59 protein-coding genes, 5 tRNA genes and 1 other annotated feature (1 of these 65 running past the window's edge) are annotated in these 57671 nt (G+C 46.4%); of the genes, 15 read left to right on the top strand and 49 right to left on the bottom strand.

Annotated elements, in window-relative coordinates; translation table 11 throughout:
* On the bottom strand, window positions 1-497 hold the 5' portion of the coding sequence (locus tag FC61_RS10090; RefSeq protein ID WP_035464370.1) for a 3-hydroxyacyl-CoA dehydrogenase. 418 nt of this gene lie to the left of the window's left edge; only the first 497 of its 915 coding nucleotides appear in the window; its start codon is at window positions 495-497; its stop codon lies beyond the left edge, outside the window.
* A gap of 202 nt (window positions 498-699) precedes the next feature.
* On the opposite strand from FC61_RS10090, the gene FC61_RS10085 reads away from it, so the two are divergent.
* Window positions 700-1278: an LOG family protein gene (locus tag FC61_RS10085; RefSeq protein WP_021741467.1), complete on the top strand. Its 579-nt coding sequence runs from the start codon at window positions 700-702 to the stop codon at window positions 1276-1278.
* 122 nt (window positions 1279-1400) lie between these two features.
* Here the strand turns inward: FC61_RS10085 and mprF are convergent, their stop codons facing one another.
* The 17 genes from mprF to FC61_RS10005 all read right to left on the bottom strand — a co-directional run bounded on the left by mprF (window position 1401) and on the right by FC61_RS10005 (window position 17017).
* Window positions 1401-4013: a bifunctional lysylphosphatidylglycerol flippase/synthetase MprF gene (gene mprF / locus FC61_RS10080; RefSeq protein WP_021741468.1), complete on the bottom strand. Its 2613-nt coding sequence runs from the start codon at window positions 4011-4013 to the stop codon at window positions 1401-1403.
* A 382-nt stretch (window positions 4014-4395) separates the two neighbouring features.
* Window positions 4396-4764 carry a 50S ribosomal protein L7/L12 gene (gene rplL, locus FC61_RS10075; RefSeq protein WP_057717084.1) on the bottom strand — a complete coding sequence of 123 codons (369 nt, stop codon included), beginning with the start codon at window positions 4762-4764 and terminating at the stop codon, window positions 4396-4398.
* Window positions 4765-4812: 48 nt separating this feature from the next.
* Window positions 4813-5319, bottom strand: a complete 507-nt coding sequence (gene rplJ / locus FC61_RS10070; RefSeq protein WP_024525642.1) for a 50S ribosomal protein L10 — start codon at window positions 5317-5319, stop codon at window positions 4813-4815.
* Between the two features lie 24 nt (window positions 5320-5343).
* Window positions 5344-5472, bottom strand: a sequence feature (ribosomal protein L10 leader region).
* Between the two features lie 69 nt (window positions 5473-5541).
* The gene (gene rplA / locus FC61_RS10065; protein ID WP_011667359.1) at window positions 5542-6240 is read right to left on the bottom strand and encodes a 50S ribosomal protein L1; all 699 of its coding nucleotides are present in this window, start codon (window positions 6238-6240) and stop codon (window positions 5542-5544) included.
* Window positions 6241-6337: 97 nt separating this feature from the next.
* The gene (gene rplK / locus FC61_RS10060; RefSeq protein ID WP_011667358.1) at window positions 6338-6763 is read right to left on the bottom strand and encodes a 50S ribosomal protein L11; all 426 of its coding nucleotides are present in this window, start codon (window positions 6761-6763) and stop codon (window positions 6338-6340) included.
* Between the two features lie 198 nt (window positions 6764-6961).
* Window positions 6962-7510 carry a transcription termination/antitermination protein NusG gene (gene nusG, locus FC61_RS10055; RefSeq protein WP_015473396.1) on the bottom strand — a complete coding sequence of 183 codons (549 nt, stop codon included), beginning with the start codon at window positions 7508-7510 and terminating at the stop codon, window positions 6962-6964.
* Window positions 7511-7634: 124 nt separating this feature from the next.
* Window positions 7635-7811 carry a preprotein translocase subunit SecE gene (gene secE / locus FC61_RS10050; RefSeq protein ID WP_021741471.1) on the bottom strand — a complete coding sequence of 59 codons (177 nt, stop codon included), beginning with the start codon at window positions 7809-7811 and terminating at the stop codon, window positions 7635-7637.
* A gap of 43 nt (window positions 7812-7854) precedes the next feature.
* Complete coding sequence (rpmG, locus tag FC61_RS12320) at window positions 7855-8004, bottom strand: 50S ribosomal protein L33 (protein WP_011667355.1); 150 nt, start codon at window positions 8002-8004, stop codon at window positions 7855-7857.
* 74 nt (window positions 8005-8078) lie between these two features.
* Window positions 8079-8648, bottom strand: coding sequence for a sigma-70 family RNA polymerase sigma factor (locus tag FC61_RS10045; RefSeq protein WP_035464373.1), 570 nt, complete (start codon window positions 8646-8648; stop codon window positions 8079-8081).
* Window positions 8649-8720: 72 nt separating this feature from the next.
* A complete protein-coding gene (locus tag FC61_RS10040) occupies window positions 8721-9266 on the bottom strand; it encodes an NYN domain-containing protein (RefSeq protein WP_021741473.1) in 546 nt (181 codons plus the stop codon).
* Between the two features lie 28 nt (window positions 9267-9294).
* A complete protein-coding gene (rlmB, locus tag FC61_RS10035; protein ID WP_011667353.1) occupies window positions 9295-10062 on the bottom strand; it encodes a 23S rRNA (guanosine(2251)-2'-O)-methyltransferase RlmB in 768 nt (255 codons plus the stop codon).
* Window positions 10059-10466, bottom strand: coding sequence for a Mini-ribonuclease 3 (locus FC61_RS10030; RefSeq protein ID WP_011667352.1), 408 nt, complete (start codon window positions 10464-10466; stop codon window positions 10059-10061). Before FC61_RS10030 ends, rlmB begins: the two co-directional genes overlap by 4 nt.
* Window positions 10466-11878 (bottom strand): cysteine--tRNA ligase, encoded by a 1413-nt coding sequence (gene cysS / locus FC61_RS10025; RefSeq protein ID WP_021741474.1) that lies wholly within the window; start codon window positions 11876-11878, stop codon window positions 10466-10468. The genes FC61_RS10030 and cysS overlap by 1 nt, the downstream gene beginning before the upstream one ends.
* Window positions 11879-12032: 154 nt before the next feature.
* Window positions 12033-13523: a glutamate--tRNA ligase gene (gene gltX / locus FC61_RS10020; RefSeq protein ID WP_011667350.1), complete on the bottom strand. Its 1491-nt coding sequence runs from the start codon at window positions 13521-13523 to the stop codon at window positions 12033-12035.
* 263 nt (window positions 13524-13786) lie between these two features.
* Window positions 13787-14971: a PIN/TRAM domain-containing protein gene (locus tag FC61_RS10015; RefSeq protein ID WP_021741476.1), complete on the bottom strand. Its 1185-nt coding sequence runs from the start codon at window positions 14969-14971 to the stop codon at window positions 13787-13789.
* Between the two features lie 35 nt (window positions 14972-15006).
* The gene (radA, locus tag FC61_RS10010; RefSeq protein WP_042516665.1) at window positions 15007-16383 is read right to left on the bottom strand and encodes a DNA repair protein RadA; all 1377 of its coding nucleotides are present in this window, start codon (window positions 16381-16383) and stop codon (window positions 15007-15009) included.
* A 94-nt stretch (window positions 16384-16477) separates the two neighbouring features.
* A complete protein-coding gene (locus FC61_RS10005; RefSeq protein ID WP_021741478.1) occupies window positions 16478-17017 on the bottom strand; it encodes a dCTP deaminase/dUTPase family protein in 540 nt (179 codons plus the stop codon).
* A 178-nt stretch (window positions 17018-17195) separates the two neighbouring features.
* Between FC61_RS10005 and FC61_RS10000 the strand changes: the two genes are divergently transcribed.
* Window positions 17196-17537, top strand: a complete 342-nt coding sequence (locus FC61_RS10000; RefSeq protein WP_021741479.1) for a hypothetical protein — start codon at window positions 17196-17198, stop codon at window positions 17535-17537.
* Between the two features lie 7 nt (window positions 17538-17544).
* On the top strand, window positions 17545-18231 hold the full coding sequence (rpiA, locus tag FC61_RS09995; protein WP_011667345.1) for a ribose-5-phosphate isomerase RpiA: 687 nt from the start codon (window positions 17545-17547) through the stop codon (window positions 18229-18231).
* A gap of 110 nt (window positions 18232-18341) precedes the next feature.
* Here the strand turns inward: rpiA and FC61_RS12490 are convergent, their stop codons facing one another.
* Entirely contained in the window at window positions 18342-18512 is a 171-nt protein-coding gene (locus tag FC61_RS12490) for a hypothetical protein (RefSeq protein WP_021741480.1), read from the bottom strand.
* Window positions 18513-18657: 145 nt separating this feature from the next.
* On the opposite strand from FC61_RS12490, the gene FC61_RS09990 reads away from it, so the two are divergent.
* Window positions 18658-19992: a C1 family peptidase gene (locus FC61_RS09990; protein WP_035464379.1), complete on the top strand. Its 1335-nt coding sequence runs from the start codon at window positions 18658-18660 to the stop codon at window positions 19990-19992.
* 133 nt (window positions 19993-20125) lie between these two features.
* Here FC61_RS09990 and FC61_RS09985 read toward each other — a convergent pair whose 3' ends face one another.
* The 4 genes from FC61_RS09985 to FC61_RS09970 all read right to left on the bottom strand — a co-directional run bounded on the left by FC61_RS09985 (window position 20126) and on the right by FC61_RS09970 (window position 24315).
* Window positions 20126-21358, bottom strand: a complete 1233-nt coding sequence (locus tag FC61_RS09985; protein WP_024525649.1) for a serine hydrolase domain-containing protein — start codon at window positions 21356-21358, stop codon at window positions 20126-20128.
* Window positions 21359-21485: 127 nt separating this feature from the next.
* Window positions 21486-22157, bottom strand: coding sequence for a 2,3-bisphosphoglycerate-dependent phosphoglycerate mutase (locus FC61_RS09980; RefSeq protein WP_021741483.1), 672 nt, complete (start codon window positions 22155-22157; stop codon window positions 21486-21488).
* A gap of 140 nt (window positions 22158-22297) precedes the next feature.
* Entirely contained in the window at window positions 22298-23329 is a 1032-nt protein-coding gene (locus FC61_RS09975; RefSeq protein ID WP_024525650.1) for a DMT family transporter, read from the bottom strand.
* 38 nt (window positions 23330-23367) lie between these two features.
* On the bottom strand, window positions 23368-24315 hold the full coding sequence (locus FC61_RS09970; protein ID WP_011667339.1) for an AEC family transporter: 948 nt from the start codon (window positions 24313-24315) through the stop codon (window positions 23368-23370).
* Window positions 24316-24682: 367 nt separating this feature from the next.
* Here FC61_RS09970 and FC61_RS09965 point away from each other — a divergent pair, with 367 nt between their 5' ends.
* Window positions 24683-25798 carry an LCP family protein gene (locus tag FC61_RS09965; protein ID WP_024525651.1) on the top strand — a complete coding sequence of 372 codons (1116 nt, stop codon included), beginning with the start codon at window positions 24683-24685 and terminating at the stop codon, window positions 25796-25798.
* 140 nt (window positions 25799-25938) lie between these two features.
* Complete coding sequence (locus FC61_RS09960; protein ID WP_021741485.1) at window positions 25939-26853, top strand: metal ABC transporter solute-binding protein; 915 nt, start codon at window positions 25939-25941, stop codon at window positions 26851-26853.
* A 139-nt stretch (window positions 26854-26992) separates the two neighbouring features.
* On the opposite strand, the gene FC61_RS09955 is transcribed toward FC61_RS09960, so the two are convergent.
* Complete coding sequence (locus FC61_RS09955) at window positions 26993-29788, bottom strand: YhgE/Pip domain-containing protein (protein ID WP_021741486.1); 2796 nt, start codon at window positions 29786-29788, stop codon at window positions 26993-26995.
* A 156-nt stretch (window positions 29789-29944) separates the two neighbouring features.
* Here FC61_RS09955 and FC61_RS09950 point away from each other — a divergent pair, with 156 nt between their 5' ends.
* From FC61_RS09950 to FC61_RS09935, 4 genes are all read left to right on the top strand, one after another.
* On the top strand, window positions 29945-30514 hold the full coding sequence (locus FC61_RS09950) for a TetR/AcrR family transcriptional regulator (RefSeq protein ID WP_021741487.1): 570 nt from the start codon (window positions 29945-29947) through the stop codon (window positions 30512-30514).
* 118 nt (window positions 30515-30632) lie between these two features.
* Window positions 30633-31280, top strand: coding sequence for an EAL domain-containing protein (locus FC61_RS09945; RefSeq protein WP_021741488.1), 648 nt, complete (start codon window positions 30633-30635; stop codon window positions 31278-31280).
* A gap of 177 nt (window positions 31281-31457) precedes the next feature.
* Complete coding sequence (locus FC61_RS09940; RefSeq protein WP_021741489.1) at window positions 31458-32588, top strand: GGDEF domain-containing protein; 1131 nt, start codon at window positions 31458-31460, stop codon at window positions 32586-32588.
* Window positions 32589-32726: 138 nt separating this feature from the next.
* Complete coding sequence (locus FC61_RS09935) at window positions 32727-33770, top strand: AI-2E family transporter (RefSeq protein ID WP_021741490.1); 1044 nt, start codon at window positions 32727-32729, stop codon at window positions 33768-33770.
* Between the two features lie 56 nt (window positions 33771-33826).
* Here the strand turns inward: FC61_RS09935 and FC61_RS09930 are convergent, their stop codons facing one another.
* The 6 genes from FC61_RS09930 to FC61_RS09905 form a co-directional block, all read right to left on the bottom strand.
* The gene (locus tag FC61_RS09930; RefSeq protein ID WP_024525658.1) at window positions 33827-34654 is read right to left on the bottom strand and encodes a PTS system mannose/fructose/sorbose family transporter subunit IID; all 828 of its coding nucleotides are present in this window, start codon (window positions 34652-34654) and stop codon (window positions 33827-33829) included.
* A gap of 13 nt (window positions 34655-34667) precedes the next feature.
* Window positions 34668-35453, bottom strand: coding sequence for a mannose/fructose/sorbose family PTS transporter subunit IIC (locus tag FC61_RS09925; protein WP_235803831.1), 786 nt, complete (start codon window positions 35451-35453; stop codon window positions 34668-34670).
* 87 nt (window positions 35454-35540) lie between these two features.
* On the bottom strand, window positions 35541-36044 hold the full coding sequence (locus FC61_RS09920) for a PTS sugar transporter subunit IIB (protein ID WP_042516666.1): 504 nt from the start codon (window positions 36042-36044) through the stop codon (window positions 35541-35543).
* Window positions 36041-36460, bottom strand: coding sequence for a PTS sugar transporter subunit IIA (locus FC61_RS09915; RefSeq protein ID WP_021741494.1), 420 nt, complete (start codon window positions 36458-36460; stop codon window positions 36041-36043). Before FC61_RS09915 ends, FC61_RS09920 begins: the two co-directional genes overlap by 4 nt.
* Before the next feature lie 104 nt (window positions 36461-36564).
* Window positions 36565-37176: an HAD family hydrolase gene (locus FC61_RS09910; protein WP_021741495.1), complete on the bottom strand. Its 612-nt coding sequence runs from the start codon at window positions 37174-37176 to the stop codon at window positions 36565-36567.
* Between the two features lie 95 nt (window positions 37177-37271).
* Entirely contained in the window at window positions 37272-38678 is a 1407-nt protein-coding gene (locus FC61_RS09905) for an MATE family efflux transporter (RefSeq protein ID WP_021741496.1), read from the bottom strand.
* A 272-nt stretch (window positions 38679-38950) separates the two neighbouring features.
* Between FC61_RS09905 and FC61_RS09900 the strand changes: the two genes are divergently transcribed.
* Both FC61_RS09900 and FC61_RS09895 read left to right on the top strand, forming a co-directional pair.
* The gene (locus FC61_RS09900; RefSeq protein ID WP_021741497.1) at window positions 38951-39388 is read left to right on the top strand and encodes a MarR family winged helix-turn-helix transcriptional regulator; all 438 of its coding nucleotides are present in this window, start codon (window positions 38951-38953) and stop codon (window positions 39386-39388) included.
* Between the two features lie 18 nt (window positions 39389-39406).
* Window positions 39407-40042, top strand: a complete 636-nt coding sequence (locus FC61_RS09895; RefSeq protein WP_258421238.1) for a YczE/YyaS/YitT family protein — start codon at window positions 39407-39409, stop codon at window positions 40040-40042.
* Window positions 40043-40115: 73 nt separating this feature from the next.
* Here FC61_RS09895 and FC61_RS09890 read toward each other — a convergent pair whose 3' ends face one another.
* Window positions 40116-40667, bottom strand: coding sequence for a TetR/AcrR family transcriptional regulator (locus tag FC61_RS09890; RefSeq protein ID WP_021741498.1), 552 nt, complete (start codon window positions 40665-40667; stop codon window positions 40116-40118).
* Between the two features lie 124 nt (window positions 40668-40791).
* Between FC61_RS09890 and FC61_RS09885 the strand changes: the two genes are divergently transcribed.
* Both FC61_RS09885 and FC61_RS09880 read left to right on the top strand, forming a co-directional pair.
* Window positions 40792-41631, top strand: coding sequence for an alpha/beta hydrolase (locus tag FC61_RS09885; protein WP_021741499.1), 840 nt, complete (start codon window positions 40792-40794; stop codon window positions 41629-41631).
* Window positions 41632-41657: 26 nt separating this feature from the next.
* Complete coding sequence (locus FC61_RS09880) at window positions 41658-42602, top strand: amidohydrolase family protein (protein ID WP_015473367.1); 945 nt, start codon at window positions 41658-41660, stop codon at window positions 42600-42602.
* A gap of 175 nt (window positions 42603-42777) precedes the next feature.
* Here FC61_RS09880 and FC61_RS09875 read toward each other — a convergent pair.
* The 7 genes from FC61_RS09875 to FC61_RS09845 all read right to left on the bottom strand — a co-directional run bounded on the left by FC61_RS09875 (window position 42778) and on the right by FC61_RS09845 (window position 49553).
* A tRNA-Leu gene (locus FC61_RS09875) sits at window positions 42778-42862 on the bottom strand.
* A gap of 108 nt (window positions 42863-42970) precedes the next feature.
* Window positions 42971-43852: a homoserine kinase gene (thrB, locus tag FC61_RS09870; RefSeq protein WP_035464382.1), complete on the bottom strand. Its 882-nt coding sequence runs from the start codon at window positions 43850-43852 to the stop codon at window positions 42971-42973.
* Between the two features lie 13 nt (window positions 43853-43865).
* Complete coding sequence (locus tag FC61_RS09865) at window positions 43866-44345, bottom strand: SprT family protein (RefSeq protein WP_011667322.1); 480 nt, start codon at window positions 44343-44345, stop codon at window positions 43866-43868.
* Complete coding sequence (locus FC61_RS09860; RefSeq protein ID WP_021741501.1) at window positions 44338-46533, bottom strand: Tex family protein; 2196 nt, start codon at window positions 46531-46533, stop codon at window positions 44338-44340. The genes FC61_RS09865 and FC61_RS09860 overlap by 8 nt, the downstream gene beginning before the upstream one ends.
* 238 nt (window positions 46534-46771) lie before the next feature.
* Window positions 46772-47206, bottom strand: coding sequence for a hypothetical protein (locus FC61_RS09855; RefSeq protein WP_011667320.1), 435 nt, complete (start codon window positions 47204-47206; stop codon window positions 46772-46774).
* 18 nt (window positions 47207-47224) lie between these two features.
* On the bottom strand, window positions 47225-48055 hold the full coding sequence (nadE, locus tag FC61_RS09850) for an ammonia-dependent NAD(+) synthetase (protein ID WP_015473364.1): 831 nt from the start codon (window positions 48053-48055) through the stop codon (window positions 47225-47227).
* A gap of 31 nt (window positions 48056-48086) precedes the next feature.
* Entirely contained in the window at window positions 48087-49553 is a 1467-nt protein-coding gene (locus FC61_RS09845; protein WP_011667318.1) for a nicotinate phosphoribosyltransferase, read from the bottom strand.
* Between the two features lie 161 nt (window positions 49554-49714).
* Between FC61_RS09845 and FC61_RS09840 the strand changes: the two genes are divergently transcribed.
* Window positions 49715-50455, top strand: coding sequence for a WecB/TagA/CpsF family glycosyltransferase (locus FC61_RS09840; RefSeq protein WP_021741502.1), 741 nt, complete (start codon window positions 49715-49717; stop codon window positions 50453-50455).
* Here the strand turns inward: FC61_RS09840 and FC61_RS09835 are convergent.
* The 11 genes from FC61_RS09835 to FC61_RS09785 form a co-directional block, all read right to left on the bottom strand.
* Window positions 50397-50903: a GNAT family N-acetyltransferase gene (locus FC61_RS09835; RefSeq protein WP_015473362.1), complete on the bottom strand. Its 507-nt coding sequence runs from the start codon at window positions 50901-50903 to the stop codon at window positions 50397-50399. The genes FC61_RS09840 and FC61_RS09835 overlap by 59 nt on opposite strands.
* Before the next feature lie 68 nt (window positions 50904-50971).
* On the bottom strand, window positions 50972-51673 hold the full coding sequence (locus FC61_RS09830) for a GntR family transcriptional regulator (protein ID WP_011667315.1): 702 nt from the start codon (window positions 51671-51673) through the stop codon (window positions 50972-50974).
* 35 nt (window positions 51674-51708) lie between these two features.
* Window positions 51709-52851: an N-acetylglucosamine-6-phosphate deacetylase gene (gene nagA, locus FC61_RS09825; protein ID WP_021741503.1), complete on the bottom strand. Its 1143-nt coding sequence runs from the start codon at window positions 52849-52851 to the stop codon at window positions 51709-51711.
* An 85-nt stretch (window positions 52852-52936) separates the two neighbouring features.
* Window positions 52937-53740 carry a pyrroline-5-carboxylate reductase gene (gene proC / locus FC61_RS09820; protein ID WP_035464384.1) on the bottom strand — a complete coding sequence of 268 codons (804 nt, stop codon included), beginning with the start codon at window positions 53738-53740 and terminating at the stop codon, window positions 52937-52939.
* A gap of 230 nt (window positions 53741-53970) precedes the next feature.
* Window positions 53971-54042 (bottom strand) — tRNA-Gln (locus FC61_RS09815).
* Window positions 54043-54051: 9 nt separating this feature from the next.
* Window positions 54052-54134 (bottom strand) — tRNA-Tyr (locus FC61_RS09810).
* A gap of 82 nt (window positions 54135-54216) precedes the next feature.
* Window positions 54217-55032 carry a metallophosphoesterase gene (locus FC61_RS09805; RefSeq protein WP_080664793.1) on the bottom strand — a complete coding sequence of 272 codons (816 nt, stop codon included), beginning with the start codon at window positions 55030-55032 and terminating at the stop codon, window positions 54217-54219.
* A 69-nt stretch (window positions 55033-55101) separates the two neighbouring features.
* A complete protein-coding gene (locus FC61_RS09800) occupies window positions 55102-56583 on the bottom strand; it encodes a peptide MFS transporter (RefSeq protein WP_024525671.1) in 1482 nt (493 codons plus the stop codon).
* Between the two features lie 335 nt (window positions 56584-56918).
* A complete protein-coding gene (locus FC61_RS09795; RefSeq protein ID WP_021741507.1) occupies window positions 56919-57239 on the bottom strand; it encodes a PTS sugar transporter subunit IIB in 321 nt (106 codons plus the stop codon).
* A 242-nt stretch (window positions 57240-57481) separates the two neighbouring features.
* Window positions 57482-57554 (bottom strand) — tRNA-Thr (locus FC61_RS09790).
* A gap of 31 nt (window positions 57555-57585) precedes the next feature.
* Window positions 57586-57658: transfer RNA gene (locus FC61_RS09785), tRNA-Asn, on the bottom strand.
* Window positions 57659-57671 lie beyond the last annotated feature (13 nt).

Genomic DNA, 57671 nt, shown 5'->3' with positions numbered 1-57671 from the left:
TCATAAACTGCTGGGTCGGTTGTTGGATGGCCCATAATTTCAGCCGTATTATTCGCCCAAATGTGGTTAGCAAAGTGCAAGGCTAAAAACTTCTCAGGACGCTGCGTAATGGCCGCAAACTGGCTCGGCAGCAGAGTTGATGTATTCGTTGCAAAAATAGTCTTGGCTGGTGCGACCTGCGCCAAATGACTATAGAACTCATTTTTAATATCAACGACTTCTGGAATGGCCTCAATTACCAAATCAGCATCCGTTACGGCCACACCCAAATCTGTTTCATAAGTTAGCCGCGCATTAGTCGCCTGAATCTGTTCAGGCGTGGCGTGTACCTCATGCGCATACGCTTGATCCCAAGTGGTCATTCGACGCTTAGCAGCGCTAATTGCCCCAGCATTAATATCATATAGTGTCACATCAAATCCACTGAAAGCTGTTTGATAAGCAATTTGACTCCCGAGCGTTCCCCCACCAGCGACAACAATCTTCTTCATAGTCATCATAGCGTCCTCCTTAAAAGTCATTTCTAACGATTACGAATTCAGCATAAGGCCCCCCGCATAAAAGAACCACTGAGGCGTATCACTAGTTAAGTTTAGCAAACTAATCCGGGCAAAATGAGTCAGCTTGATCGTCATTGACAAGTCTAGCAATGTCTTTTTGCGGTATACTAGACTTAATCAAACTTTGGGGGAATCAAGTATGCCAACCATTAAAAATGTCTGTGTTTTCTGTGGGTCTAACCACGGCTATGACCCACAATTTTTAGAACAAACCAATGCCTTAGGTACTTATCTAGCACATCATGACCATCCCGTTGTTTATGGTGGTGGTAAAGAGGGCCTGATGGGCGCGATTGCCACGTCAACAATGGCCGCTGGTGGTCAGGTCATCGGCATTATTCCCACCTTCTTACGCGAGATGGGCTTGGCTAAAGACGATGTCACGACGTTTATCGAGACTGCCACGATGGATGAGCGTAAGGATGAAATGCTCCGCCAATCTGATGCCTTCATCGTCTTACCGGGGGGCTTTGGAACATTTGAAGAATTCACCACCATGCTCTCATGGAGTCAAATCAATGTTCATCAAAAGCCAATTGCCCTATTCAATATTGACCACTACTTTGATGACCTGGTTGCCATGATGCAAAAATCTTGCGACGCGGGCTTTGCCCCACAGGAAAACATGGACCTTTTCATTGATGCCACAACCATTGATGACATCTTTAGCGGTTTTGCCACCTTTAAACACCAATTGCCTTACAAATACACGAATTAGATCACGCCAAAAGAGCCTGGGATAAAAATCTCAGGCTCTTTTGGTGTTTCCAAATATCCAATGCCAAAAAGTGGGCAAAAGGCAACTAATCGCCGCTTACCCCACTTTCGTTCTTGACATTCCTAATAATTATTTCGATTCTGCCAACGAATTGCACTGGCAAACCAGCCACCCAACCATTTAGGTTCGACCGCTGGTGTTGATCCTGGCCGATTGATCACCAGCATTAACTGCAACATACTAAAGACTAACGATTGCCGCCGTCGATACGCCAAATATTTCGGCTGCCAATCCGTCACGTATTTCGCCTTATATGCTCGTAATCCTTGAAAGCTATAGAAACTAGACCCGTACTCATAAATCAGATGCGCTGCACGCTCCTCAATAAAACTAAATGATGAAACCCCAACATTCGCCAATGGGGCCATCCCTAGATTGAAGTTCTCATAGCCTTGCTGCCGGCTGTAGTCAAATAGATAGATAAATAACCCATCCATGATGCCAGACGGTGCCTGCGGGCTAGCACGCATCAAATCAATCGAAGTCATCCGCTGATCGCCTGTGGGCATTAGATTAGCAAACGCCACAATGTCGCCTGCCTTGTTGCGCATCACCGCTACCGGTGCCTCATCCAAATAAGCCGCGTCAAAGAAGCCCATCGAGAAACCCTTTTCTGTTTCTCCGCGTAACCAATCATCTGAAATTCGTCGTAGCTCATTGACCTGATGGGCCCGTAATGGCGGCTGAAGTAATTCGAATCGATAGCCTTCCCGATCAAACTTGTTCATCAAAGCCCGTTCACCACGATGGGCTTTTCCTGCCAAGCTAAAGGTAGACAAAGCAACGTGCCCTTCTTCTCCGATCTTAATAAAATCAAATCCCATTTCATGTAACCGAAGGGTTAAGGATTCACTGATTTCATAAAATACCGGTCGTAATCCGGCCAAATTTGCATCCTTCATGAAGGCCTGTAATGCTGGCTCTAATTTTTCCTGATTACCAATCGGTTCGCCCATAACCAATAGTTTATCGGCCTTCTGCCGGAATAATATGAACAGTTGATCTTCACCGTTTTCTTGGTAGAAATAGGCTTGCTTATCATGTAAAAAGGCCAAGTGACTGACCTCATTACCACCAAAGCGCACAATAATTGCACGCATTCGTGGCGCATCGTAATCTAAGTGCAACCATTGGGGTTGCGTCCACGCTAAGTATCGATAAACGCTTACCATAATTAATAATGCGACTAACAAGCCGCCTAACCCGTTCAACCAAACTTGCGTTGATGGGAGTAGCCAAGCACGAGGAAACCATGGCCGATGGTGCGGACCTTGCAAGGTCGATAGACCCAGCAGCGTGTACATCAAAAAAGTGCCCACGTAAATGCTGCCATCAATGAGTAACCCGCCCCATGAATAATGAAAACTGGTTCGATACAGTTCCGGTCGCGCAACTAATAAGCAAATCAAAACTAAGCCAAGTAAAAGAGCTAGTCCTACTGGGAAGTTCTCCCGCCATAAGGTCATCACAATCGCCACAACGAGGACCACCAGTGTCGGCCAGAAAGCGCGTTTGACGTGAGCGCCGACCCCTCGTGCTAGTCCAATTAGTAAGAAGGCCATCACAATGTTAGTCACCTGACTCAAAAAATAAAACATGTACGGCACAAACCGCAGATAAACCCGATTGGCCAAGACAACATCCGGAATTGTGGCAAATAATAACATCATCACCCCGGAAAAATACATAAAGGTTGTCACCAACCAATGAGCCCCGCGGCGTAAAATCGCCACTGGGAGGCCATCTAAGAACCGATTTAATCGGCGGCCGGTATCATGAATGAAGAAACCGACCCCCACTAAAAATGGCAATAAGTAATAAAATAGCCGATACAAGAGTAGCCAACCAGTCGCATCGGCACGACTCACCCCTAAAAATCCTAGACCAATAATCATAAAAACATCAAATGACCCCAACCCACCGGGGATCATTGAAACAACCCCGGCTACTGAAGCCACGACAAACATCGGAAATACCGCCGCTAAAGATATTGGCAAGCCTAACGCCCAACCAATGACTAGGAAAAAGCCCGCACAACTGGCCCATTCGAGACTTGATCCCAAAATTAGTTTCAATTCCCGACGCAATGTCAGGTCAGCAAAAAACTCGTTATCGCTAATACGCGTAAAGAGAAAGATGCCCGGAAAATACAGCCCCCCACCTAATAGCCAGATCCAATATCCCCGGTAAGGCTGACCAATGTCAAAGCCAAACAGCAAGATTAACGCCACCCAACAGGCCAACGATAGCCCCGCCAACAGGAACAAAGCAATCTTAGAGATCGCATAAACCACTTGCTTTTTAGTCGCTGATCGCGCGTAAAAGTTAGCCCGTAGACTAGCGCCTAACAAGCCACCCATTCCAGCCAGATTAGTAAATGTATTGGTGGTCCACCCACTGCGAACAATATAGCTCCAAGAAAATTTTCCTGGCAAAAATTCGACAATCGTGAAATCATAGATCAACATCGGTGTCACCGCCAAAAAGCCACCAGCGATCAACAGCAAGATCGTGCCGGTATCTAATGTTGCCAACTCCGATCGCAGCTGCTGGCCGTTCACCTCGTGGGCAATCCGACCAACCGTCTGAATCACAAAGATTAAAATTGAAAAGATAAAAATTGCTTTAATTAATGGCAAATGTTTCTGAATCCGTCCCCATAATTTTCGCCCCATATTGGTTCCCCCTTACTCCTTTCTATTATCGCAAGTTCTGCGGTAAAAGACAATCATGGCTCACCATTATAGCAGTTAACTTTTTTTAAATCTGGACACGAAAATACGGACCCAGCTATTTAGCTTGAGTCCGCATACGACTTTTTAAAGGAATTTCCTGCCCAATTGCATGTGCTTAACGGCCCCATACCTTTAATAACGACTGATTATCATCACGAAGCGGCGTAGACTCTTCACCCAACACACCGTTACGTTTCTAATATTGCTCAACATCAATACGCTCTTGGTAGTCCCTTTTGACTTTTGCGAAACTTAAATAAAAAATTGTACAAAAAAACCGCTACCCGAAGATAGCGGTTCATTATTTCGTAAGTGAAGATGATTACTTCAAAGTAACCACGGCACCAACGGCTTCAAGGCTTTCCTTGATGTCGTTAGCTTCGTCTTCAGAAACGCCTTCCTTGATGACAGATGGTACGTTGTCAACAAGACCCTTAGCGTCCTTCAAACCAAGACCAGTGATTTCACGGACAGCCTTGATGGCCTTAACCTTAGCATCACCAGATTCAGTCATTTCAACGTCGAATGAGTCCTTGGCACCAGCAGCGTCGCCACCAGCAGCACCGGCTGCGGCTACAGGAGCAGCAGCTGAAACGCCAAATTCGTCTTCGATTGCCTTAACTAAGTCGCTAAGGTCAGTAATTGATGCTTCTTTAAGAGAAGCGATGATCGTGTCTTTATCAAAAGCCATGATAGATTTCCTCCAATAATTGTTTTTTTGATGTTACGTAACGAAACTTTAAGCTGCGTCGCCTTCGTCGCCCTTGTCCACGATAGCCTTGATTGCGTAGGCCACGTTCCGAACGGGTGCTTGAAGTTGACTTGCCAAAGTAGCGAGTAATTCTTCACGACTAGGCAAGGTAGCGTATACGTTGATTTCATCGATTGAAACGATGTTTCCTTCGATGTAACCACCCTTGATTTCAAGAGCATCTACGCTATCAGCAAACTTCTTCAAAACCTTAGCTGGGGCAATTGGATCCTCGTTAGAGAAAGCAACGGCCGTTGGGCCAGCGAATACATCATTCAAATCGCCGTAACCCGCCTTTTCAGCAGCCCGGGTCAAGATCTTGTTCTTGATGACGTTCATTTGAACGCCTGCATCACGCAATTGCTTACGTAGGTCGGTTACTTGTTCCACCGTTAACCCACGGTAATCAACAACGATTGCACTGGTTGCATTGTTAAATTTTTCAACGACGCTTTCGACGTGTTGTGCTTTAACTGCAATAGCTTTTTCACTCACATTGTTCACCTCCCAGAATAGTTTGGTGGGATAAAAAAATCCCTATGCCACCAAGACATAAGGAGTCAAAAGTTTAAGTAAACTTCTGCCTCGGCAGGCGGTGATTAAGACCAATTTGGTCACCTGAGTCTTAGGTAGATCAATTCATAACTTAATAAGAATACATCACCGAACACTAAGTGTCAACGGCATGTTAGGGATTTTTTTATTTCACGCTTTAACTTAGGCTAATAATGAAGCCAAGTCAACGTCGACGCTAGGGCCAAACGTTGAAGAAATTGAAACGTGTTGAACGTAAGTGCCACGTACAGCAGCAGGACGAATACGAACAATCGTTTCAGCAATGCTCTTTAAGTTGCCGGCAAGCTTGTCAGCATCAAAAGAAACCTTACCAAATGGTACAGCCACGTTACCATCCCGGTCAGTCCGGTAAGTAACTTGACCATTCTTAGCATCGGAAACGGCCTTTTCCACGTTCATGGTAACCGTACCCGTCTTAGGGTTAGGCATTAAGCCCTTAGGTCCTAAGACCCGACCCAAACGACCAACTTGGGCCATCATATCTGGCGTTGCAATTGCAACGTCAAAGTCCAACCAGCCGTCTTGGATGCGTTCTACTAAGTCTTGTTCGCCAACAACGTCAGCACCAGCTGCTTCAGCAGCCTTAGCTTGGTCACCCTTAGCGAATACGATTACCGTGGTTTCCTTACCGGTACCATTTGGTAATACTAATGCGCCACGGAGTTGTTGGTCCGCTTGCTTCGTGTCAACGTTAAGCTTGAAAGCAACTTCAACCGTTGCATCAAACTTAGCGAAATCAATCTTCTTTACTAAATCAATGGCGTCGCCCATGCCGTAGACCTTGTCAGCCTCGACCTGCTTGGCAGCGTCTTGATACTTTTTACCTCGTTTGTGAGCCATTTTTGTGTATTCCTCCTTGCAAATGTGGTTGTAACGGATAAACCTCCCACTTGACACATTTCATTTTCGTGAAGTGTCCGACTATCCGAAACTGAGCTTAACCTTCGACCGTGAAGCCCATGCTCCGGGCAGTACCTTCAATCATGCGCATAGCTGCTTCAACGTCAGCTGCGTTTAGATCTTGCATTTTCGTTTCAGCGATTTGCTTAACTTGATCCTTGGTTACAGTTGCAACCTTGTTCGTGTTAGGTTCGCCGGAACCATGTTCAACACCAGCAGCCTTCTTCAACAGCGTTGCTGCTGGAGGAGTCTTGGTGATGAAATCAAAGGAACGATCTTCATAGACACTAATCACAACAGGAATGATCATACCAGCTTGGTCAGCGGTACGAGCGTTGAATTCCTTAGTGAAGCCCATGATGTTGATCCCTGCTTGGCCCAATGCTGGTCCAACTGGGGGAGCTGGTGTTGCTTTACCCGCGGGAATCTGTAATTTAACGACATTAGCTACTTTTTTAGCCACGAGACAATACCTCCTTGAGTCCGTGATGTGGTAAGTGGAGCTGTTAGTTTGCTCCTCCCACGTTAACAATATGCGTCACGCATACCTGAGAATCATACCACACTTTACCTACTGCCACAAGTTCTTTTCTAAATCAACATTAACCAACGTCAGCATTATCCAGGAACTTGTCTGAAACGGTTAAGCCGCTACTTAGTCTTAAACGATTGGATCAACTTGATCGAAGTTTAATTCGGTACTGGTTTCTCGACCAAACATGTCGATGTTAACCTTCAGCTTCATCTTTTCGTTGTCGACTTCAGTAATCTTACCAACTAAACCACTGAAGGCGCCATCGACGATCGTTACTGAATCGCCAGGTGCAACATCCAGTTCAGCATGGCGCGCAGAAATACCAACGCGACGCAAAATCCGTTCTACTTCATCAGGCAACAATGGCGTTGGCTTACTACCTTGACCATGGGACCCTAAGAATCCAGTGACACCAGGTGTGTTCCGCACGATATACCAAGATTGATCACTCATGACCATTTCCACTAAGACGTAGCCTGGGAAGGTCTTTTCCATCGTGACCTTATCCTTACCATTCTTAACTTCGTGTTCCTCTTCTTCGGGGACAACCACGCGGAAAATGTTGTCTTGCATTCCCATTGATTCGGCCCGCGATTCCAAGTTTGCCATTACCTTATTTTCGTACCCTGCGTAAGTATGCAGCACGTACCATTGCTTTTCAGCTGACTCAACCATGTTTGGTGCACTCCTTTAGCTTTATTGACTTTTCGAGCAAAATAAAAAAACTCCGCAATCCACGAAGTTCCCTGTTACCAATTAATATAGCATATTTAGTGTTATTTGACTACCGACAATTCCATTAGGAAAGGAACTTTAAGCCAAATTGCACGATCCAGTCCACAACCGCAAAGAAAATGGAGAACAGGACGGAAATCCCAACCACTGTTCCGGTATCGTGCCGTGTCTGCTTAACACCGGGCCAAGAAACTTGCTTCATTTCGGCACCGACTGATTTGAAGAAACGGATTAAATGCATGGTGTTGCCTCCCTAAAATTAATGTTTGTCGTGAATAGTCAACTTAACGGGTTTCTCGATGTAATGTGTGCTTACCACAGAATTTACAGAATTTCATAACCTCTAGACGTTTCGTGCGCGTCGCACTCGCAGTGATGGTGTAATTCCGCGACCCGCAAACTGAACAAGCCAGAGCGATCTTTCGTTGAGCCATCTTGCCACCACCTTTGATCAAATCCACTTTAACTCATACCGTAGTAGCTTACCATCGTTTGCTCGTGACGTCAATCATTCGGCGAGGAGTCGGCGTAACTTAGCTTGACTTCGCTGGGCAGCCGAACGGGCCTGCTTGTACGTTAGTGCCTGATGTTGACTAATCAATTCTAAAGAGTCCCCACGAAGAATGCCCACAAAAACCGTTCGTTCTACTACCGACAATCGTGGCAGCAATTGCCAAATGGCCTCTTTTACTTCTAATTGCTCCCGCAAGGCCCATCGAAAATCAGGTAACGTATCCGCAAAATAACTCGACTGGGCCTCAATAGAAACCGCTGTATGATTCATCTGCCGCTTCAGAGCTTGTGTCTGCCGAATAAGGTCAAAAATTCGGTGCGTTAGATTTAGCCGATAGAAGGCCCCAAAACTGGTTGTCCGCTCCAACTGGAATTTCTGAACGGCGGTATACAAAACTAACCGGGCTTCTTGAATCCAATCATCTTGTTCAAATCCCGGAATATAGTAAGTCTGCTGTAAACGATACAAGACTGGCCGATAGCGGTCAAATAAGATCGCTAATCCCGAAGAATCCATCGATTGCTGCAGCTGGCAAATTAATGTGCGGTCTGTTAATTCAGTCAAAGAAAAAGCCCTCCTTTAGCTAGTAACTCTAGTCTAAAGGAAGACTGGGCGTGTCCCCAGAGAACACGTGTTTTAATCTTTTTTCTTTTTAGGTGGCCGCGCCATCATTTGATCCCGCAGCTTTTCTAACTTATACAGTTGCTGATCATTCCACGGTGATTTACGGACAAGCCCTCGATCGGCAAACTCACGAGCTGTTTGTTTTACCTCATTTTGGGCCCGTTCAATATCACGCAATAACTCACCAGCTGGAATCCGCAATGCACCTTCAGAGAAGATCGTCCACTGTTCAGCCTGGTCACTGGTTGCAACGGTCACTTGAGTGAACCGTGTTTGACGTTCTTTCGCCAATCGTTCGATATAACTATCCGCCGTTTCATCTCGATTAGTCCACACGACTTCAAGGTCAAACTGGCGATAACTTTTAGAAATTCCGGGAACGTACATCGCGTCAAAAACCACTGTAATACTTGCATCCCGTAATTTTTTATAATTTGCCAACATGTTTAGCAGCTCATCACGGGCCTCAGGTAAACGGTCCGTTAGCTTTAAGCGATTGAGCTTGGGCCAGTTGCCAATCATGTTATAGGCATCCACAATTAAAATGTCTTCTTTCATTGACGCTCTCCCTCACTCACTGCTGCAATTAATGCTGGACTGGGTGCCGGGAGCTAAATCCCTGATACATCAGCAAGCCAGCAGCAACACTGGCATTAAGGCTTTGAACTTCCCCCACCATGGGAATCGTCAACATTTGGTCAACGGTTTCCTTGAGTAGTCGCGAAATTCCCTTACCTTCATTACCAATAATCAGCGCACTAGCGCCCTTAGCATCCCAGTCACGATAATCAGTCCCTGCCATATCGGTACCAAAGACCCAGACACCACGATCTTTTAATTCGCGAACGGTATTGACCAAGTTGGTCACTCGCGCAACGGGTACCCGTTCAATCGCCCCAGTCGAAGTCTTAGCCACCACCGACGTCAATCCTACCGCTCGTCGCTTAGGAATAATAATGCCATGAACACCACTGGCATCAGCTGTCCGGAGAATCGATCCTAAGTTATGTGGATCTTCTACCCCGTCTAAAACCAAGAAGAATGGGGCTTCACCGGCCGCAGCCGCACGGTCAAAGAGATCATCAATTGTCGCATAAGCAAACGCCGATACGCCTAAGGCCACACCTTGGTGGTTCTGATGATCCGTTAACAAATCTAGTTTCTGCTTGGGTACTTCGGAAATGACTAAATGCCGTTTCTTAGCCAATTGACGAATTTCATCCAGTGCTTCTGCCTTGAGCCCACTTTGCAAGAAGACCTTGTTGATGGTCTGCTGACTTCGTAGTGCTGCTACTGCCGGATGCCGACCGATGACAAAATCATTATTTTCTTCATTATTCTCAACTGGTTTCATTTTTCAGTCCGCCCCGCTTCTACTTGTTCAATGCACCACTGACCCAATTCGGCAACCCGTTTTTGCTGGTCACTCAACGCCAGATATCCCATCAACGCTTCAAATCCAGTTGAAATCCGATAAGTGACCACGTCTGTATTCTTAGCATGCGTGTAGCTCTTGGCATTTCGCCCACGTTTGAACATCGTCCACTCGGCTTCGCTTAACACCTCGTCTTGTTCCATTAAGTTAATCAAGGCTGCTTGCGCCTTTGCCGAAACATAGTGAGTTGCTGTTTTTTGGAGGTGGTTCGGTTTAGCCAATCCCTCGGCAATTAAATGCCGTCGAATGATGACTTCATAAGCCGCATCCCCCATATAGGCCAATGCGACCCCGTTTAGTTGTCGATAATCTACTTCACTCATTAATTTTCCTTTCGCCAACGCGTCCCTTGGGGCGTGTCTTCCAAAATAATTCCTTGACTCTTCAATTGCTCACGAATCTCATCACTTCGCAAGAAGTCCCGTGATTTCCGAGCGGCCAAGCGCTCATCAATGAGGGCTTGGATGCGGTCATCATCTAGGGTGGCTGCGGCGGCAAATTTAATGCCAAAGACGCTTAACAAATCACTCAACGTCTGACGAATAAAGTCCAGTGTCCCAGCAAACACCACTGGCCGTTCAGCATAAACATTCCCTAATCGTGCTAATTCATGGACTTTAGCAATCCCATTTTGCACGTTAAAGTCATCATCCATCGCATCAATATAATCGGCGACAATTTGCCGCGTTTCTTGTTCCACCTTAGGATCATTACCAGCCTCAGCGTCCTTCAGTCGATAGCCCATGTTATCGTAGGCCGTCTGCAATCGTTCCAGGTTCCGTTCTGCTGTATCCAGATTCTGCTGGGTATATTGGATTGGTCGCCGGTACTGCGTTGTCGACATAAAGAAACGCAACGTTTGCGGATCCACCGTCTTCAAGATATCGTGAACCGTCACAAAGTTACCAAGTGACTTACTCATCTTTTCATTGTCATCACCGATCGTCACAAAACCATTATGCAACCAGTAATGAACAAAGGTTTTCCCTGTTTTGGCTTCGCTTTGCGCAATTTCGTTTTGGTGATGCGGGAAAATCAAGTCCTCACCGCCGCCATGAATATCAAACGTTTCGCCCAAATAGTGCGTCGACATGACGGAACATTCGATGTGCCAACCTGGACGGCCAGCGCCCCAAGGAGATGGCCACGAAATTTCACCCGGCTTTGCGCCCTTCCACAGGGCAAAATCGACGGGATCTTCTTTGCGGGCGGTTTCTTCGTCGTTGGTGTGCTGAGAAGCCCCTTCTTCGAGATCATCCAAGTTCAAATGGGCTAATTCCCCATAATGACTGAACTTGTGGGCTCGGTAGTAAACGTCCCCATCAACCGGATAAGCATAATCCTTATCAATCAGGTCTTGGACGAATTCAATAATTTCATTAATATGCTCAGTTGCGCGGGGATTCACGGTTGCCGGTTCAATATTCAACGCAGCTGTATCTTCTTTAAAGGCCGCGATAAATCGATCACCTAGTTCAGGAACCGTAATGCCCTCTTTGTTGGCCTCGTTAATCATCTTGTCATCAACATCCGTGAAGTTTGAGACATACTTCACCTGATAGCCGCGGTACTCAAAGTATCGGCGAATGGTATCAAAGGCAATGGCACTCCGCGCATTTCCAATGTGAATATAGTTATACACCGTCGGGCCACACACGTACATGTTGACCATTCCGGGGGTAATCGGTTCAAATGTTTCCTTTTGACGCGTCATCGTATTAAAGACTTTCAGCATCCCGAAGCTCCTCTCGTGTCACATAGTTTACAATCATTTTGGTTAAGTCATTGGTCAACTGACAAAGTATTAGCTCCATTGTAGCATAATCCGACCAAAAACAAAGAAGCCGAATGAAGGCTAACTAGCCCTCACACGGCTTCTTTACCAAATATTAGCCTTTTAATTGGGCCAGCGTTTGGTGAATGTGTTCTAAGGCAGTCTCCCGCCCAACTAACTCGATTGATTCTGGTAATTCTGGACCGTGCATTTCGTGCGTCACAGCAATCCGAATTGGCATCCACAACTGACGACCTTTGATGCCCGTCTTAGCTTGAACTGACTTGATTACCTTGAAAATTTCCACGGAATCAAAGAGATCCAACGCTTCGATCTGAGCAGCAAATTCTTTTAAGACAACTGGTGCGGTGTCGTTATTGATTTCATCAAACGCCTCACCGGACACCTGCTCTGGTTCTTCAAAGAAGACCGAAGCCATGTCATTAATCTGGGCCATGTAGCTCATTTGACGCTTGTACAGATTGATTAATTGGCGAGCCCATTCGATAGTCTTGGCATCTGGATTAGCAGGCATGTTCCCAGCCTTAATCAATTGCTTCAAAGCCAGATCCATAATGGTACTGTCATCGGCATCCTTAACGTAACGGTTGTTTAACCATTCCAACTTGTCACTGTCAAAAGTGGCCGGTGACGAGCTCAGACGCGTTTCATCGTACATCTTGATAAATTGTTTCTTGTTGAAGATTTCCTCTTCACCAACTGGTGACCAACCTAACAACAAGATGAAGTTAAACATCGCTTCTGGCAAGTAACCCAAGCTACGATACTGTTCGATGAATTGGAGAACAGATTCATCTCGCTTAGACAACTTCTTACCGGTGTCCTTGCTAATAATCAGACTCATGTGACCAAACTTTGGTGCTTCCCAACCAAACGCTTGATAGATCATCAATTGCTTAGGCGTGTTGGCAACGTGATCGTCGCCCCGGAAAACATGACTGATGGCCATCTTGTGATCGTCCACAACCACGGCAAAATTATAAGTTGGCATACCATCACGCTTAGCAATGACAAAGTCACCACCAATGGTATCCGAATTAAAGGACACGTGACCCTTAACCATATCGTCCCAGGCAAAGACTTCATCCTTAGGAACGCGGAATCGAATAACTGGCTTTAAGCCTTTAGCCTTTGCTTCGTCAATGGCAGCTTGCTTTTCTTCTTCCGACATCCCGGCATATTCATACTCGTAATGGGGCATTTCTTTGCGCGCCTTTTGGGCTTCCCGGTCGGCTTGAAGTTCTTCTTCCGTCCGGTAAGATTCATAAGCCTTGCCTTCGTCCAACAATTGTTGAATCAATGGCGTATAAATATCGCGACGTTCAGACTGCCGGTAAGGACCATAGTCACCACCAACATCAGGACCCTCATCCCAATCCAAACCGAGCCACTTTAAGTTTTCCAATTGGCTCCGTTCACCGTCTTCGATATTGCGTTTCGTATCCGTATCCTCGATCCGGATGATGAACTTACCCTTATTGTGACGGGCAAATAAATAATTAAAAATGGCCGTCCGGGCATTACCAATGTGCAAATGACCGGTTGGGCTCGGAGCATACCGAACCCGAATTGAATTTTTCGCCAAAACGTTACGCCTCTTTCTAGTTTTTTTCATAGCGTTACTGCTGTGCCGTCATCAGATTATGACAGATTAAGTTAAGTGTACAATGACTGGCCTGAAAAATAAAGGTATGGCACCTAAATGGCTTTCAGAAATTTTTGAAAGGCGGTCCAGACTGATCTTATCCTAAACATCCATAGAACTCACATGAACCACCTAGCTGAAAGGCACCCACGTTAAAATTTTCAAAATAAAAGCCCCACGGCCATTGCCGTGAGACCTTCATTCTACCGCGACCGCTTAGTTGGCTTTGCGGAATTACTTCCCTTGCCTTCTTTGCCAGCGTTGGCCTGTTCTTCAATATTCTTGTTAGAATGCAATGGCTTGGCAAAAATCATCCGACCAGCATCCGTTTGAATAGCACTCGTCACTACAACGTCTAACTGCTTATTGATAAAGTAACGGCCATCTTCCACGACAACCATTGTTCCATCATCAAGATAAGCAACCCCTTGTTGTCGTTCGGTCCCATTCTTCACAACCATCACGTGCAGGTTTTCTCCCGGAATCACTCGGGGCTTCAACGCATTAGCCAAAGAATTAATATTCAAGACCTGAACATTTTGGAACTGGATCACTTTATTGAGATTGTAATCGTTAGTCACAATCACACCACCATTTTGCTTGGCCAGTGCGATCAGTTTGCTATCAACTTCTGGAATATCTTCGAAGTCCCCCTCATACATCTCGATGGGCATAATATGTTCATTTTGCAACTTGTTTAAAATGTCCAATCCGCGTCGACCCCGGACCCGTTTGATTGAGTCGCTAGAATCTGCAATGTACTGTAATTCATAGAGCACGAAGTTGGGGACTAGTAAGGTTCCTTCTAGAAATCCCGTCTTAGCCAGATCATAAATCCGACCGTCAATCAGGATATTGGTATCCAAAATCTTATAGTGATGGAAGTTTGGTTCCGTTTCCTTATCCAAGACCTGTTTGTCGGTCTCTTCTTCAGCTTTCTTGCTTCGCGACTGGAACAGCTTACGCCATTCTTCAAGTCGAATCTTACTCAGCCGCGCCCCAATCCGGTAACCAAAGTACCCAAATAAAATCATCAAAATCCACGGAATAACTGTGCCGATGAAAAATGACGGTACTCGGAACAAGAATTGTGAAATCAATAAGGCGAGGGCTAGACCAACAATCGTTAGCAAGCTACCGAAGATCAACGTCATCGGGTTCTGTCGATTCAGGTACGCTTCGATTCGATTGATCAATCGAACCAGCACACCCGCAAAAAGCGATCCCAAAATAAGGAAAATAATAGCACCAAGCAAGATATTAACAATGATGTTGTTGACCAGTCGGCTGGTAATGCCCATCACTAACCAAGCCCGGGTGAAATATGCGGCACCCATCACGCCACCTAAGATAGCGAAAATAATCAAAATAACTGTCTTCTTATGCATGTTTACATTCACCTCCCTTCAAAGTTACTTTGGCCTTACACGTCCAAAGCCAGTTTTAACGCTTGTCGTAACGTTGACACGCCGACCACATCAATTCCGGGATCGGGCGTCCACCCTTGAAGGTTATTCTTGGGAATGAAGATCCGCTTAAAGCCCAGTTTTTTCGCTTCCGCAACCCGTTGTTCAATTCGATTAACCCGACGGATTTCACCAGTCAGGCCAACTTCACCGACAAAACAATCCGTTGGCTGCGTGGCCGTATCGCGATAACTCGATGCAATCGACAGTGCAATTGCCAAATCAATCGCCGGTTCATCCAGCTTAACGCCACCTGCTGCCTTTAAAAATGCATCTTGATTTTGGAGCATTAGATTGGCCCGTTTTTCTAGCACAGCCATCAACAACGACACCCGATTACGATCCAGGCCGCTGGATGTGCGTTGCGCATTACCAAAGACCGATGGTGTAATTAACGCCTGAACTTCTACCAAAATTGGCCGCGTACCTTCCATTGATACCACAATGGCCGAGCCGGTTGCGTCCTTCAATCGTTCTTCCAAGAAAATTTCTGACGGATTAGCAACTTCATACAAGCCACCTTCACGCATTTCAAAGATACCCAACTCATTCGTTGACCCGAATCGGTTCTTGACCGCTCGGAGAATTCGGTACGTATGATGGAGGTCACCTTCAAAGTAAAGAACCGTATCTACCATGTGTTCCAGAATCTTAGGACCGGCAATTGCGCCGCCCTTCGTCACATGCCCCACCACAAAAATAGTGATGCCATTGGTTTTGGCAATCTGCATCAGCTCACCAGTGACCGCACGAATTTGTGAGACCGAACCAATCGCCGACTCGATTCCCGGCGCCTGCATGGTCTGAACGGAATCAATGACCACGTAATCAGGTTTCATCTGTTCAATGTTCGCGCGAATACTGGCCATATCAGTTTCTGGATAAAGATACAAGTGGTCGCTATTGACGACTAACCGATCCGCCCGCATTTTAATCTGTGACGCACTTTCTTCTCCAGAAACATACAACACTTTACCGCCTGTTTGGCTGAGTTGCCCCGATACTTGAAGCAAGAGGGTTGATTTTCCAATTCCAGGATCACCACCGATTAGGATCAAAGATCCCGGCACAATTCCCCCACCCAGCACTCGGTTCAGTTCTTCCATTTGCGTCTTCGTTCGGCTTTCCGTTGAGTGTTTAATCTCACTCATGAGTTGTGGGTGTGACCGTTCTCCGGAAGCAGTGGTCCGGGTTGATTGTGGCTTGGCGGCAGCCGGTGTGACGACTTCTTCCACCATCGTGTTCCACTCACCACAATTGGGACAACGCCCCAAATAACGGGGTGAGCTATAATCACAATTTTGACACACATACGTTGTTCTTGGTTTCGCCACATTCATCCCTCTTTTTCAAATTGGTCTACTGTGTATATTTTAGCATATCTAACCGATAAATCCCCACTAGTCTGTCAGGGAATTTACGAATCAATTAAGTCCGATCAGATGAGCCAAAGCCACCGATACGTTCCTGTTGCGGTGCCTGTTCATCATCGGCCCGTAAATATGGCATGAAAATGCCTTGCGCGATTCGCTGGCCTTTCTTGATGACAACATCGCGGAGGCCAAAATTCAGGAGTTGCACAAAAATTTCACCCTCGTTTTTCTCGTTATTATAATAATCTGCGTCAATCACGCCGACACCGTTGGGCAATACTAATTGATGCTTCAATGGATTGCTCGATCGATTGGCTAAAATCAAGACTTCCCCCGGCTGCATGTAGGCCTTAATCCCCGTTGGGACCAGGTATGGTTTTAAATCATGCTGCCCCGCTGTCAGTTCATCAGTTGTCAACGCCTCACGGTGACGTAATTGCTTAAAGGCATGCAACACATCATGTCGCCAAATGGACGGTAAGGTAAAATCAGTGGCACACTCAAAATCATAACCCGCCGATTGTTTAGTCGTTCGGTAAGGCAGTGTTAATCCCTGATCCGCGTACTTACTCACAATTTCAAATCCTCGTTGCATGGTTAACAGCACTCCCTTAATCTTTTTCGTTCTGTTACCAGAATAAGCAACCTGCCCGTAGATTACCAGTAAAATTCTTCGCTCTTAAGAAGTTTTTTCCATCCATAAAAGGAGTTGACAAGTGTCGCCTGATAGACCAGAATCAAAGAGTAAGACTGGTCATGAAAGGAGTGCCCGTATGACAATCACGGAACAACCTGGTCAACTGAGTATCACGGTTGATGAACAGCTGTTGGCGCGCTTACACTATCTACCGTTAAGCGATTCACGTTGGGTTTTGGAACAATTATTTGTGCGCCCCAACCAACCTGCGGCTGAACTAGCTGAGCAACTGATAAATCGTTTTACTAAGCTTGCAACGGCCGCTAACGTCACAGTCAATGTGTTGGACCCCTATGCCAAACGGTACTTCGTCCAGCATCCAGCACCACAATTATTGGCAGCCAATCAGTTGCCAGTGACCGGTGCGGCGGCAATTCAACCAGCCGCTTTACACTTAGAACACGTAGAAGAGGAGTAATTTACTAATGGATCAAAACGCATTAAAGGCCCTCGTTGGTCAAGAAGCAGTTAAATACGTTGAAGATGGCATGATCTTAGGCATCGGGACTGGCTCAACCGTCCGTTACATGATTGATGCCCTTGGGGAACGGGTTAAAAATGAAGGCCTACACATCATCGGTGTTGCCACGTCAGACCGTTCTGCCAAGCAAGCTGAATCCCTTGGGATTACCATCAAGGAACTTGACGAAGTCGATCACCTCGATTTAACCATCGACGGGGCCGATGAAATTGATGACAACTTCCAAGGAATCAAGGGTGGCGGTGCCGCTCATCTCTGGGAAAAAATTGTCGCTATCAACTCCACTAAAAACATGTGGATCGTTGACGAAAGCAAAATGGTTCACCATTTAGGTGCCTTCCCACTCCCCTTAGAAGTGATTCCATTTGGTTCCAGCCACGTTCTAGAAAAGCTAAACAAGATGGGCTTCAACCCCAGCTTCCGGATGACAGATACTGGTGAACATGTCTTGACCGATTCCAAAAACTACATCATTGACTTACACCTCGGCCGGATTGATCACCCCCACGACTTAGCGAATACACTCAATGGCATTGTAGGTGTCGTTGAACACGGTCTGTTCTTAGACACGGTCAACACTGTCATCGTTGGTCGTCAGGACGGTCCCGAAGTTTTGAATGCTCGCGACTAATTAAATAGTTAATAACTGATTGCCCATTTGCCGGTTTCTCGCCGTCAAATGGGCTTTTTTAGCTAACGACTCACCGGACCAGGTTAACGCCCCTGTCCAGTAGTCCAGTATTACTTAAAATGCCGAATCACCCAATAAATCCCAAAAATGATCCCGCCAATTAAGGCAAAGAGCACCACAAAACAGACCAGGTAGTAAATTGAATCGCCTAAATTAACCACTTTCCCACCCCCATTCAATAATGAGAAGCTATCGTCTGTCCCCGAACCAATGGCCCACATAACCGCTCATTTTTAGAAGTCATTTCTGTCAATTATCCCCTATACTACCGTGATTTACTAGCGAATCTTCGCCAACTTCTCTAAAGCTATACAAAAAATGAGAAGATTGGCGTACAATGAGAGAATAGTTAGGAGAGTGAAGATAGTGAGTAAAGAAATCACAGCGGATCAAACCGCTCGTTATCAACAAGCCTTAGCCAGCGATGCTAGTGCCAAGGTGATCGAACGTGCCGTGACGCATCAAGGAATCTTAGCCACAGCAGCCGACTATGCTTCTGAAGCCGACATGAGCCCAGTATTTTCCATCGACTTGGACACAGGTAAAGTGGCCAACCAAAAGCAAAGTGGTCGTTGCTGGATGTTTGCTGCATTAAATACCATGCGGCATCATTTAGCTGATCTCTTTAAGTTAAGCGACTTTGAACTATCCCAGAACTACACATACTTCTGGGATAAGTTTGAAAAGGCCAACTATTTCTACGAAAATGTTTTGGCAACGGCAGATCAACCAACGTCTAGCCGTAAAGTGGCCTTTCTCATGACAACCCCACAACAAGATGGTGGTCAATGGGATATGCTCTGTGCCATCATTGAAAAGTACGGAATCGTCCCTAAGTCTGTGATGCCCGAAACTTACAACAGTTCCAAGTCTAACGAGCTCAACAGCACGCTGAACTTAAAGCTACGTAAGGATGCCACTATCTTACGTCAATTGGTTGCCGACAAAGCGAGCGACGATGAAATCGCAGCTGCTAAAGACAAGATGCTTCAAGAAGACTACCGGATCTTAGCCTTTACGTTGGGCGAACCCGTAAGCGAATTTGATTTCGAATATCGTGATGACGATAAAAACTACCACATTGATAAAGGTCTGACACCTAAGACCTTCTTCGATAAGTACGTCGGTTGGGATCTCAACGATTACGTTTCCATTATTAACGCCCCAACAGCTGACAAGCCATACAATCACACCTACACGGTGGAAATGTTGGGTAACGTCGTTGGCGGACGCGCGGTTAAGCACTTGAACGTCTCCATCGAAGACTTTAAGCAATTAGCCATCAAGCAACTCCAAGCTGGCCAATCTGTTTGGTTCGGTTGTGATGTTGGTCAAGAATCCGAACGGCAAAAGGGAATCATGGACACTAAGTACTACGATAAAGATACCCTCTTTAACGTTGACTTCTCCATGACTAAAGCTGAAAAGTTGGACTACGGCGAAAGCCTGATGACCCATGCCATGGTCTTAACTGGCGTTGACTTAGTCGATGGTCAACCAACCAAGTGGAAGGTTGAAAACTCCTGGGGTGAAAAGGTCGGAACTAAGGGTTACTTCGTCATGAGTGATGCTTGGTTGGACAAGTATTGTTACCAAGTTGTGGTTAACAAACAATTCTTGCCAGCTGACTTGAAGACTACTCAAGAAACTGAGAAACCAACTGTCCTAGCACCATGGGACCCAATGGGTGCTTTAGCTTAATTGGCTACTCGAAAAAACGTCCGAGAATTTTCTCGGGCGTTTTTTATATTGTCACGATAATATCACGCACCTATACGTGTACCAATACGTCAATAAAAAAAGTCAGCGGCACACGTTCACCGCTGACACCTGGTTATTTCAATTTCATTGGTTTCATAATATGATCAAAGGTCGCCATCGCTAAACCTTCCGTCGACCACTCAGGGTACATCGTTTTCTTCTCAAAATTATTCGACAGGAACACCACACCGGTCTGTCCGTCATGACTCATCACAAAGGTACTCTCATAATCATCACCCATGCCATGGCCATAATAACCACGTTGATTATCCAAATGATACATGCCACCAGCGTAATGAATCGATTGCTGCCGTTCATGGAGTACATTAGCCCCGGCCTTAGTACTTAACAAACTGCCTGAAATGATCGCCCGTTCTGCCCGGAAGACATCCCCCGCACTCATCGTTGCATTCCCCGTCGCTAGCTGACTCGCTAAATTGGCTGGCGCCGGTTTATGCGGCTGACTGTAATCTCGTGGAACGGCACCCGCATATCCCAATGTCATGCCCTTAGTCGTCGTTCGCAGTTGAGCAAAACTCGTATGGTTCAAATTCAGTGGTGTCACTAGTTGCTGATAAAATAACTCGTAGTAAGAATCATGCGTGACCTGATGCAAGATCCCCGCTAGTAGCGCATAACAAATCGGTTGATAGTCAAACTGCCCAACCTTTTTCGCATCCACTTTGGCATTTTGACTGGCATACTTGTACACTTCATTTTCAGTCAAGGTCGTAGCAGGCCGCAGCTGACCAACGATCCCGGCCTCCATATTCAGCATTTGCCGAATGGTGACCCGTTGGCTCCCAGGAATCGATGGGTAATATTGACTTAACTTATCGGTCAATTGCAATTGCCCAGTCTGGGCAGCCTTCATCACCAGCATCCCCGTCATCGACTTTTGGACAGAATTAATCATAAATTGTGACCGAACCGTATTTTTCTTATGGTGTTGGGCATTGGCCATCCCAAACGCCTGTTGATACACGACATGACCCTTCTTAACCACCAAAGCCGTGCCCACGAACTTTCGATTCTTCAATTCTTGCCGCAAGTGTGCACTGAACTTCGGGGCCGACTTACCAGAGTTAGCTTTATCAAACGCCGTTTTCTGATGATTGCGCTGTTGCCGACTAATCGCCGCCGCTTTAGCAATCACCGCATGGGTCTGCCGCGCATGCCGATGATTAGTCGCCGCAACTTCCTGCTTGTCTTGTTGATCGATTTGGTGCATCCCCAACACCACGCCGCCAATCCCCACGATGACAGCGAGCAAAACCGCCCAATGGCGTAAGTTTCGTTTATTCAATTTTCTCAATCCCCCAATTAGAGTCAATCTAACCTTTAACCTGATTATACGAAAAAGCCGGCCAAAAACAATCAGATCACCTGATTATTTTCGCCGACTAACCGAACTTATTATTTCTTTAAACAATTTAAAGCACTTGTTTGTCCAATACATTAAGCCGCGAATCAAATTCATAACGAATCGGTTCACCATTAGCCACTTCTACCTGACTAATATCAGCATCCGCCACCCGATCAAGATACTTAATCAGCGCCCGCAACGTACTTCCATGAGCCACAATGAGCTGGTTTTGACCATCGAGCAACCGCGGTGCCACCTGGTCTTCCCAATAAGGCATCAGGCGATGGTACGCCATTTCTAAGCTCTCACCCCGGGGCTCAACGTGCGGTCCAAATACATCGTAACGTCGATCTTGACTCACATGATCTAACAGTGGGGGGACGGCAGAAAAGCTTCGTCGCCAAATCTTAACCTGCTGTTCACCTACCTGCTGCTGGATGACGGCTTTATTTTTCCCTCGCAAGGCGCCATAATGCCGTTCATTCAGCCGCCAAGACTTGTACTCTGGAATGTACAACTGGTCAATCGCAGCAAGCACAATGTGTGACGTCACAATTGCGCGTTGGAGCATTGACGTATGCAACGCTGAAAACTGAATCCCGGTCTGCGCAACTAATTGTCCCGCCGCTTGAGCTTGTTCTCGTCCCCGAGCAGTCAAAGGGACATCGCTCCATCCGGTAAAAATATTGTCGCGATTGGCGACACTCTCTCCATGCCGTAATATGACCAGTGTTGCCATTAATCACGCTTCCTTTCTATCTCAATTCTCACCGCTAATCATAACATAGCTACCCACAACTTGTGTAAATTTTCACGCATAGTTCTTCTCATAAAAAAAGCTGAACAGTTGGCAGTTCGCCCCTGTTCAGTCTTATTGCATTAATCAATTGGCGACTCTGAATGTACCGTCAATTTAGTTGCAACCGCATCATCCGCTTCTTGAAATTCACGCGCGTCTTCCTCAGCCAAAGCCGATTCGCGAGCCTTAACTTGGTTACCCATGAAGGTAATCACAGACCCAATCAGGATAATGACAATCCCAACGATGGTATTGGTCAAGATCTTTTCATGAATTAAAACGGCTGCCAAGATGGGCGCTAGCCCCGGCTTGATGAAGAACACCAGTGACGCTGTCGACACGTCGGAGCGTTCCATTGCCAAAAAGTAAAAGGCGAAACCACCACCGGTCACACAAACACCTATAAAGAACAAAATCCAAAAATACTGCAAACTGACATTTTGCAAAATCGGTAGTGCCGCAAACTGGCGTAACCAGCCAACTTGTCGCATACCGCCGGCAACAACTGGAATATGCGTGACTAACATCACCACCAAGAGCTCCAAGGCCCCCGCAAAGAATGTGAAACAGGTCATAATAATGCCATTAAACTGGTGCCGTACAGATCCCCATCGTGAAACGATGCTATACAACCCAAAAGTTAACGCTGAGCCAATTGCCAAAATCAGTCCGACTGGATTCGTCAAATGTGCGGGATTAACAATCACCACTAGCCCAACGATTGAAACAATCACGGCTATCAAGTTTGCACGGCCGAGTCGTTCATGCAAGATCAGGTAAGAGAAGATTAAAGCAAAGACTGGGTTACAGCTGAATAAAACAGCTACCGTTGAGGCCTCGTCAACAGAAATTGCCAGTTGATAAAGGGTCATACTAATAATGACACACACGAACCCCGTTAGAAAAAACAAGCCCCAATCGGACTTGGTCAAACGGTGATGTTGCTTATGTAGTGCCCGTAACGCGATTGGCAAGAGGACTAACCCACCGATAAAGAACCGAATTAGGTTCAATTGGATGGGATTAAAGGCCCCACCCGCCGACTTCAAAGCAATTTCCATCGAACTAAACATTAACGTTGAAAACGCGATGTATAACAGTGTTTTTCTCAAAACTAGAACTCGTTCCTCCTTAAAAGACACCCCGTAACTTAAGCCACGTGCTGCACAATGACCATGAGAATCGGAATCACCACTAAACTTAGGAGGGTCGTTTCGGTTACCATAATGGCGGCATAATCAGCGTCAGCGTGGTACAACTTAGCCACGACCGGGGCATTGGTCATGACGGGCATCGCTGCCTGTAAAATAAAGACTTGTTTCATTAATATTGGCATACCAGTTGGCAATACCAACAAGGCCATTAACACCGGCGCAATAATGAACCGACCTAGTAAAATCCCCAAGCTATCACGGTCTAACCGAACATTTTGCAACCCGGCCCCGGCAATCGCCGTGCCAATAAAGATCATCGATAAGGGAATGGTCAGCCCTCCGACGTATTGAAAGTCCTGCATAATCCAATTAGGCAATTGGATATTTAATAAGACCAGCAAGACCCCCACCATAAAGCCTAATAATGGTGGCGAAAAGATTTTACCTAAAGTCTGCTTAAGGTCAAATTTTGACCCAGCTTGCCCATCGCGTTGAATCAGATACACACCCAGTGTCCAGAAAAACGTGGTATTGGCCATATAATAGACCAACACAAATGGCAAACTTTTTTCACCAAATAAGGCTTGATTGACGGGTAGACCCACAAAAACCGTATTTGAATTCAAAAACATGGACTCAAATAATCCCCGCCGATTGGGATGGATTCGGAAAATATGAAAGGCTAGGATCGACAGACCAAACATAATTAGCATCGACACCACTGGAAAACGGAGATCCGGTAAAGTCCTTTTCAAGGTCTCTGCCGAGAATTTCGCTGTAATCGTACTAATCATGTAAGCTGGCAACGCAATTTGGGTAACCAACCGTGCGATCAGCTTAGGGGCTTGTTCATCAAACCACCCTCGCCGCGATAGAACGTACCCGAGGCCAATCATCACTAAGATAATTAAAACACCGGAAACACTACGAATAAAGACGGCCATTCCGGGACCTCCCTGTTAAAGATTGTAAAAAAATTAGAGTTTCTTAAGCAACGCTTTTAATTATAGCACGCCCCTGCTATCTATCCTTGACGCAACCGGTTACAATTCCACATTTATCAGCCTTACCCTTACCTTGACAATGACTAAGATTTTTTAAAATTTGGACTAATTGGCCCAGTTTTTCACGAATTTATCCGGTCCGAACGTTTACGAATCGCCGTTTTTATGGTCTAATAAATTAATTGAGTCTACAGATTAATTCCAGGGGAATTTTAAGATCTGGTAAAGTCAACGGGCCTTTTTACCTTATAAGGCCCCGTTCCGATTTATAATGGGTAAAGATTTTGATGAGGATGAGGAAATAACTATGCCAAATGATAACGAAACAAGACGGCAACATCGACCGGAAGATTTCGAACAGGTCTATAGCAGCCGTGCCGACCGTAACTCTCACTATAAAGCACCACAGGTACATCCCCATCGCCCCGTGATGTGGACTATCGTAATTGCCCTACTCGTATTGCTAGGCGGGGGCCTAGCTTACGGGTATCAAGCATGGAACTCGGCCAAAAAAACGTTCAGTCAAACCTATGAATCTTCTAACGCAGCTAAAAGTCGTAATGTCTCAGCGGTCTTAAAGAAGAATAAACCCTTCTCGATTCTGTTAATGGGGACTGATACGGGGGCCTTAGGACGTTCTGATGTCGGCCGAACCGACACCTTGATGGTTGCCACCATCAATCCGACAAAGGAAACGGCCTATCTCACTAGTATCCCTCGGGACACACGGGTAACGGTTGGCTCTGGTGTCAACGCTTCGGTTCAAAAGATTAATGCGGCTTACACCATTGGCGGTTCGAAAACGGCTGTAAAGACCGTTGAGAATCTGCTAGATATTCCCATCGACTTTTATGCCATCGTGAATATGGGTGGCTTGGAAAAAATGGTAGATGCTGTTGGTGGTGTCGATGTTACACCACCACTGACTTTCCATTATGGTGCCGCTAATGTCACCAAGGGTAAGAAGATTCACTTGAACGGCAAGCAAGCCCTCGCCTACTCCCGGATGCGCCACGAAGATCCGTTAGGTGATTATGGCCGGCAAAAGCGACAACGGCAGGTCCTTCAGAAAATGGTCGTTAAGGCCGCTGGCTTATCATCAATTACACGCTATCAAACCATCCTCAAATCACTCAATGGTAACTTGAAGACTGATTTGACCTTCGATGATCTGATGCAGATTCGGGCTAAATATGGAGACGCTTCTCATCATATCAAGTCAGAAACACTACAAGGACAAGATGCCATGATTGATGGCTTATCTTACCAAGTCCCAACAACTAGTGAGCTTAAAAAAGTGTCCAATCATATTCGTAAAACATTGGAATTAGCCAATACGACTAAATTTACAACGGATGCTGATACTGACACGACTGGTTCTACCGCATACGGTAGCAGTGATAACAGTGGTTACGGCTACTAATAAACTATAAAAACCAACCATTCCTTTGCGAATGGTTGGTTTTTATTTACACGAAATTAAAAATTCCCCTTGCCAATTTGACAATTTTTCTATAATATCTAAATAGTAATAATTACTATTTAGATTGAGGAGAGAAAATCATGTCATCTTTTTGGAAAAAGCTATCCTTGTTAATCGTCTTGTTCACACTCGGTGGCACCTTAGCCGCTTGTTCGTCCCAAAAGAAAGCTACCACTAGTCAGGCAAAGCCAATCCACGTCGTTGCCAGTCTCGACTTTTATGGTGAAGTGGCACAAGCCGTCCTTGGGGATCACGGTACTGTCACGACAATCATTAAGAGTCCTAGCATTGATCCGCATGACTTTGACCCCACCCCCAAAGACGCACAGGCTGTCACCACGGCCAATGTGGTTCTTTCCAACGGCATCGGTTATGACGCCTGGATGCAAAAGCTCGTGAAGAGCTCTGGACGTAAGGGCGTCACTAATTTGCGTGTCGGTGAAGATGTTATGAAGAAAAGAGTTGGGGACAACGAGCATCTTTGGTATGATCCACAGACAATGGCGGCTCTAGCTAATGCCCTTGCCACTCAGTTCGGTAAACAGGCCCCCAAGTACAAACAGATTTATCAAAAAAACGCTGCCGCTTATATTCGCCACCTAGCCCCCTTACAGCAACAGATAAAGACGCTCAAGCAGCGAAGTCATCAACAACGAGTTGACGTTAGCGAACCTGTTTTTGACTACGCCTTAACGGCCCTCGGCTATCGGCGTAATAATTCTAGCTTTGAAATGGCCGTTGAAAATGGCACCGATCCTTCGCCTAAATCCATCAAAGCTATGCGCCAAGATATCATCAATCACCGAATTGCCTTTTTCGTAAACAACTCCCAAGCTAGTGACAAAACTGTCGCAACTATGGTCAAATTAGCCAAGCAACATCACGTCCCCGTCCTAAACGTTACTGAAACACTACCTAAAGGTAAGACCTACTTGAGTTGGATGCAATCTCAATACCGCCAGCTTGCCAAGATTCAGCAAGAAGCGGCCCACTAACCCAGCGAAAGACCTCGCTGACATATTGCCACATCGGTTAATACCATAAATAGGGTTTCCAAGAACTAGGTAGCTTCTTGGAAACCCTATTTATTATTGCAAATTATTTCCGTGTCATTCAGTCTACTGGTCCCTTAAATTAGGATTTAGTCTGCGTACCCGGCACCTTATCCGTAAAATCCATCGCCGATATCCGACCATGACGTCGTGCATAAAACAAAACTGCCAATCCAGAAAAGGCCACCGTAACCCCCAACAATATGCCCATCTCAGGAAGCGCTGTATTTCCAATCATCAGCGTCTCCCGTAATCCATTGACAGAATAGGTCATCGGCAACCAGGGATGAATGGCGTTAAAAAAGCCATTCGATAGCTGAATTGGGTAAGTACCGGCCGAGCCACCCAACTGTAACACCATCAAGATCATGGCGAAAAAGGCCCCCGGTCGTCCTAACACCAAATTCAGCCAATACACAATTGCCATGAAGGCCGCTCCTGTGCACAAAATCATCACGAAAGTTGCCCATGCATGAACGGGTGCCAGACCATCAATTAATTCCAAAAGACTGATAATCAGTATCGCTTCGCCTAGAACAAATGCCCCCATAATTGATGCCTTACCTGTCCACCAAGCCACCCCACTTCGCGGATATTTCCGTGGTGTATACATATCAAACATCATATTGAAGGCCAAAGCCCCCACAAAGAGGGAGACAGACACCATGTATGGTGCCATTCCCGTGCCATTATTGGGTGCATCGTCGCGCTCCGTATGGCTAGTAGTCGTTGGTTTAGCAAACTGCCGGTAAGTTAGCTGAGACGGATGTACCGTCGCACGATCCCCCGCCTTTTTAAGTGAGGTAGCTAATTTTTGATTACCCGTTTGTACTTTGGCTGTGCCAGTCGTCACTGACTCGGCCCCAGTTGCTAGTTTCCGTGTGCCAGCCGTTGCCTGCTGATTACCAGCAAGAATGGTTTGCATCCCCGACGTCAACCTTGGTCCATTAGTCGCCAAGGTCGTTAAGCCACTTGTCAGCTTAGTCGCCCCGGTATCCAGCTTTGTAACCCCTTGTTTTAACGCTGGCGTCTGTTGCGCTAACTTCGTCAGACCCGCAGTCACTTGGGCTGCCCCACTAGTTAACTGCTGATTTTTAGCTGTTAACTGTTGGGTTCCCGTCGCTAACTGGCTACTTCCTGAAGCCAGCTTTGTCGTACCAGCTGTTAGAGAATTTCCCTTAGTGTGCAACGCTTGCGTTCCAGCAGCCAAAGTTCCTGCCCCATCAGCTAATTGACTGACACCACTAGTTAACTGAGTGGACTTAGACGCCAATGTTTGCAACCCCGTGTTCAGTGCTGATAACCCCGAATTGGCTGTCGCTAAATGCTGGCTGAGCGTGTCTGCATTAATCGTCAAAGTATCAATTGCCGTCGCCAATTCATTCTGCTTACTTGCGGCCATCGTGAGTTGGGTTGAAAGTGCCGCAACATTCGTACTATCTGGCAGTTCGCTCAGATCTTGGCTTAATTGTTGGGCCGCCCGTTGGACCGCATTTAAAGATTGATCGTTCTGGCTGCTGGCTGTGTCGGCCGTCTTTAACATTGCCGCCTTTTGACTAGCCGTTAATCCAGCCTTATCCGCAGTCGCTGCTAGTTGACTGTGCAAGCTCGACTCAGCTGTTGTCTTAGCGTTAGTCATTGTCGTTAAGGCCGTCTCTAACTTTTCTGCATCCTGCTTAACTGCGGCCTGGGTTGTCGTACTCTCTGCCAAGCGACTAACCGCATGTTTTAAGGCCGCCTGTTGCGTGGCCGAGCCACCAAATGTCGTTTGTACCTTCTTCAACCCCGCTGCCAGTGCCGCGCTACCGGTCGTCAATTGTCCGACACCCGAACTTAACGACTGACTATGGTCAGCCACCTGGTTCAAATTGGTATTTAACTGAGTCGTCTTTTGATTCAGTGTAACTAACTGCTGACTCAACGTCCGAGCACCAGCATTGGCATTCGTCACACCAGCAACGTACCGTTGGGCCCCAGTACTGACCGTTTGTGACCCACTGGCTAATTGACCAGCAGCCACGTTCACGTGGTCTGCTCCCTGCGTATAGGCGTCCACGCCTTTGCTGACCCGTTGACTCCCCGTTGCCAGTCTTTGGCTGCCCACAATTAATTGCTGAGACTTCTGTAACAGTTGGTCCAACCCCGTTGTTAGTTGCTGACTTCCCGCTTGAGCTTGGTTGACGCCAGTAACATACGTTTGCAGGTGCTCGGTAAGTGTCTGTTCACCATTAGTTAGTTTGACAGAACTAGCTGCTAACGTCTTTAAACCACCGGCGACCTTTTGATCCGCCACCGTCAGTTGACGGCTACCCTGTGCTAACTGGTGGTTGCCCTTTGCTGCCGTCGTCAATCCCGTTCCCAACTTTTTGATTGACGTAAACATCGTTTGTGCATAGCTCTTCGTCACCTGCTCACCCACGCTTTGTGCGGCCGCTTTGGCGGCACTTTCCGTCATCTTAGCCGCAGTAAAATTGTGCCCGGCGCTCGTTTCATAATGTAATACCATCTTACTTGGCCGTTTGGTCATTAATGTCGTCGCGTTGTGCGAAAAGTTTTGTGGAATCGTCACAATCATATAGTATTTTCCCGCCTTGAGGCCCCGAGCGGCACTTTGGGCACCAACAATTTTGAAATCCATCCCCTGAGAGTGTCGCAAATTGGTTGACAGAGTCTGCCCGGCTGCCAGGTGTTGCCCCTGATAATCTACAGCGTGGTCATGGTTCACCACAGCCACCGGCAGATCTGATAGTTTCCCATAAGGGTCCCACATCGACTTTAAAAAGGTTACTGCATATATCGACGGGATCAACATAATCACAAATAAAACAATCATTAGCAGCTTATGCTGTTTTAAATACCGCCATTCTGCTTTAATCATCGCACTTCCCCCTTGTTTATGCTATAGTGTGAACAACTTAACCTCATTCGGTCATACAGCATACGTATTTTGGCGGAGAACTTCCACAACAAAAAGACCCAACCTGAGGATTAAGCCACACTTTCGCCTCATTTGGGGTCTAACTAGGAGGAACTGATGACCGATCGACGTGTTCAACGTACCAAAACAGCCTTACGTCAGGCCTATCGTAAAATTGCCCGACAATATCCTTACCATGACATTACCGTTAAACAACTCACCGATGAAGCTAATATCAATCGCAAGACATTCTATTTGCACTATGACTCTATCGACGACTTGGCCTACAGTTTCGCTGACGAAATTGCCGATAAACTCTTAAAACTATTGTTTCCCACCCCAGGAACGACATATTCAACTGTCGAACCTGGCTTCTGGTACGACCGTCTGTCGGCTTTTTTCGAAGAAGCCCCAGACTTTTACACCTTTATCCTCACCTCTGACGACTATAGCTTTGTATCACGGCGGGCTAAGCGCCAAGTTGCCATCGGTTTAACTCAAAACTTTCAACTCGGTTATGGCCTAAGCAAAGCCGATGCCAAGATTTGCGCTAATTTTCTTATCGACGGCACCTTAACCCTGTTCCGGCTGCGCATTACGGGTCAAATTGAGATGTCGTCTGCTGAGCTGAAACAAAAAATAGTGGCCTTAAATCTCACCGGACTTCGTGGATTTCTTAAAAGTTAATGTCCGTCATCGGAATAAACGATATAGGCGTTGTTCTTTTTCGAAAATGCGTTAAAATGGATGTAAACTAACAAGCCGATTTACCAGCAAAAAAAGCTACTAAAAGGAGCACACGGTTATGTATCATTTTTTTGTTCAACCACAAATTAATCAAGATAATCACCGAGTCTTTGGCTATGAAGTACTTTTACGCAAACAACAGCACGATTGCTGGGTATTACCTAAACACTTCACAGATATCTCTATCCCAGAACAAACGAAACTATTGGAGGAAACCGCTAATTCATTGCATACAGCTGTCAATAATCAGGTTTTAGCATTTAACATTGACAATCAGCAATTGCGAAATCCACTGACACTAGGATCGATCATCGCTTTGAAAAAACGGATTGCCCCAGCCGCTCTAACCATTGAGTTGACCGAGGCACCTTCGCTTGAAGAGATAAAGACCTTCAGTCTTGCTGTGCATCAGTATGGGATTGATCTAGTTCTCGATGATGTTGGCACTGGATCAAATACTTATCAAAATATTCGCGACCTGCTGCCGTTCGTCGATGAAATCAAATTCGCGATGCAAAATCTCCGGCAAACCGGTGAAGAGGCCTTAATCCCATCGAGTCTAGCGTTCTGGGCTCAGGTTGCCCGTGATTATCGGCTACGCCTAATTCTCGAAGGTGTCGAAGATGAAAAAGATCAAGCATTGGCCAAGAAAAATCACATTACACTCCATCAAGGTTACCTTTATGGCAAGCCTAGCTTGGTTTAATCCTCATTCATCTCAAAAATAAGACAACGACAGTGGCCGTTGTCTTATTTTTGGGCATTTTTTTAACTTTTACTAATATGATATGATATTAATAGCAGTCGTTAAATAAATGAATTAATATGTAATTAATGGACTAATTAACATTGAAACTTATAGCAGATTGGAGGACAACTAACCATGACCTGGTCACACTGGTTCGTGGCGCCCGCAATTACAAGTCTCTTTTTCTTACTGGGGGTCTTAACCTTATATTGGTTTTTAACCAACCGGATCGTCCGCCTGTTACAAAAGTTCGGCTACCATCCCGACCCCGAAACTGTTCGGAATGTCTTTGGCCTCCTCTATATGATTGTGATCATATTTGGCCTCCAATTCTCAGTTCGCGACTCAGCTAACAGTTGGGTTTTTAGCAATTTTAAAATTTTTGCGGTCGTTTTTGTCAGTTATTTCTTGTTAATGGATATTCATTGGTGGGAGACGATTGGTACAATTCTCATCTATATGGGCATTAATGGCACGCTAGGGATCCCTCTCTCCTGGATTTATGCCGGTGTCTACGTCGCCTTATTTTACGTCATGAAGGCCATGCGCACCCGTAAACAAGATCATTGGACAGACTATTTCCGCTTCATCATCCCATCACTGATCTTATCAGCAATTTTGTGGGCCCTTATCGGCTTTCGCTTTCACCTCACGACGACTAATATTCTGTGGGAAATGCTATTCATCTTCCTATTGTTAAGTATGATGTACCTCTACGTTGATTCACTTATGACCGGTGCCGCAACTCTGGCCCAGTTAACCTACACCACTAACTTTGATGAATTGACACACGTTAATAACTACTTTGCTTTTAAAAATGATTTCGAAGAACAATTTGCCCACAGTCGCACAACAAATCAGCCACTAACGCTTATGTTGTTTGACATTGACCACTTCAAACAAGTAAATGATACCTATGGGCATTTAGCCGGTGACTACGTTCTCAGCCACACCGCCCAATTAGTGACTAAGCAACTTGGTGAACTCGATGAAACCCTTCACCTCTACCGCACTGGTGGCGAAGAATTTACGATTCTATTTACTGGCTATACCACCGAACAGGCGGCGCCCTTAGTTCACTCTATCGCGCAGCGCGTTCGTGAGGCACACTTCTCTCATGATGGTCATCAAATCTCGATTAGTATTTCGGTTGGGGTGACCCAACTTCGTACTGACGACGATCAGCGAGTCGATATTTTCCATCGCGCAGATAGTAACTTATACCACTCCAAACAAACTGGCCGGGATCGCGTCACGATCCAATAACTAACGACCTATCGCAAACACCCCACTCGACAAATTAACTGTCGAGTGGGGTGTTTGGTATTGCTCATCAGTAGCTGGTTGCATTCCCCATTGGTGGCGTGTAGGCTTAAAGTACTTATCTCGAGGGGGAATAACAACATGGTATCTGCTCTGAAACGATTTTGGCAAAGCCCATTAACTGCTTATTACTTTGCACTAATCTTGCTCATCATCCTTGCCTGGAACGCCCGGGCCTTCTTATCCTTAACGCTGTTCACGATCATCTTCATCTATCTTGGTAATGCGGCTACTATGGGACTTGAACACCGGCTTCACGTTCACCATTTAATTGCGACCCTGTTAGTGTATCTGATCTTTTTAGGGATTCTAGTAGCTGCATTTGCGCAAATCATCCCGCCACTGGTCACGGAAGTTTCCCGATTACCACACACGCTCAAGGAACTGGTCACTACCTATCCCCAATTAGAAACCACCCTGACCAGATGGATTAAAAATCTGACTCAAAATGCCTCAGTGATCAACAACGGTAAAACCTTATTTACAAGTGGCATTGTTAAGTTATCCCGCTTTAGTTCTGGTGTGGAAACCGTTATTTTGGCCTTCTTCTTTAGCTTTATTTTCAATCTCACGAAGACCCAGTTACGCCACTTCGTTCATGCATTTACCAAAAGCCGCTTTTCCCGTTTGTTTGTCCCCATGGGTGAGTTGATTCTGAAATTTGTGACTATTTTCGGTACGGTTATCGAAACCCAATTGATGATCTGTTCCATCAATACAGTGTTGATGGTGATTGGCCTTTGGTTAATCGGCATGCCTAGCCTCTTAATTCTCGGAATTATGGTTTTCTTTCTCGGCTTGATTCCGGTTGCTGGTGTGTTAATCTCGCTCATTCCACTGACCATTATCGCTTTTATCAGTGGTGGCATTCTGCGCTTGACTGCGGTGTTAGTTCTCGTGATTTTAATTCACTTGTTTGAATCTTACTTTCTTCATCCCCGTCTCATGGCCAATGCGACTAACTTGCCTATTTTCGTGACCTTTATTACATTAATCGTTAGTGAAAGAATCGTCGGCGCTTGGGGATTAATCGTCGGCGTGCCACTGGTTGCCTTCTTCTTAGAAGTCTTCGACGTGCAACTCAAGCCCCATCGACCAACGACCATAGAGTCAAACCATCATTGATAACGTTGCCAATCCAAAAAGGTGATCACTGAGTAAAGACCAGTGACCACCTTTTTTCAATAGAAAATGCCTAACCAGTAGCCGCCAATGCCCAATACAAAGACACCCGCTAATAGCCACAACGGTTTTACATGGCGCCGTAGCAACCCCACACACCCCACCGTTAAGATGAGGGGAACGAGTCCCGGCAATAATTGATCCATCATTGCTTGGAGCGATAAGGTTGTCTGGTGGCTCGTCGCAATAATTGGGGCCAATCTAACGTGAGTCCATCGGGGAATGATGGCCCCCATCACAAACATTCCCACAATTGAAGCTCCCAACGTCAATTGTTGTAAGACCCCACTACTGAGGCTCGTCACCACTTTCAGGCCTTGCCGATATCCCCAACGCTGCGCGCCCCATCGAAACCCGAGTCGTACTAAATTCCAACCTAAGAAGAAAACCAGTGGTCCAACGATACCGAACCCACTCAGAGCCAAACTAGCGGCAAAAGCACTCAGGATTGGCCGCCAGGTGCCCCACCAAACCGGATCAGCCACACCGGCCAAGGAACCCATCATCCCAACCTTAACCGCATTGATGTCGGTAGCACTCACAGGTTTTCCATTCGCTCGATCCTCTTCTAAAGATAATGTCACTCCCGTAATTAAGGACTGCATATAGGGCATGGTATTAAAGAGTTCTAGGTGTCGCTGAGCCGCAGCCCGCATTTCAGCCTGATCAGTCGCATAGAGCCGTCGAATTGCCGGAATCATAATATAACAGAAGCCCAGATTTTGTAACCGCGGATAATTCCAAGCAGCCTGTTCCCATCCAGAGCGGCCAAAAATCAAAAGCTGGTCGCCTAAGGTTAATGTTTTTGGTGCTCCCGAATCTGTCATGTTCGCTGTCTCCTTACAAGTCATCTAGTTCACGATCCAATTCATCTTCATCCGTAGAGGTTGGGCCGGTGCCACCACCATGTGGATGGCCCAATCGTAAGTAAATGATGGCTAAGCCAAATCCAATCAGCCCCAAAGCGACCAGACTAAGGTGGCTATCCGTGGCCAGTGCAAATCCAATGAAGAAAAACGGCCACAATTGCCGCGTTGCCATCATATTAATCACAATGGCAAAACTGACAATAACCAATAAACCGGCGGTCACGCGCAATCCACCTTGCAGTACCGCTGGAATTGCCTGATAGCCTATTTGCAACCACTGCGTTGGGACCATCATTAATAGGGCCGTCGGTACTAACACCCGTAGTCCTTGTGAGACCACGGCACCGCGCTGTAGCCAATCAATTTGTCGTAAATTACCATTAGCGGCTGCCACATCAGCCTGTCGAACCAGTGGTACGATCAGTTGGCGTAATCCGCGGGTTAACCCCTGACCAATCAGTGCTAATGGGATCGCCACAATGACTCCCATGGCGACCGGCAGATGTGCCGGGCCACTCACCCACCAAGCAGCCACCACAGCAGCCAATGCTGGATCTGGTGCCACCGCCGCACCAATGTTCATCCACCCTAACGTGACCAACTGAAGTGAAGCCCCCAGCGCAATCCCCGTTACTAAATTCCCCGTTGCCAATCCCACAAGGGTACAGGCAACAATGGGCTGATGGAATTCCCATTCGTCAATCACCCCTTCAACCCCGGCCAAAAAGGCGATAAGTAATACACCCCAAACATTCACTAGCTGCTTGACTCCCTTCATATCATCTTAAATCTGTTTACTCGCAAAAACACCCCGCTCGATGAGAGTAACCCACCGAGTGAGGTATTAAGACAAGCCTTTTTTAGTTGCCAATGTCAAGAAATCCTGTTGTCGATCGGTTGGCACTGTCTGCGTATAGACAGGTACCCCGGCCGCCACCAACTGTCGGGCCGCTGCAACATCGGCTGCATCGGCCGACACACTGTTGGTCAACATCGTTTTCCCCGCCGTATATGGCAGATTACCCACATTAACCCCTGTAGCGGTCAAATCAATGCCAGCGGCTGCTAGTTGGGCCATCTCAGCTAGGCTTTCGGTTAAGATAATCGGTTGAAACCCATCAAACCGACTATCCTGATAGATTTGGGTCATTTTAGCCACCGATATCACGTTAGCTTTAGCTTCAGCAGGCGCCGCTTGGGTAATCAAGACCTTACGTAACTGATCCTGCGCAACCGCATCCGATACCACTAAGATACGATTAGGTTTAACCGTCTTGGTCCAGACCGTAGCGACCTGACCATGTAATAAGCGGTTATCAACCCGCGCTAATTTAATTGTCATGGTCATAATAAGTCGTCCTCTCTTGCACCTGCTTGTAAATCCAAATGGCGAATTCCGCCCTGAGCCGCTCGCTCAAGATGGGGAATCACTTCCGCTAACGTTTGATTCTGAATGGACAATGCTTCAATTAGCATTGGCAAATTCAGACCAGCCACGAGGCCATATTTATCTGGCTGTTGGGCCACCACCCGACTCGCAGCGTTAAATGGTGAGCCACCCCACAGATCAACTAAAAACAGCAACTCCGAAACGGGTTGCATATCTGCGATGGCTGCTTGGTAATGATTTGCCAAATCCTCAACACTTTCATTAGCCGCTAATGTCACCGCAACAACCTTTTGGGCTTTTCCAAAAATCATTTCTGCACTTTGCAAAATTCCACGGGCAAATTCTCCGTGACTTGTGACGATTATGGCGAGCATTCTGCCACCCCTTTATTCGTTCCGCTAAATTAGCCGTTTTCTGTAAATGGCGTCTGCATTTAATATAGCATAAAAAAGCGTTTCCATCTACCACTCCGGTATTTTTACAACAGATCAAGCATGGCCTGCGGAGTCGTTAGGCTAACATCTGGCGTAAAATCCCGCGGTGTTCGTCCATTCCAAGCGGCAAAGCCAAAGGTGACGCCAGCTGCCGCGGAGGCCTCAGCGTCATACACCGTGTCGCCTAAATAGATGGTGTCACTTGGTTGGGCGGTTAATCGCTGCATCGCCAATAAAATCCCGTCAGGTGCTGGCTTACCATGCGCAATATCTTCAGCAACCACTGCCTGGTCAAAATATTGGTCCAATCCTAAGCTGACAACATCTCGATCATATTCAAATCGACGCTTAGAGGTCATAATGGCCAGTTGGGCCCCCGCTGACCGTAATTGTTCCAAGGCAACCGGAATCCCATCATAAATGGCAACCGTATCCCGATAATCTTGGGTTCGTGGGCCCCATTCGGCTAATACACCCTCAATATCGGGGACGTTCAGGCGAATCAACGCGTCTTTACTAGGAATGCCAAAGGTCGTTGCGAGTTCCGCATAAGATCGCTCAATCCCGCGTTCGTGTAAGATTGCTTGTAACGATTTCATATACATGGCTTCCGTATCTAATAAGGTGCCATCAACATCAAAAATAAACGTCTTCATTTGGCCAGCACTCCTCGTTCATTAAAAATTTAAGATCGTATAAAAGAAAAAGGTCTGACCCGAAGGCCACACCTTAGTTTATCATGCTTTATTGCCTAATGGGAATCTGCTGACACGGCTTTTTTGGGTAATGCCGTTGTCGCCGGCTCCCCTTCGACCACTTCCACCGAACGTTGCAGATTACGAAGTTGCCGAACCGCTCGAATCCATGATGGAATCAAAATCGCACAGGAACCTAACCAAGCCAACGGTTCTGCGGAAACGGCCCCAGCATAGCCAAATGCTTTAACCATGACCAAAGCGGCAAAGACCCGCATGGTTAATTCACCAACACCGGCAAGCGTCGGCAAGACCCGTCGTCCCAGTCCTTGTAGCGTATTGCGAATAATGAAGAGCACGCTCAATAGCAGGTAAGTACTCCCAATAATATTGAAGTAGGTCTGAGATAATTGGATAACATGTTCGTCTGCCGTTCCAATAATCAGCGTCACAATGGGTTTCCCAAAAAAGATCACCAAGGCTCCGGCAAAGACGGCAAAGCTACCAGACAGCCAGAGAGTTTTCTTAACCCCTTCCATGATCCGCCCATACTTACCGGCACCAAAGTTCTGTGCGGCAAAAGTAGCCATGGTTACCCCAAATGAGGACATTGGTAGAGAACACAATTGATCGACCTTAGAAGCAGCCGTAGAAGCAGCCACAGAGTCAGTCCCTAACGAGTTCAGGGCGGCCTGCATCACCATCGTCCCAATCGCAATGATCGATAGCTGAAAACCCATGGGCATCCCTGTTGAAAAATGCTGCCACAATTCATTAGCACTCACTTTGAAATCATCCCGCGTAATGTGCAGTAACGGAATCGAACGAATGATGTACACCACACACAACAAGGAAGCAACCACTTGGGAAATGACCGTCGCCCAGCCGGCACCGGCAACCCCCATGTGAAAGACTAAAATAAATAATAACTCTAAAACAACGTTAACAACGGTCCCGATGACCAAAAAGATTAATGGCGTTCGGGAATCCCCCAGTGCACGAATAATATTAGATAACAAGTTAAACGCCATCGATGCAAAGATTCCGGCAAAGATGGTACTGATAAAGATCCGCGCATTGGCAAAAATACTGGCTGGTGTCTGCATTAATTTTAAAATCGGGTCAACAAATGTTAGTGACAGAACCGTCAAAACAATCGTCATCAAAATTGAAATAATGATGCTCGCCGCAAAAGATTGCCGGACGCCCTTATAATCCCGGGCGCCAAATCGTGTAGCCGTAATAATCGCTAATCCCGCCGTCAACCCTTGGGCAAACCCAATAATTAAAAAGTTGATTGAACCAGTGGCCCCCACAGCGGCAAGCGCCTTAACACCAAGGGTTTGGCCAACCACCACTGTATCAGAGACATTGTATAACTGTTGGAATAGATTACCAATCAACAGTGGAATCGTAAAGAAGAAAATTAGTTTCAGGGAATTACCCTTGGTCAAGTCGCTCATGTGCGGACCTCCTTTGAATTTTTTGTCAATCAAATTGACGCAAGAAAACTATCATAACGCCTAACCAGACGAATGTCAGTCTTTTTGCTTGAAGTCTTTGCCATTAAGAAATAATCTTACACGCTTCTTAAGATTTTTTGAAGACCCATTTGCGTTGAAAACGATTGCGGCAAGCAATTGTTATCTGTTTGTCATTTAACTCACTGGTTGACAAGTCTCCAATTTAAGAATTTAATGGACTTATCCACTATTTTTTATAAAAGAGGTTACTCATGACTCAACCCATTACCTTTAATAAATATATTGCCAGTATTTACCGCCAATCTAAGCATGACTTCAATGAGCAAATTGCAGCCCTCGACTTGCGAGCAACGACAGGCGACCTGCTCTTATTTGTTGCCGATCATCCCGGACTCACGCAACGGGAGATTGCCCATCAAATGGTACTAGACCCCAGTCTGGTCGCTCGTGACTTACGCGCTTTAACCACTAAACAATTGGTTGAGCGGACTCCCGATCCACAAGATGGCCGTGCCCAACGCATTACCCTAACACCAACTGGCTACCAGCAGGCCGACCAGATTCGTCAAGTGATGGGCGCGTGGTGGCAGGCCTTATTTGCGACAACCCCACAGGCTAATGCTCAGGTGACTGGTCAACAGCTTGCGGCCATTTACCAGACCCTCCAACAGCGACAAGAAAGGAACTGAAAACTCACGACAGCATTTATCTCTTTTTTAAAACACTATAGTTGTCTCACATTTGGCCTAATCCTTATGGCCATTGCTGTGGCTCTCGCCAAACTTGCCAGCTTGGGAACCTCGCCAATTTCTAGCATTCCTAATGTTGTAAGTCTCATGACCCCACTCACAATTGGGCAAGTCACGATTCTCTTCATGATCGTGCTCATCTTATTAGAAGCGGCCTTTCTGCGCCATGAGTTTTCCCCTTGGGCCTGGTTGCAGCTAATTCCTTCCGTTATTTTCGGTGTCTTAATTGATGCTTTTACTCACTGGTTAAGCTGGCTGCCACTACAGCACTACGGGGCCCAGCTACTAGCCACCTTACTCAGTATTGTCATTCTCGCTTGGGGCGTCTTCTTTGAGGTTAATTCGAAAACAATCGTGATGGCTGGCGAAGGCATAGCAGGTGCCGTTGCCGTCGCTACCCACCGAGAATTCCCCCGAGCCAAGGTCTGGTGTGATGGCGCAATGGTTGTTGTCGCGATCATCTTGGCCTTATTTGGCCTTCACGGGCTAGTCGGCGTCCGGGAGGGAACCATACTATCGGCCTTAATCACTGGCCGACTCGTCAGCGCTTATACCCGATGGTGGCCGCAATTAGTCACTTGGATTCAAGCTTAATCCTGCCATTCAAACCAAAAGAATCAGTCCGCTCGGTACACTTCCCAGCCAGACTGATTCTTTTTGTCAGTTATTAAAACAACTCCAAGACCCGCTTTAGATTCTGTTGTAAAATCTGGACGCCCTTGTCAACCGGAAATGTGCTGGTATTAAATAGCGCAATGTTCCCGATACACATCTCAAAATAAAGGCGTTTGTTCATCTCCAACTGGCTAGGATCAGTCGTTACCTGTTCGATGTACTGACCAAACATGTCCCTTAAATCATTAAGTGCGGCTCGGACTTGTTGGTTCTCCCCAAACTCGACAATTCCAGCAACCATGTCGGCAAAACTAATTCCCATCTGTGTTTGCGTTAAAAATAATACCCCACCGTGTAAAAGTGCCGTCTTACCTGTATCTTCGGTGAGTTGACTGGCAATATTTGCCGTTAATTGCTGAATGTAAAGGGAAATTACACCACTTTTAACATCAGCAATATTATCGACGTAACGATACAACGATTGCGGTTTAACGCCACATTGCCGGGCTAATCCATTGTAGGTTAACTTGGAAAAGCCATTCTGGGCAACGATTGTCTCGGCTTGTTGTAAGACTGTCTCCCGCGTTAAAACACCTGATTTCATGATTAAATTCACTCCCCTTAGACTTTTGACTTGTCAGACTCATGGCATGAGTCTATAATACATTTTATCGTTTGAATCTTCAAACGACTACGTTCATTAAATCATAAAACAAGGAGCATTGGCGATGGCTATTTTAAAAGTTAAAGATGCAAATATTGCGTATACAACGCTGGGAACTGGTCCGCTACTGATCATGATTCCCGGAGCCAACGGAACTGGTGACATTTTTGCCGGCGCCGCCAAGTTTCTCCAAAATCACTTCACAGTCGTTATGTACGATCGTCGTGGCTATGGGCAAAGCGAATTGACCGCCCCGACCCCAGACGATATCGCGGATATCACTAACACTTACCGGATCAAAACCGATGCAGCCGATGTCAACGCGTTGGCTCACTTTCTAAGTCCCCACCAAAAAGTCTACCTTATGGGAAGCTCATCTGGTTCAATCGTTGCCATGGAAACGCTCCAAGACTTTCCAGACATCGTGGAACAGATTGCCTTTCATGAACCACCCATCAATAGTTTTTTGCCGAGCGCACATACGGATCAGGCCAAAAATAACGAAATCGTTGCCACGGCTCTAGATGGTGATATGCAAGCCGCTATGACGTTATTCTTTAAGGCCATGCGTATTGGTCAGCTAGACGCCCAAATGATGGGTAAGCCTGCCGTTAAGGCTGATGCTGTAGCCACTGATCAGCGAATCAAGGGGATGCAGTATTGGTTCAAATACGAAATTCGCCAATACACCAGTCGGCAAATTGATATTGACCAATTGAAGAAATACCGTGATCAGATTAGCCTGCTTAACGGTACCGATTCTCTAGGCTCTTATCCGCAGATGGTTAACCACTTTTTAGCAGACTACTGGCACGTTACGATTTACGATATTCCTGGCGGTCATTTAGGATACGCCCAAAAACCAGAGGGCTTTGCCACCACCTTGGCCGCCATTTTTCGTTAAAAGTCACATAGAAAGAAGCTGTTGATATGCTTTATAACAAAATTGATGTTCACGCCCACTATCTTTCACCGGGCTACAAAAAATTCTTAAAGGATCAGTTCAACGATATGGGTGATGGTGTTAAAACCCCCGAATACAGTATCGACACCACGTTAGGCATCATGGATCAAGCTAAAATTGATTACTCAATCCTTTCCATCTCTTCACCCCATATTAATACCGGAGAGGCTAGCAGCACCTTTGACTTAGCGACCGAAGTTAACGAGTATGCCACGACTCAGCATAATAAGTACCCGGATAAGATTGGTTTTTTCGCCTCAATTCCACTTCCTTACGTTGACGAAAGCCTATCAACGATTAAGCAAATCGCCACTGACGGCCAAGCTGCGGGGTTTACCTTACCCACTAATTCACGCGGCGTTTATCTTGGAGATCCACAACTGGACCCCATCATGCAGGCCTTAGACGATCAGCATGCTATTGTGGCCTTACACCCTAATGCACCCGGAATAATCGATTCCCACGTCAATCAAGACGTGCCACAGCCCATTCTAGAGTTCTTCTTTGATACCACTCGCACGGTCGTCAATATGCTGACCCACGGTATTTTTACCCGGTACCCAAACATTAAATTTATCATCCCCCATGCAGGTGCCGTCTTACCCCTAGTGGCTAATCGAATTCCTTTTGCTAGGGGATTAAATCCTAAGTTAACCCCCGAACAATTGGATATTCAAAGTGTCATGAGTAGCCAATACTTTGACGTTGCTGGTATGGTATTATCGCAGCAATTACCGGCACTCCTTGAATTAATTGACCCCGACAAATTATTATACGCATCCGACACACCTTACACACCAACACCAGCAGTGATTGGCTTAGCAAATAAATTGGAAACCACTGATTTACTATCCCCGTCCCTTAAGACCAAGATGTTTCGTCAAAATGCCCAGCGATTATTCAAGCTGTAACTTAACGCAAGATTTCTAACGCTAGATATACTAAAAGGTACTTGGCAGACACTGACTGTGTTGTTCTAAGTATCTTTTTTGTGAGGACGATCTGCGCCTTGCGTTCTCATTCAGTGAAATAAAAAGAGCGAGAATCAACGTTTTACCGCTGATCCTCACTCTTTTTCGTTATAGATGCGGCCAAGAAGATTCGAACTTCCACCCGGATTACCCGGACAAGATCCTTAATCTTGCGCGTCTGCCAATTCCGCCATGGCCGCATTAACTCACAAGAAATAGTATACCAAATGATTTTCATCCTGACAATATTTTTTGTAAGTTAATTCAAAATAATTGGTTATTTAGTCGTTAACCGCCTAGGCCAACGTCTAAGCGTCCGTCAAAACCGTAGCACCATCAGGGTCCAAATCCAAGATACGCAGACTACCGGCCAAATCAAGCTTCGCCAGTTTTGTCCGCAATAGCGTCACTTGCGCCGATGTACCAAAGGTCACAACTGTTGGACCAGCCCCACTTAGGTACGTTCCTGTGATCCCCAACTCATGGGCTGCATCCCGGATTTGTTTCAATTCAGGCACCAACTGTGAACGCGCTTGTTCGTGAAATTCATCGCGTTCAATCATTTTCGCTGCTAATTCCCAATCCTTGGTCAGCAATGCCGCCACTAAGACATTCGCCACACCACTGGCATGAACCGCTGTCGCAAATGGCAAGTCCTTTGGCAAAGCCTCACGACTCTTGCGTGCTAGTAACTTTTGGCCTGGGATAAAGACTAAAACCCGCAGCTCAGGCAAGGGTAACTTGATTGCCGTAGTCTCATCTTCATTTACCGTGGCGACCGCCGCCTGTCCCAACAACGCTGGTGCGACATTATCCAACTCACCGCCCAATTTAACGGCCCAGTTTAACTGTTCCGGAATTGTTAAGTCCATTTCACCCAACTCATTGGCAATCTTAATCCCAGCGATAATGGCACTCGTTGAACTACCTAATCCGCGAGATACCGGAATATCCGACATAACTGTCAATTGATGGGGCGTCAACTTGGGGTTAACCTGTAAGGCCGTCTTGACCATCAAGTTGTTTTCATCCCGAGGAATTTCTGTCCCTAAGGCATGATTAACCCGCCACTTTTCTGTCTTTTCTTCAATAATCACCGTCAAGTATAAATGTAACGCTGCTCCAATTGAATCAATACCAGGACCGAGGTTTGCCGCTGTCGCTGGTACCCGAATAATTGTCTTTCCCATGATTTTGACCTCCTTATGCATGCGGCCGAGTCGTTGCTAAGATGGTTTGCCGCCACTTTAGTCGTCCCCGACACCGACCACACACGAGCTTATTCACATTAATTTTTCGCGCCCGGTAATAGACCTGCTGACACCGGGTACACTGATACATTTGCCAATGGCGGGGCTTGATGACCGGGGCCGGTGCTGGTGCAAATCGTAAGCCGCCGACTTGCTTTAATAGCTGTTTGAAGGCCGCCGTGCGATGTTGTCCCGACTGCCCGGCTAAATGTAAATGGTAGTGACACAATTCATGCTTAATCACGCCAATTAGCGTAGCTAAATCATGCTCAGTTAACATTTTGGGATTCAATTCAATGTTGTGATCGGTCAGTCGGTATCGCCCGCCCGTCGTCCGCAGTCGTGCGTTAAACGTGGCTTGGTGGCGAAACGGACGACCAAAGCTGACTTGAGAAATGTGCTCGACCAGCCGCTGAAGTTCTGCATCAGTCACGAGCAGCCTGCTTCATCGTCAACTGAATGCGTTGGCGATTCTCATCAACACTCAACACCCAAACTGTCACCACATCACCAATTGTGACTACCGTGCTAGGATCACTGACGTAGTGATCAGCTAACTGGGAAATGTGGACCAAGCCATCCTGCTTAACCCCAATATCCACAAACGCACCAAAATCAACGACGTTCCGGACGGTACCTTGCAATTCCATTCCCGGTTGCAAGTCGGCCATCGTCAACACATCCTGCCGTAACAGCGGGGCTGGCATACTATCCCGTAAGTCACGACCAGGTTTACTTAACCCGGTCACAATATCCGCCAAGGTTGCTGGTCCAATCCTCAACTGGTTCGCCCACTGTTGCTGATTGAGTTTGGCTAATTGCTGTTGCAATTGCGGGGTGCCAACGCTCGTGGTTGTGAGGTTCAACCCGGTTAATAGCTGACGGGCGGCTGAATAACTTTCCGGATGGATATCCGTGTTATCCAGCGGGTCACTGCCCTCAATAATTCGTAAGAAGCCCACCGCTTGTTGGTAGGCTTTCGGCCCCAAACGAGGCACCTGTTGCAGGGCCTGCCGACTGTTAAAGGCGCCATGATCGTTACGGTAAGCGACAATGTTCTTAGCAGTCGTCGTTGTTAGGCCCGAAATATGGGTGAGCAATTCGGGACTTGCCGTATTAACATTAACCCCAACTTGGTTAACCGCCGTTTCAACGACTCGATCAAGTTGTTCATCCAACGCTTTTTCGGGAACGTCGTGTTGGTACTGCCCGACCCCGACAGCTTTCGGATCAATCTTAATTAATTCAGCTAAAGGATCTTGCAACCGTCGACCAATACTGACCGCTGACCGCTCTTCAACGTGAAAATCAGCAAATTCAGTCCGCGCATTGGCACTAGCCGAGTACACTGAGGCACCGGCTTCATTGACCAACACATAGTACACTGGCCGGTTCAATGTCTTCAGTATTTGACTCACAAATTCTTCGGATTCACGACTAGCGGTCCCATTACCAATGGCAATCATTTCAACGTGATAGTCCTCAAGCAATTTTTTAAATACTGGTGTTGCCGCCGCCCGTTTCTTAGCATCGGCCGGCTTATGTGGATAAATGACTTGTTTAGCTAAAAAGCGACCATTAGCATCCATAATTGCTAGCTTACAACCGGTTCGATACGCCGGATCAAACCCCATCACAATTTTCCCTTTGAGGGGTGCCTGCATCAACAAGTGATACAGGTTATTGCCAAACACTTGAATGGCATGTTCATCGGCCTGATCCGTTAATTGTCGGCGTAATTCCCGTTCAATTGCCGGGCCTAAAAAGCGCTTATAAGCATCCGCAAATGCCGCTGTGACTTTTTCCACAGCTGGTCCGCGGTGCTGACCCACTAGCCGAAAGTGACCATATTGCAGAATGGACGTCGCATCAACATTAATTCCCACAGATAGGATCTTTTCTCGTTCACCCCGATTAATCGCTAACACCCGATACGGCGGCACCTGCTTTAAGCTCTGCGTAAATTCATAGTACGTCGCGTAAACTTGTTGTTCATCCTCCGTAGCGGCCCCGCGCTTAAGCTTACTGGTTAACTCTCCATGCTGCCACGTATAACGTCGAATCCATTCACGAAAGGCGGCCTGTTCACTAAATGTTTCTGCCAAGATTTCGTGGACACCAGCCCAGACACTCGCCACATCAGGCAATCCCTTATCTGCGGCCGCTAGAGCAGCTGCCCGTTCATCTAAGCCACCCGTTGGGAACGTTAATAACCAATTAGCTAGCGGTGCCAACCCGGCTTCCCGAGCAATCGTTGCTTTGGTGCGCCGCTTTTGCTTGTATGGCAAATAAAGATCTTCCACCTGTTGTAGCACAGTTGCGTGCATCAAGTTTTCTTTGAGTGCCGGCGTTAATTTACCTTGCTCTGCAATCAGCTTTAATACATCGTCGCGCCGTTGATTCAATTTGGTCAGCCGATGGGCTTCGTCTTCAATATCGCGAATGGCGACTTCATCTAGTGATCCCGTCCGCTCTTTTCGGTACCGAGCGATAAAGGGCACCGTATTACCTTCATCCAATAGGGTCAAGACGGCTTGAATCTGCCGCACACGATATTGACTCAACGTTTGATGAATTGGCTGAGCTAATTCACTTAAAGCTGTTTCTTGTTTCGTTGCCATGCAACCCCTCCGTTATTTCTTCATACTCGCATTATACCATGTTCTGGGAACCTAACCCGCTTTGGTCGTTAGGCGTTATCGTTTCGGTTGCCAAATGGGCACCTTGCAAATCCACAAGTCTCGAAGCTCAACCTCTTCGTAAGTCGTGTCCGGTACGTTCCAGCCCATTTGCCGCGACCAGAAGGCCAGCAATTCTAATACCAAAAAAGCCCGAGATAGCCTCGGGCTTTTTAACAGCTTACATTGGACTGGTCATAATCCGTTGCGTTGCCGCGGTAACCTTTTCCATCGCATTTTCTTGCGTAGCTTCAGCTGCGTCAAACGCGGCTTGATCGGCTGTTTGATGTTCAACATCAATACTATCAGTCATTGCCTGACAAGCCTCCACGTAAGTCCGATAAGCAGCTACTAAGGACTTGTGCTTGCCCAATACACGGACGGGCACACTAGTCTGTTCCAATTTATTTAAATTAGCTTCATAACCATCAGTCCCACGTTGGAAATTATCAACGATCTTTTGCAGCTCAACCTGCGATAATTCACCAACTGTTTGGTGGTCAATCGCCCCACGCATCGTTTCGAAGTCGGTATTCATTTCGCCAGCGGCATCTTCAGTGCCTTGTAAAACGCGCGATAGTGCTTGAATATAACCATTCATATCATTTTTTCGCATCAGTTAATCCCCCGTCTTCTATTCTTGCCAAAACGTGTCGTAAACGTTTACCGGCAAATGCCGCTTATGAGCGGTCTTGGCGTACCAGTCTTCAATTCGACTCGCCGCTGCCTCGCTAACAGACCGCCCTTCCAAATAGTCGTCGATATCCTCATAGCGAACGCCCAAGGCAGCCTCGTCAGGTAATGCTGGTCGGTCATCCTCCAAATCAGCCGTTGGTACCTTCTTGTATAGGTGCTCTGGAGCACCTAGTTGGGCCAGCATCGCAGCTCCTTGACGCTTATCCAACCGCCAAATCGGACAAATATCGGTCGCCCCATCGCCATACTTGGTGTAAAATCCCGTCACAGCCTCCGCGGCATGGTCTGTACCCACGACCGCACCGGACCGAGCACCGGCAATGGCATACTGGGCAATCATCCGTTGGCGCGCTTTAACATTGCCTTTGTTAAAATCACTAATCGGCTTACCACTTGCTTCAACCGCCTGAATCATCGCATCAGTTGCCGGCTTAATATTAACTCGCTGGACCTCATCGGCATCCATGAAGTCAATCGCCATCATGGCATCATCCTCATCGGCCTGTTCGCCATAGGGTAAACGAACCGCGATAAACCGATAGTCATTATCGCCGGTCTCCTGGCGTAATTCCGTCACAGCTTGTTCGCAAAGCAGGCCGGTTAAGGTTGAATCTTGCCCACCAGAAATTCCTAGCACCAACGTTTTCATAAAGTCATATCGTTGCAAATAAGCCTTCAAAAAATCAACACTCCGTCGAATCTCCGTTGCCGGATCAATCGTTGGCTTAACCTTCAAGGCATCAATAATTTCTCGTTGTTTTGCTCGCATTTCAGACAACCCCCTTCACTCATTTACCTATTTATTCAGGCATTTTTTGAACGTAACTATGAATCTCTTTGATAATCGCCATTTTATGATCCCAACAGTCTTGTGACAAGTCGACCGGATACTTTTGGGGATTCAAGTCTCGCTTGTATTCTGGCCACAGATTGGCTAGGGCACCACGACACCGATCCCGAACCGCTGATAGCGTTGGTAACTTATACACCAATTCACCATCTTCAAAAATTGGTTGTAAAATGGGACGCGCGTTGAAGTCGTTAACGGTCTTATTGATATACGTGAAGCTGGGGTGGAACATGAAGAGAGAGTCTTCATTCCGTGGATCTTCGTCAATCAAAGCCACATAATCCCCCTCAGTCTTGCCATCGGCCTTCTTCGTAATCCGCCAAACCTGTTTTTTACCGGGTGTTGTGACCTTTTCAGCGTTATTGGATAGCTTAATCGTTCCTTGCATCTGCCCGGCATCATTTTCAATGGCCACCATCTTATAAACGGCACCTAAAGCTGGTTGATCAAAGGCGGTGATCAACTTGGTTCCAATTCCCCAAACGTCAATCTTAGCGTCCTGCATCTTCAAGCTTTGAATTGTTTTTTCATCTAGATCATTAGATGCAAAAATTTTAGCATTAGGGAATCCTGCTTCATCCAGCTTTTGACGCACCCGTTTAGACAAGTAGGCCATATCGCCGGAATCAATCCGCACCCCTTGGAAATTAATTCGATCACCCAGTTCTTGGGCCACCTTGATGGCATTGGGCACGCCGCTACGCAATGTATCATAGGTATCCACTAAAAAGACACAGTCATGATGGGTCTGCGCATAAGCCATGAAGGCATCATAATCATTGCCGTAAGTCTGAACCAACGCATGGGCATGCGTGCCACTAATCGGAATCCCAAAAATCTTTCCAGCGCGCACATTTGAAGTTGCATCAAAGCCACCAATGTAAGCGGCCCGGGTGCCCCAAATAGCCGCATCAAATTCCTGGGCGCGTCGTGTCCCAAATTCCATAAGGGCGTCATCCCCGGCTACCGAACGAATCCGAGCGGCTTTAGTGGCAATTAAAGTTTGGTAGTTAATAATATTCAAAATAGCCGTTTCGACTAATTGGCAGTCGGCCAGCGGTCCTTCAACCTGCAGCAGCGGTTCATGGGCATACACCAACTCGCCTTCAACCGCAGAACGAATGGACCCGCGAAATTTAAAATTAGCTAAGTAATCTAAAAATTCAGCTGAATAATCTTCAGCTTCCCGTAAGTAATCAATATCTGTTTGGGAAAAATGGAGATTTTGGATATAATGAACAATGTGCTCTAAGCCAGCAAACACCGCGTACCCATTTTGAAAGGGCATATCGCGAAAGAACACTTCAAAAACAGCGTGTTTGTCGGCAATTCCTTGTTCGTAATACGTCTGAATCATGTTGATCTGATAGGCATCCGTATGCAGAGTATAACTGTCGTCAGGATACAAATTCGTCATAATAAGCTACTCCCTTAGCTGGTTTTCAAGCCGGACTCTTCTCTTTTAGTTCTCGTACTAATAGCCCTATTTTAGCATGAAACAAACAGAGCGTCATAAAATTTAATGTGGATCCGATGACTTAGGTCATTGGCGAATCAATCCTTGAAAGGAGTCACCTCATGCAATCGACCTTTCCAACCGTCACCGTTTTAGATATTCCCTTTGTGAAAACAACTGCGGCGGAATTTCTCACCGAAGTACAGCACCGGATTATCCAGCAACAAAACACCTTTGTCGTTACTGCCAATCCAGAAATTGTGATGTACGGTCACGATCATCCCGACTACCAACAATTACTACTCACGGCCGATTTTATTACCCCAGATGGCATTGGTATCTTAAATGGGGCTCAAATCCTCAACCAACCGCTCCCAGAACGAATTACCGGTTTTGATACCTTACAAGCTCTTCTGAAATGGGGCAGCGACCAACATCGGTCCGCCTATTTTCTAGGGGCCAAGCCCACGGTAATTGCGCAATTAAAAGAAGTGCTTGCCCGCGATTACCCCGGCTTACAGGTTGTGGGCCTTCACGACGGTTACTTTAAAGACGCCACACCAATTGTCGCCGATATCCAGGCGCAACAACCAGACATGGTCTTCGCAGCTCTAGGCTTTCCCAAACAGGAACAATTCATTGCCGACCATCGTCACGTGACTCACGGTTTGTGGATGGGCGTCGGTGGTAGTTTCGATGTTCTGGCTGGTGCCGTTGTGCGTGCACCAAAATTCTGGCAAGACCATCACATCGAGTGGCTATACCGAACATTGAAAGAGCCCAAGCGTCTCAAACGAATCGCCGTTATTCCCCATTATCTCCGCTTGGTTCGTCAGCAAGCCAAACAAAAGCCGTCTCGTTAAGCGGTCCCTGGGTCATCGTTACCGTTGTTGGTCGAAACCCGACGTGCCAATAAAAGTGTTGAGCCGCCTGATTATCCGTCAACACCCACAAGACAATACGATCAAATCCATTAGCACGTAAGGTGCCCAAGGCAGCATGCATCAAACGCTGCCCGATTCCCTGACGCTGCTGTGTCGGCAACAAGTAAATGGAATTGATTTCGCCGTAACCCGCAAATCGTTGTCGCCTGGAAGGGCCGTATGAACAGACACCGACAAACTGATCCTGCTCATTCACAGCCACGAACAGGTGCTGCCAATTTGCTTCGGGGTGATATTGATCGACAGTTAACTGATTCAAAAAGTCTGCTGGTAACATGTCTTGGTAACTCGTCTGCCACGCAGTTAGATAGAGTTGTGCGAGTGCCGAAAAATCATCATCGGCCCGCGCTGGTCTGATCGTGATCATCGCTTCACCTGCTTTTACACAAAGTGCCTCACAATCGCGTTAATTTAACGCTTGTGAGGCACTTTTATTTATTTTTCCAAATAAAACTCAAATCGTTCGCCAACGTATTGGGTCCGCACATATTCAAACGGCGTTCCGTCTTGTAGGTACGTGACCTGACGGAGCCGTAAAATAGCGTCGCCCCGTTTAATACTCAGGTATTCCGCAATGCGTTCGGAAGCAGACATCGCTGAAACCGTTTGTTGGGCCTTCCCTGGACTCAATTGCTTTTTATCTTCCAAGGCTCGGTACAAAGAACTCGTCACTTCTTTTTTACTCAACCCATCGACTAGCTTCTCTGGCACAGTTGCCACTTCAAAACAGATTGGCACATCGTCACCATAACGAATTCGTTCCATCCGCAAGACTTGATCGTCTTCATTTAGTTTCAGCTTTTCCGCTTCACTCAGCGAAGGATTCATCACATGGTAGGAAATAGTCTTACTGGTTGGTTGCTTCCCTTGGGTCAGCATCAAATCCGTAAAACTAGTTACCCCGGACATTTTTTCTTGAACCTTTTGATTCGCAACGTAGGTTCCAGAACCAACCTGGCGCTCCAAAATACCTTCATCTACTAAGGTTTGAATGGCTTGCCGTAACGTCATCCGACTCACATCAAAATTCCGCGACAGCTCCCGTTCAGATGGAATTCGGTCGCCCACTGCCCACTTTCCGGCTTCAATTGCCCGTTTAATGTCATTATGAATTTGAATATAAATCGGTGAACTCACAGCAACCAACGTCCCTTCTAAAATCACACTTTAAATTACTTAATTAAATTTTGCATATTACGTCCCAAACTATAAGTCGTTTTGACGTTTAAGCTCCGGTCTAACAGATTCAAATCAGCATCCCGACCAGGAACTAACTTGCCCTTTTGGGTCAACCCAAATTCAGCTGCCTGATTAACGGAACTCATTTGAACCGCTTCCGCTACCGAGCAGCCCGTGAAGGCCATGACATTGCGAAAGGCTTCATCATAACGCAGAACAGAACCGGCTAAATTGCCACTTTCTAGGCGGGCCTGTCGATCCTTAACAATGACCTTTTGACCACCCAATTCACTGACCCCTTCAGGCATCCCTTTAGCTCGCATCGAATCGGTCACTAACTCTAGGCGTTGCGCACCCTTTTGCTCATAAGCGAGTTTAATCATATCTGGCACAATATGGAACCCGTCACAGATAATTTCGCAGTATAGATTATCTTCCAGCATCGCGTGGCCGGTCACCCCTGGTTCACGGTGCCGTAGCCCCCGTTGCGCATTATAGAGGTGGGTTACATGAGTCGCCCGACTCGCTAATAATTGTTCACGCGTTGCGTTTGAATGTCCCACTGAGGGCACAATCCCATTAGCTAAACAGTAGCTTTCAAATTTCTCGGCGCCAGCATCTTCTGGCGCATAAGTAATGAGCTTAACTCGATTACCCGATAACTTGTTCCAACGGTCTAGCAAAGTCACGTCTGGATCCTTAATGTACTTTTCTGGTTGTGCGCCCTTGAAAATAGCCGCAATAAATGGTCCCTCTAGGTGGACACCCTGAATTAACGGATTCCGCTCAGCTGCAATAGCAATGCCCTGCATGGCATGGTCAATGGCGTCGTTAGATTGGGTCATCGTCGTTGGAAATACGGACGTAATCCCCTCTAAGGACATCAGATTAACCATCTTATCAATCTGATCGGGGTCCCCATCCATACTATCATACCCGTAGCCCCCATGGCTATGAACATCAATAAAGCCAGGAACAATGACTTGCCCGGTTACCACGTGAATCTCATCAGCAGGAAGTGGCCGAAAATCAGCCACTGGGCCAACGGCTTCTACCTGTTGATCAAACCGAATATAACCATCGTCAATTACGGTTTCACCCGTATAAATCTGCGCGTGCTTTAAAACAATACTCATGAGTCTCCTCCTCAATATTTACCAGAAGTGGTCAATACACTCATTATAATCGGTATAGACCAGAAAGACAACTCATGTTATTCTTTTAGGCTGGATCGCCGGCATCACGCTTAATGGTCGCATCAATGCCCTTAACAACGGCCGTCATCAACCCCGCTTCTTCCATCGCTAGCAATCCCGCAACGGTACTGCCTCCGGGTGAAGCGACTTGGTCAATCAAGGCAAACGGAATTTTGTCACTTTCCAAAACCATTTTGGCTGACCCCAAAGTGGCTTGTGCTGCAATTTGGGTAGCCTGTGCCTTGGTTAAACCGTACTTGACACCTGCTCGGCTGAGACTATCAATAAAGAAGTCGATGTATGCCGGTGAACTCCCTGCTAAGGCACTAAAGACACCAAATTGGTCTTCTGCCAAAGTCGTCGTTGACCCAATTGTATTGAACACCCGTAAAGCAGCATCTAAATCAGTACCGGTCAAGCGAGCATTTGCCGCCACAGCGGTCATTCCGGCCCCCACTTCAACGTTAACATTTGGGAGTGTCCGTAAAATCGGAACGTTATCTCCCAAAATATCAGCCATTTCAGCTAAAGATAATCCAGCCACAATGGAAATCACTGTGGTCTGCCCATCAGCGACTTGCGGCTTGATTTCTTGTAACACACTCGCCGCAACGTTCGGTGTCACTGCGACCACGACTAAGTCGCTTTGATCGGCAACATCGCTATTTTGTTCCGCCGTCTGTAATCCATGAGCTTGGGCGTAGGATTCGTAGCTTTCTTTACGATGACTGTGCACCACAATTTCCGTTGGTGCAAACGTCTTAGCCTGCAATAAGCCACCAATAATGGCTTGAGCCATCCCACCAACGCCAATAAATCCAATCTTCATGCCGCTTCCTCCTTGATCAATAAACATTCTATCGCTAACTAAGGTCCTCATAACTGGTCTAGCAATGATGAACCTAATAAGCTAACGAGATCGCTAGTAAAGACACAAATGGTCTGGAGCAATTGTTAGTTTGACTTTAGCGAAAATTGTCGAAATTGTCAATTTTTAATGGCTTGCGGGTGGAAAAAAGCGCATAAAAAAACCAGTCACACACCGTGACTGGTTCTTAGTTGGGCTAGCTGGGTTCGAACCAGCGCATCACGGGATCAAAACCCGTTGCCTTACCACTTGGCTATAGCCCAATAATAAAATGGTGGGGAGTGGATTCGAACCACCGAACCCGAAGGAGCGGATTTACAGTCCGCCGCGTTTAGCCAGACTTCGCTACCCCACCAAAAGATGAATCGTCGTAACGAATCAACTTCACTATCATACAAAAATATGCATAAACCGTCAAGCACTTTTTGCGACTTTTTTTATTTTAGCGTCAAAAAGTGTAATCGTTGCCGCCATTCAGTCATAAAATCCGTCTGGGTCCACTCATTAATGCGGCGGTTATAATAACCCACTGACTGATTATAATACGTGGTATTGCCAAAAGTCTGCGGCCTAAAATGCCGATGGACGTGACCGAACTGGACCACCGGAACGTGATAGCTTTCTAATAAGCGTCCCAAGCGGGGGCTCCCCAGCATGGCATTGGCCATATTCCAAAATCGGTCATCCGTTGTATAGCGGATATACGCTTGCCGTGGCACAAAATGTGTCATGAATAAGACCCGCTTGTGAGCCAATTGCGCCTGTTGGAGTTGTACCGTTACTTGGGCTAATACCCGATCCATACGGGCAACATCGCCCTGTGGCTGATCGATACTGCCATCCACCCAAAAGGCCCGTTTCCACGTCGCAAAATCACGGCCCCACAGATTGTGGGCAAATTGATAGTCATACCAGCCGTTATTGCCGATTATTTGCCAGTTAGTCCCCGCCACATCTAAATACCCACGATGCAAGTAAGTGGGCGCTAGCGGCGATTCTAGGCCCGCATACGTGATATCATGAAGCATATCATGGTTACCAGCAATAAATCGAACCTGGGCTGGTGCAATTAGCCGCTGCAGTTGCTCGACTGCCGCCAACGATTGGGCAAAATGGTTGGTCAAATCACCAGCGATTAAATACACACCAACCCGCTGCGCAATTAAATAAGCTGCCATCTGCGGTAAGATCTTAGCGGTATCTTGCTGATTCACATCGAAGTGAAGATCACTGGTTAAAGCTACTCGAACGATAGGCCCATCTCCTCGATTAAAAAAGTGCTACTCCGATAATAGAGTAGCACTTTTAGCAGTGAATTAAACTTATTTAATTCCAGCCATTAAGTTCTTAATTGGTTTAACTAGGGCAACCATAATAATACCAGCGACAATGGCAACAATCGCGACGCCTAAGAAGTAATTAGCTTCATTCCCTGGTGTATATAGCTTAACAATCTGAGCGTTAACGGCTTGCCCAGCAGAATCTGCTAAGAACCACATACTCATCATTTGTGATTGGAAAGCCTTCGGTGCCAACTTAGTCGTTACCGATAATCCAATTGGTGAAATCAGCAATTCAGCAATTTCAATAACTGCCCAGCTACCGACTAACCATAAAGGACTAACTTTAGCGCTAGAACCGAATAAGGCGACCGGAATCACCATAATTAAGTATGAAGCACCGGCAAACAACATCCCAGTAGCGAACTTCGCTGGTGAACTTGGTTGCTTCTTCCCCCAACGGTTCCACATCATTGCAAAGAATGGTGTATAGAGCAAGATGAACAGTGGGTTCAGTGATTGATACCATGCAGGTGGAATGTGGAAACCTAACACCACATTATTGGTTTGATTAGCAGCAAATAAGGCCAGAACAGATGAGCCTTGTTCTTCAATTGCCCAGAAAATCATTGCGGCGATAAACAATCCCAAGTAAGCCCACACGTGTTTGCGTTCCGTGGCCGTAACCTTTTTGCTCGTTAAGAAAATTGTAAAGTAGATTACGGGGGTTGCCAACGCAATGATGGTCAATAAGAGCACGAAGTTGGTTAAGTTCAATGAACCCAAGAGAGCCATCAACAACAAGACTAAGACAAAGGCCACTAATCCAATTGTGCTCCGAACGACTAACTTCTTCATGTCGCCTGGTTCCAATGGATCGGTTGGATAAAGGCTATCTTTGCTCAAGTACTTCTTACCACCAATCCAGTATTGGACTAGCCCTAAGAACATCCCAATAGCAGCTAAGGAGAACCCTAAGTGGAAGTTATAACTTAACCCTAACCAGCCGACTAAGTAAGGGGCAACTAAAGAACCAACATTAATCCCGAACACAAAGATGGTAAACCCGGAATCACGACGCGTGTCGCCTTCGTTATATAGGCCACCAACCATTTCAGAAACATTTGGCTTCAATAACCCAGTACCTAACACAATTAATAGGATCGAGACAAACAAAGCCATTTTACCAGCGGGAACTGACAAGGCAATATGCCCAAACATGATGAGCACCCCACCAATAAACACAGTCCGCCGACTCCCCCAGACACGGTCACTCAAGTAACCACCTAAGACAGAGGATAGGTAAACCATAGATCCGTAAATCGACATTACAGATGCTGCCGTTCCTTGATCAAACCCAAGACCACCCTTAGTAACTGAGTAGTACATGTAGTAGATTAAGATAGCTCGCATGCCGTAGTAACTGAACCGTTCCCACATTTCTGTGAAGAACAGGGTTGATAACCCACGCGGTTGACCGAAGAAAGTTCGGTCTTCGCTGGTTGCTTCCGGTTTGTTATTCAAAACGATAATACCTCCATTGCATTTCTGAAAATGAATAATTTTATTTTCTGCACCATCCATCGTTAAAACCGATGGCGCCGGTGTCTCATAGACCTCTAATAAAACATAGTAGTTATTATACTGCACGAAGTCCTGTTACGCAACGGTTTTCCTGATAAAAACGTCTTCATTGACCGTAAAATCAACAAAAAACAATGATGAAATTATTAGTCATCTCATGCAATCCTCTTATTTTTTATTCATTCAGCTAGTTACCGAGTTAATGAATAAAAATCAATAAAAAAAGCCGATTTGTGAATGCTCACAAATCGGCTTTCAAATTTGCATAGATATCCTTAAACGGCTGCTACTGGTAATAATTGCAATTTCTCACAAGCAAACTTTACCAATGCCTGACCGTTCAACCAACCGTAAATATCATTAGGGATCGTCATCGTCGGAACTTGTGCCTTAAGCGTCGTCACTTCAGCTTGGTTAACTGCTCGTGGCACTAGCAATACAAGATCCTGCTCTGCTAACATATCCGGTGTTAAATCCTGAATACTGGCAGCACTGAAATTAAGTGGCATGTGCCGAGTTTCAGCAGTCCGCTTAGCTTCGCCTAAAAACAAGTGACTTGAGTTTTCATTTCCAGATAGTAATAGAACATTTTTCATGATCGATTTCTCCCTTTTCGTTCTTCATTCGATAGATATAGAATAGCACTTCAAGCCATAGACCACAATACTAATTTTAAATTTATCAATATTATTTTATGTGCCTTTTATGCCGCCACATAGGCATTCTAAGGAATATACCAATTTTTATAATCAAGCTATACCAATTAGATAGCTTTGTGAAAGCGCTTTTATAACTAGACACAAAAAAATCACCAGTCAAATGACTGATGATTATCTGATGCCGGCTGAGGAATTCGAATCCCCGACCCTCGGTTTACGATACCGATGCTCTACCAGCTGAGCTAAGCCGGCATATACCCTCCGGTTAACCTGGTTAACCCGACTCCGGCAGGCGGGCTCGAACCGTCGACAACCTGATTAACAGTCAGGTGCTCTACCAACTGAGCTATGCCGGAATAATCGCGTGGC

The sequence above is a fragment of the Levilactobacillus brevis ATCC 14869 = DSM 20054 genome (assembly GCF_001433855.1).
In the GTDB taxonomy this organism is placed as follows: Bacteria; Bacillota; Bacilli; order Lactobacillales; family Lactobacillaceae; genus Levilactobacillus; species Levilactobacillus brevis.
The sequence above is the reverse complement of the archived record's forward strand: the minus strand, read 5'-3'. Positions and strand labels throughout refer to the sequence as shown.

Excerpts from the sequence above, each read along its gene's own strand:
- FC61_RS10085 (WP_021741467.1), top strand. The coding sequence starts at position 700 with ATGCCAACCATTAAAAATGTCTGTGTTTTCTGTGGGTCTAACCACGGC.
- mprF (WP_021741468.1), bottom strand. The coding sequence starts at position 4,013 with ATGGGGCGAAAATTATGGGGACGGATTCAGAAACATTTGCCATTAATT.
- rplL (WP_057717084.1), bottom strand. The coding sequence starts at position 4,764 with ATGGCTTTTGATAAAGACACGATCATCGCTTCTCTTAAAGAAGCATCA.
- rplA (WP_011667359.1), bottom strand. The coding sequence starts at position 6,240 with ATGGCTCACAAACGAGGTAAAAAGTATCAAGACGCTGCCAAGCAGGTC.
- nusG (WP_015473396.1), bottom strand. The coding sequence starts at position 7,510 with ATGGTTGAGTCAGCTGAAAAGCAATGGTACGTGCTGCATACTTACGCA.
- secE (WP_021741471.1), bottom strand. The coding sequence starts at position 7,811 with ATGCATTTAATCCGTTTCTTCAAATCAGTCGGTGCCGAAATGAAGCAA.
- rpmG (WP_011667355.1), bottom strand. The coding sequence starts at position 8,004 with ATGGCTCAACGAAAGATCGCTCTGGCTTGTTCAGTTTGCGGGTCGCGG.
- FC61_RS10040 (WP_021741473.1), bottom strand. The coding sequence starts at position 9,266 with ATGAAAGAAGACATTTTAATTGTGGATGCCTATAACATGATTGGCAAC.
- rlmB (WP_011667353.1), bottom strand. The coding sequence starts at position 10,062 with ATGAAACCAGTTGAGAATAATGAAGAAAATAATGATTTTGTCATCGGT.
- FC61_RS10030 (WP_011667352.1), bottom strand. The coding sequence starts at position 10,466 with ATGAGTGAAGTAGATTATCGACAACTAAACGGGGTCGCATTGGCCTAT.
- cysS (WP_021741474.1), bottom strand. The coding sequence starts at position 11,878 with ATGCTGAAAGTCTTTAATACGATGACGCGTCAAAAGGAAACATTTGAA.
- FC61_RS10015 (WP_021741476.1), bottom strand. The coding sequence starts at position 14,971 with ATGCATAAGAAGACAGTTATTTTGATTATTTTCGCTATCTTAGGTGGC.
- FC61_RS10005 (WP_021741478.1), bottom strand. The coding sequence starts at position 17,017 with ATGCAACGAGGATTTGAAATTGTGAGTAAGTACGCGGATCAGGGATTA.
- FC61_RS10000 (WP_021741479.1), top strand. The coding sequence starts at position 17,196 with ATGACAATCACGGAACAACCTGGTCAACTGAGTATCACGGTTGATGAA.
- rpiA (WP_011667345.1), top strand. The coding sequence starts at position 17,545 with ATGGATCAAAACGCATTAAAGGCCCTCGTTGGTCAAGAAGCAGTTAAA.
- FC61_RS12490 (WP_021741480.1), bottom strand. The coding sequence starts at position 18,512 with ATGTGGGCCATTGGTTCGGGGACAGACGATAGCTTCTCATTATTGAAT.
- FC61_RS09980 (WP_021741483.1), bottom strand. The coding sequence starts at position 22,157 with ATGGCAACACTGGTCATATTACGGCATGGAGAGAGTGTCGCCAATCGC.
- FC61_RS09970 (WP_011667339.1), bottom strand. The coding sequence starts at position 24,315 with ATGGCCGTCTTTATTCGTAGTGTTTCCGGTGTTTTAATTATCTTAGTG.
- FC61_RS09965 (WP_024525651.1), top strand. The coding sequence starts at position 24,683 with ATGCCAAATGATAACGAAACAAGACGGCAACATCGACCGGAAGATTTC.
- FC61_RS09960 (WP_021741485.1), top strand. The coding sequence starts at position 25,939 with ATGTCATCTTTTTGGAAAAAGCTATCCTTGTTAATCGTCTTGTTCACA.
- FC61_RS09955 (WP_021741486.1), bottom strand. The coding sequence starts at position 29,788 with ATGATTAAAGCAGAATGGCGGTATTTAAAACAGCATAAGCTGCTAATG.
- FC61_RS09950 (WP_021741487.1), top strand. The coding sequence starts at position 29,945 with ATGACCGATCGACGTGTTCAACGTACCAAAACAGCCTTACGTCAGGCC.
- FC61_RS09945 (WP_021741488.1), top strand. The coding sequence starts at position 30,633 with ATGTATCATTTTTTTGTTCAACCACAAATTAATCAAGATAATCACCGA.
- FC61_RS09940 (WP_021741489.1), top strand. The coding sequence starts at position 31,458 with ATGACCTGGTCACACTGGTTCGTGGCGCCCGCAATTACAAGTCTCTTT.
- FC61_RS09935 (WP_021741490.1), top strand. The coding sequence starts at position 32,727 with ATGGTATCTGCTCTGAAACGATTTTGGCAAAGCCCATTAACTGCTTAT.
- FC61_RS09930 (WP_024525658.1), bottom strand. The coding sequence starts at position 34,654 with ATGACAGATTCGGGAGCACCAAAAACATTAACCTTAGGCGACCAGCTT.
- FC61_RS09920 (WP_042516666.1), bottom strand. The coding sequence starts at position 36,044 with ATGACCATGACAATTAAATTAGCGCGGGTTGATAACCGCTTATTACAT.
- FC61_RS09915 (WP_021741494.1), bottom strand. The coding sequence starts at position 36,460 with ATGCTCGCCATAATCGTCACAAGTCACGGAGAATTTGCCCGTGGAATT.
- FC61_RS09910 (WP_021741495.1), bottom strand. The coding sequence starts at position 37,176 with ATGAAGACGTTTATTTTTGATGTTGATGGCACCTTATTAGATACGGAA.
- FC61_RS09905 (WP_021741496.1), bottom strand. The coding sequence starts at position 38,678 with ATGAGCGACTTGACCAAGGGTAATTCCCTGAAACTAATTTTCTTCTTT.
- FC61_RS09900 (WP_021741497.1), top strand. The coding sequence starts at position 38,951 with ATGACTCAACCCATTACCTTTAATAAATATATTGCCAGTATTTACCGC.
- FC61_RS09890 (WP_021741498.1), bottom strand. The coding sequence starts at position 40,667 with ATGAAATCAGGTGTTTTAACGCGGGAGACAGTCTTACAACAAGCCGAG.
- FC61_RS09885 (WP_021741499.1), top strand. The coding sequence starts at position 40,792 with ATGGCTATTTTAAAAGTTAAAGATGCAAATATTGCGTATACAACGCTG.
- FC61_RS09880 (WP_015473367.1), top strand. The coding sequence starts at position 41,658 with ATGCTTTATAACAAAATTGATGTTCACGCCCACTATCTTTCACCGGGC.
- thrB (WP_035464382.1), bottom strand. The coding sequence starts at position 43,852 with ATGGGAAAGACAATTATTCGGGTACCAGCGACAGCGGCAAACCTCGGT.
- FC61_RS09860 (WP_021741501.1), bottom strand. The coding sequence starts at position 46,533 with ATGGCAACGAAACAAGAAACAGCTTTAAGTGAATTAGCTCAGCCAATT.
- FC61_RS09855 (WP_011667320.1), bottom strand. The coding sequence starts at position 47,206 with ATGCGAAAAAATGATATGAATGGTTATATTCAAGCACTATCGCGCGTT.
- nadE (WP_015473364.1), bottom strand. The coding sequence starts at position 48,055 with ATGCGAGCAAAACAACGAGAAATTATTGATGCCTTGAAGGTTAAGCCA.
- FC61_RS09845 (WP_011667318.1), bottom strand. The coding sequence starts at position 49,553 with ATGACGAATTTGTATCCTGACGACAGTTATACTCTGCATACGGATGCC.
- FC61_RS09840 (WP_021741502.1), top strand. The coding sequence starts at position 49,715 with ATGCAATCGACCTTTCCAACCGTCACCGTTTTAGATATTCCCTTTGTG.
- FC61_RS09835 (WP_015473362.1), bottom strand. The coding sequence starts at position 50,903 with ATGATCACGATCAGACCAGCGCGGGCCGATGATGATTTTTCGGCACTC.
- nagA (WP_021741503.1), bottom strand. The coding sequence starts at position 52,851 with ATGAGTATTGTTTTAAAGCACGCGCAGATTTATACGGGTGAAACCGTA.
- proC (WP_035464384.1), bottom strand. The coding sequence starts at position 53,740 with ATGAAGATTGGATTTATTGGCGTTGGTGGGATGGCTCAAGCCATTATT.
- FC61_RS09795 (WP_021741507.1), bottom strand. The coding sequence starts at position 57,239 with ATGAAAAATGTTCTATTACTATCTGGAAATGAAAACTCAAGTCACTTG.